Origin of the sequence: Rathayibacter sp. AY1A4, from assembly GCF_002930955.1 — a bacterium.
In the GTDB taxonomy this organism is placed as follows: domain Bacteria; phylum Actinomycetota; class Actinomycetes; order Actinomycetales; family Microbacteriaceae; genus Rathayibacter.
The window spans coordinates 57,672-112,368 of record NZ_PSTN01000002.1; the positions used below are offsets into that span (position 1 = coordinate 57,672).

Below are 54,697 nucleotides of genomic sequence, written 5' to 3' on the forward strand. Positions count from 1 at the left end.
ATCGCGGAGCGGGTCGCCGCTCTGCGCGAGCGGGGCGTCGTGCCCGGGCTCGGCACGCTGCTGGTGGGGGACGATCCCGCCTCCCGCTCGTACGTCGCGGGCAAGCACCGCGACTGCGCGGAGGTCGGGATCGAGTCGATCCGCGTGGACCTCCCCGCGACCGCGTCGGCGGACGACATCCGCGCCGCCATCCGGCAGCTCAACGACTCGGAGGCCGTGACCGGGTACATCATCCAGCTCCCGCTGCCGAAGGGCATCGACGAGAACGCGATGCTCGAGCTCATGGATCCGGACAAGGACGCCGACGGCCTGCACCCCACCAACCTCGGCCGCCTGGTTCTCGGCGTCGAGGGCGAGCTGGACAGCCCGCTGCCCTGCACGCCGAACGGGATCGTCGAGATGCTGCAGCGCCACGGCATCCCGACCTCGGGCCGGCACGTCGTCGTCGTGGGCCGCGGGCTCACCGTCGGCCGACCGCTCGGGCTCCTGCTCACGCGGAAGGGCCTCGACGCCACCGTGACCCTCACCCACTCCCGCACGGCCGATCTCGCCGCGGAGGTGCGCCGCGCCGACATCGTGGTGGCCGCCGTGGGCGTGCCCGGGCTCATCCGCGCCGACTGGGTGAAGCCCGGCGCCGCCGTGCTCGACGTGGGAATCACGCGGGTCGAGAACCCGGAGACGGGCCGCGCGAAGCTGACCGGCGACGTCGCACCGGAGGTGGCGGAGGTCGCGGGCTGGCTCTCGCCCGTGCCCGGCGGAGTCGGCCCGATGACGCGCGCGATGCTCATCCACAACGTGGTGACGGCGGCCGAGCGCGCCCTGCGCTGACCGGCCCCGCGCCACGGGACCCGCGCCGGACCGCGCTCGGGGGCGACGTCCAGTCGCCTGCCGGTAGCGTGGCCCGGCGCTCTCGCGTCCCCCACCCCGTCGGACACGTCCTCGGAGCGCGCCCCGCCCCACGAGGAGAACCCATGCTCACCGTCACCGCCTACGCCGCCCCCTCCGCGACCGAGCCGCTCGTCCCCACCACCATCGAGCGCCGCGACGTCGGACCGCACGACGTGCTCATCGAGATCGCCTACTCCGGCATCTGCCACTCCGACATCCACACCGTCCGCGGCGACTGGGGACCGGTGGCGTACCCGCTGACCGTCGGCCACGAGATCGTCGGCGTCGTCGCCGAGGTCGGCTCCGAGGTCACCAAGCACTCCGTCGGCGACCGCGTCGGCGTCGGCTGCATGGTGAACTCCTGCCGCGAGTGCGAGAACTGCCTCGCGGGCGAGGAGCAGTACTGCCTGAAGGGCAACACCGGCACCTACGCCTCCGTCGACCGCGACGGCACCATCACCCAGGGCGGCTACTCCACGCACGTCGTCGTCGTCGAGGACTTCGTGCTCCGCGTGCCGGAGTCGATCCCCTACGAGGCCGCCGCTCCGCTGCTGTGCGCGGGCATCACGACCTACTCGCCGCTCTCGCACTGGGAGGCGGGCCCCGGCAAGCGCGTGGCCGTCGTCGGCCTCGGCGGGCTCGGCCACATGGCCGTCAAGTTCGCGCACGCGATGGGCGCCGAGGTCACCGTGCTCTCGCAGACCCTCAGCAAGAAGGAGGACGGCCTCCGCCTGGGCGCCGACCACTACTACGCGACGCGCGACGAGGCGACCTTCACCGATCTCGCGAACACCTTCGACCTGATCGTCAACACGGTCAGCGCGCCCCTCGACCTCGACGCCTACCTGGGGCTCCTGCGCCGCAACGGCACGATGGTGAACGTGGGCGCTCCGGCCGAGGCGCTGCCGCTGCACGTCTTCACGCTCTTCGGCGCCCGTCGCTCCTTCGCGGGCTCGGGCATCGGCGGCATCCGCGAGACCCAGGAGATGCTCGACTTCTGCGCCGAGAAGGGCATCGCGAGCGAGGTCGAGGTCGTCTCGGCGTCGCAGATCAACGAGGCCTACGAGCGCGTCCTCGCCTCGGACGTCCGCTACCGCTTCGTGATCGACGCCTCCACGTTCGAGAAGTGAGCGCGGCCGGGGCGCTAGCCTCGGCGGCATGAGCGAACGGAGCCACCCGGCCGTCGACCGCGTCCTCGCCGACCTCGACCGGCACGGCGTGCGCCCGACCGTGCGCTGGCTCGACTCGGCCGCGTCGACGGCCGCACTGGCGGCCGAGGCGCTGGGCGTCGACGCCGGCCAGATCGCCAATTCGCTCGTGTTCCTGCTCGACGGTGCGCCGCTGCTGGTCCTGACCAGCGGCGGCCACCGCGTCGACACCGCCTGGCTGGGCGTGCAGCTGGGCGGATCGATCACCCGGGCGCCGGCCGCGGAGGTGAAGTCCGCGACGGGCCAGACGATCGGCGGGATCGCGCCGGTGGGCCATCCCGCGCCGCTGCGCACCGTGGTCGACACGGCCCTCGCCGCCTACGACGTGGTCTGGGCTGCGGCCGGGCACGCGCACACCGTCTACCCGACGAGCTTCGCCGAGCTGGTCCGGGTCACCGGGGGAGAAGCGCGCGCCGTCGTTCCGCCGGATCCGGCGCCGTAGCGGCTGGACGAGGAACGCCCCCTGCGACACGAGGTCGCAGGGGGCGTCGACGGAAGCAGAGGTCAGAGCACGCGACCCGCGCCGTCGGCGGCCGTGACCAGGAAGAGCTCCGGAGTCGTGAAGCCCTTCTCGGCGAAGGCGGCGAGGACCGCGGCGCGGACCTCCTCCTCCTTCTCCACCGGAGTGAGGGCGATCGCGGAGCCGCCGAAGCCGCCACCGGTCATCCGGGCGCCGATCGCTCCGGCGCCGCGCGCCGCCTCGACGGCGGTGTCGAGCTCGGGCACCGAGATCTCGAAGTCGTCGCGGAGGGAGACGTGGCCGGCGTCGAGCAGATCGCCGATCGCCCGGGGACCGTGCTCGCGCAGGGTGCGGACGGTCTCGAGCACGCGGGCGTCCTCGGTCACGACGTGCTTCACGCGTCGGTAGGTGACGTCGTCGAGGAGCTCCTGGGCGCGCGGCAGGTCGTCGACCCTCAGCTCGCGGAGCGACGGCACGCCGAGGGTCGCGGCGCCGAGCTCGCAGGAGGCGCGCCGCTCGGCGTAGCCGCCGGTGGCGTGCGCGTGCTCGACGCGCGTGTCGACGACGAGCAGGACGAGCCCGGCCTCCTCGAAGCCGAGGGGGACGACCTCGGTGTCGAGGCTGCGGCAGTCCAGGAACACCGCGGCGTCGCGCTTCCCGAAGAGGGAGGCGGACTCGTCCATGATCCCGGTGGGGGCGCCGACCGCGACGTTCTCGGCGCGACGACCGACGCGGGCCATCGTCGCGCGGTCGAAGCCGAGGTGCCAGAGCTCGTCGAGGGCGACGGCCATCGCGCACATCAGCGCCGCCGAGCTCGAGAGCCCCGCGCCGACCGGCACGTCGGAGTCGACGTACGCGTCGAAGCCCGAGCGGGAGCCCAGGTCGACGCCGTACTCGGTGAGCGCCCAGACCACGCCGAGCGGGTAGGCCGACCAGCCGGTCACGGCGCCGGGGCCGAGCTCGTCGAGAGCGACCTCGACCACCTCGGGGGAGAAGGCGCTGCTGATCCGGATCAGGCGGTCCTCCCTCGGAGCGACGGCCATCGCCGTGGCGCGGTCGATCGCGAAGGGGAAGACGAAGCCGTCGTTGTAGTCGGTGTGCTCGCCGATCAGGTTCACGCGGCCGGGGCCGGCCCAGACGCCCGCGGCGGGGCGGCCGAAGGTGCGCTCGAAGGCGGCGGCCGCGCTCTCGGCGACGGCGGTCAGGGAGGCGGGAGCGGCGGTCATCGGTTCTCCTCGGCGATGTCGGCGGCGGTGGTGGCGGGAGTGGCGGCGCCGCCGGGAAGCGAGTCGTCGCTGTGCGCGGCGACCGGCAGCGCCGCGTCGGGGCGCTGTGCGATCCCGGCCTCGAGCACGGCCGCGTCGGCCCGCTCGATGGCCGCGCGCAGGGCCGCGGCGCTCGTCTCCGGAGCGATGTCGCCGATCCAGGCGCCCATCGCGGCCTCGCTCCCCGCGAGGTACTTGAGCTTCGTCTCGGCGCGGCGGGGCGAGGTGATCTGGAGCATCAGGCGCACCTCGTCGCGGCGCTCGTGCACCGGGGCCTGGTGCCAGGCGGCGATGTAGGGCGTCGGGGTGTCGTACAGGGCGTCGATGCCGCGGAGCAGGCGCTGGTACATCGCAGCCAGCTCGTCGCGCTCCTCCGGGGTGGTCGCCGCCAGGTCGGGGACGTGGCGGTGCGGCAGGAGGTGCACCTCGACGGGCCAGCGCGCGGCGAACGGCACGAACGCGGTGAAGTGCTCGCCGCGGAGGAGGACGCGCTCGCCGGCCTGCTCGAAGGCGAGGACGTCGGCGAACATCGACGGCCCGTAGCTGTCGAGCGAGGCGAGCAGACGGGTCGTGCGCGGCGTGACGTAGGGGTAGGAGTAGATCTGCCCGTGGGGGTGGTGCAGCGTGACGCCGATCGCCTCGCCGCGGTTCTCGAACGGGAAGACCTGCTGCACGCCGGGAAGGGCCGAGAGGGCGCCCACGCGGTCGGCCCAGGCCTCGACCACGGTCCGGGCGCGGGAGGCGCTGAGCGTGGCGAACGAGCCCTCGTGCTCGGGGCTGAAGCAGACGACCTCGCAGCGGCCGACGCTGGTCAGCGTCCGGCCGAGCCCGAGGGTGCGCAGGTCCTCCAGGGAGGCGGGCGCGTCCGCGTCCTCGAGGAGCGGGCCGAAGGAGGGGGAGCGGTTCTCGAAGACGGCGACGTCGTAGCGGCTGGGCACCTCCGACGGGTTCGTCGGCGACGCCGGGGCGAGCGGATCGAGCTCGGCCGGCGGCAGGAACACGCGGTTCTGGCGCGACGCGGCGATGGAGACCCACTCGCCGGTCAGCACGTCCTGGCGCATCCGCGCGGTGGCCGGGCGGGGGTCGAGGTGGCGTGCGTCGGCGGCGCGCTCCGGGGGGAGCGTCGTGTCGGCGTCGTCGAAGTAGAGGAGCTCGCGGCCGTCGGCCAGCGTGTGCGGGCGCTTGACGACGCCGGCGGAGAGTGTGATCGCTTCGTTCATGGCAGGAGTCAGACTAGGGCCGCACCTTCGAAAAGGAAAGCTCGTTTTCCCTTTGACAAGTCCACCGGCCCGCGGGCACGATGGGCGGATGAGGACGGACGGCGAGCAGGAGTCCACGTCGGCGATCGAGCGCCGGCTGCGGCTGCGTCTGGCCGCCGAGAGCTCGGGCTTCGTCGGGGTCGCCCCGATGGCCGACATGCTCGGGGTCTCGGTCGTCACCGTCCGCTCCGATCTCGCCCTGCTCGCGAGCGAGGGCGTCCTCCAGCGGGTGCGCGGCGGGGCGATCCCGGCGCCGAGACCCACCGGCGAGCGCTCGCTCGAGGAGGGCCTGAGCGCCGCCTCCGACGAGAAGGCCGCGATCGGCGAGGAGGCCGCCGCCTCCGTCTCCTCCGGGCAGAGCATCGTGCTCGACGTGGGCACGACCCCGCTCGCCATCGCGCACGCGCTCGTGGCGCGGGAGGAGCTGCGCGACGTCACGGTGATCACGAACGGCCTCTCCACGGCGCTGGCGCTCGAGCCGGCCATCCCGCGCTTCACGGTCGTCGTCACCGGGGGCACTCTGCGGCCGCTGCAGCACTCGCTGGTCGAGCCGCTGGCGTCCGAGCTGCTCGAGCGGATCCGCGCCGACATCGCCTTCATCGGCTGCACCGGCGTGCACCCCGAGGCCGGCGTCACCAACGTCAACCTCCCCGAGGCGACCCTGAAGCGCCGGATGCTGCAGGCGGCGACCCGCCGGGTCGTGGTCGCGGACTCCTCGAAGCTCGGAGTGGTCGACCTCGGCCGGGTCGCCGCTCCCGACGAGTTCGACCGTCTGCTCACGGGGGCGGGGGCCGCCGACGGACTCGTCGCCGCTCTGGAGGAGGCGGGGCTCGCGGTCACCCGCTGCCGGACGCTCGGCGAGCGCGTCAGTCCGTAGGATCGAGGAATGGCCGACTTCACCCCCGCCCCCGCCACCGGGCGCCAGTTCTCGCTCGACCTCACCGCCGAGGGACGCGCCCTGCACGCCGTCGTGACGGAGGTGGCCGCAGCGCTGCGCCACCTCTCGGTCGACGGAGTGGAGATCACCGCCTCCTACCCGGAGAGCACCGTCCCGCCGTTCGGCTCGGGCATCGTCCTGATGCCCTGGCCCAACCGCGTGAAGGACGGGCGCTGGCACCACCGCGGCGAGACGCTCCAGCTCGCGATCACCGAGCCGAAGTACCACAACGCCATCCACGGCCTCCTGGTGAGCACCCCGTACCGCCTCGTCGACCAGGGTCCGTCCTTCGTCGAGCTGGCCGCGCCGGTCGTGCCGCAGGCGGGCTACCCGTTCCACCTCGAGACCTCGGTCCGCTACGAGCTGCAGGCCGACGGACTGAAGGTCGTCCACCGCGTCGTCAACGTCGGAGCCGACGAGGCACCCGTCGCCATCGGCACGCACCCCTTCCTCGCCATCGGCGACGTGCCGACCGACGAGCTCGAGATCACCGTCGACGCGGCGGTGCACATCGAGGTCGACGAGCGCCTCAACCCCACCGTGCAGAACCCGGTCGAGGGCACCGAGTGGGACCTCCGCTCCGGCCGCCGCATCGGCGACCTGGAGCTCGACGACGCCTGGGCCGACGTCCGGATGGTCGACGGCGAGAGCGTGCACGGCCTCCGCGCCGCGGACGGCCGCCGCGTGCTCCTCTGGGCCGACGCCTCGCACAACTTCATCCAGGTCTTCATCACCCGGATCTTCCCCGACGGCGACGACGTGAAGACCGCGATCGCCGTGGAGCCGATGACCGCTCCCGCCGAGGCGTTCAACAGCGGGCAGGGCCTGCGCTGGCTCGAGCCGGGCGAGGAGTGGACCGTCGCGTGGGGCATCCGCCACGAGGGGTTCCCCACCGCGTCATGACCACCCTCGCGGCGGTCGGGCGCGACGACGAGGCCAAGCGCGTCGCTCTCGTCCGGATGAAGCGGCTCGCCACGGGCCTGCTCGTGGTGATGGCCGTCGTCTTCGCCGTGTCGTTCGCCCTGCAGGAGCGCTACCCGTGGCTGCAGTGGGTCCGGGCCGCGAGCGAGGGCGGGATGGTCGGCGCGCTCGCCGACTGGTTCGCCGTGACCGCGCTGTTCCGGCGGCCGCTGGGCCTGCCGATCCCGCACACCGCGATCATCCCGACCAAGAAGGACGAGATCGGCGCGAGCCTCGCGCAGTTCGTCGAGGAGAACTTCCTCCGCGGCGCCATCGTGCGCGAGAAGCTCGACTCCTTCGGGATCGCCCGGCGGGCGGGGCTGTGGCTCGCCGAGCCGGAGAACGCGCACCGGGTCGGCGGCGAGAGCGCCGCGGCCGTCCGCTCGGCGATCGCCCTGCTGGACGACTCCGACGTGCAGCGCGTGATCGAGGCGCTGGCACGGCGCCACCTCCTCGACCCGCAGTGGGGCCCGCCGCTGGGCTCGCTGGTGGGAAGCGTGGTCGAGGCCGGCCACCACCGGCGCCTCGTGGACACGCTGGTGGAGCAGGCGGAGGCGTGGCTGACCGCGAACCCGCAGAGCTTCACCCGCATGGTCAGCGGCCGCCTGCCGAGCTGGCTGCCCTCCGCGGTCAGCCGAGCGGTGGACGAGCGGTTGTACCGCGAGGCTCTCGTCTTCGTCGCCGCGGTGCGCGAGGACCAGGTTCACCCGTTCCGGATCGCGATCGACGGCTACCTCGCCACGCTGGCGCAGGATCTGGGCACCGACCCGGACCTGATCGCCCGGGTCGAGGAGATCAAGAACCGCGCCTTCGATAGCCCGCGCGTCCGCGAGCTCGCCGGGGACGCCTGGGAGGCGACGAAGGCCTCCCTCCTCGGTGCGATGGACGACCCGTCGAGCCCCCTCCGCGGCAGCATCGAGTCGATCGTGGTCGACCTGGGCCGCCGGCTCTCGACCGACGCAGGTCTCGCGGCGACCGTCGACTCCTGGATCGGATCGGTCTCGGCCAACCTGGTCGACCGCTACCGCACCGACATCGCCAGCATCATCGGCGACACCATCCACCGCTGGGACCCGCGCGAGACGTCCGAGAAGCTCGAGCTGCAGGTCGGGAAGGACCTCCAGTTCATCCGGATCAACGGCACCGTCGTGGGCTCCCTGGCCGGGCTGGTCATCTTCACCGTCGCGCACGCGCTGCTCGGCTCGTGAAGCGGGGCGCCCGGGCCCGCTCCGCAAGCCCTCGTCGACGTCGGTGGTCGGGCGTACGGTCGCACCATGAGCGATGACAACACCACCGATCCCGATGTCAAGACCGAGGGCGACGTCCTCGGGGCCCGTGCCGACGACGGCAGCGACACCAGCGCCAGCAAGGACCCGTCCGACTGGGTCACCGGCGACGAGCCGATGACCGGCCCGCAGCGCAGCTACCTCGACACCCTCGCGCGCGAGGCGGGCGAGACCCTGCCCGCCGACCTCACCAAGGCCCAGGCCTCCGAGCACATCGACCGCCTGCAGTCCTCCACGGGCCGTGGCGACGGCAGCAACGGGCACGACTGATCCCGTCGGGGCGCCCCGGGGCTGAGCATCAGTCCCCGTCGGCGCCCCCGTCCGGGGCGCGCACACCGCGCCCCGGCGTCCCTAGGGTTCCGTCATGGCGATCTCCCGCACCACGCGCAACGCCCTCGACCTCATCGACGCGATCCGGATCCCCGGCCGCATCGATCCCCGTCTGGCCCGGCAGGTGACCCTGTCCCTCCGCCAGCTCCTCGAATCCGGAGCCTTCGGCCCGAGCGAGCGGCTCCTCCGCCGCCGCGCGAGGAGGCTCCGCTCCCGCACCCGCGAGGCGGCCGCGTTCCGGCAGACGCGCCCGGCCGGCTGCACCGTCCAGCCCTGAGCCCGCTGAACGGAGTCGCTCCGCTGTGACCGGCGACGGGACAGACACCGTCCGCGCGGTCGTCTAGAGTTCCTGGCATCCGGTCCGCCGGATGCCCGCCGCAGTCTCCCGGCCGGTCGACAACGGAGTCGTCCCGGCGCGGGTCATCCCCCGTTCGCGCGTCGAACGCCCCGCTGGTTCCAGCACCCCGCTCCCTCCTCGAGAAGGGACTCCCGCGATGACGACCCGCGTCTCGCACACCGCGACGACCGTCCGCCTCGTCCGCTGGTACCGGATCGACTCCGACTGGCTCTCGGAGGTCGTCACCGGCCGCCTGCTCGAGCACCAGGACGGCCGCTGGCGCCTGCTCGTCGGCGAGAAGGTCCGCGACTACCCGGACGAGGTGTGGTCGCTCTGCCACGAGTGACCCCGTAGCGGAGCACCGCGGCCCGGACGAGGCGTCAGAGGTAGAGGTAGTACGTCTTCGCGCAGTCCGTCGAGCAGAACGGGTCACGGCGGCGGGCCGGCCGGACGCGGCACGCCTCGCACAGCCGAGGCCGGCGCAGGAGGACGCGGAGGACGGTCAGCACCTCTGCACGGTAGTGCGGCGACCTGGCTGCGCCCTGGCACTGTCCGGAAAGCGCGACCAGGCGGTCGAGTGGTGGGCCCCGTCGGGCTCGAACCGACGACCCGCGGATTAAAAGTCCGCTGCTCTGCCAACTGAGCTAGAGGCCCGCGCGCTCCAGGGTAGCGGGCCGTCGACGCCCCCGGAGCAGGTGCGGCCCGGAGCAGGTGCGGCCCGGAGCGGACCGCGTCCTCGGCGCGGGCATACCCGCCCAGCCGCGGGCGTTACCCTCCTCGAACCCCCTAAGGAGCGCGAGCGCGAGAGCGTCCGCGCGCACGACCGCGGAAGGCGGCCCCATGACAGACGGCTTCCACAAGCCGACCAAGTTCCCCTCTCACGTCTTCGAGGCGTTCCAGGGAGGAGAGGACCCGGCGCAGATCAGCCGCGTCGCCCACGAGACCGCGATCGCGCTGCTGAGCCGTGTCCGGAACGACCCCGACCCGGTGGTCATCGACCGCCTGGTCGAGTACACCGACCACAACGGCATCGACGCGCTCGCCGAGCTCTGGGCGCGCTCCAGCGCGGCGAGCCTGCCAGGCGCCCTCTGGCGGATCTACCTGCTGCGGCTGGTCATCCGGCAGGACCCGGAGAGCACGAGCTTCCTCTACCAGCGCGGAGTCGAGCTGTCCGCCACGATCGACCCGGTGGTCGCCGGAGCCAGCACTCCCACGGGGCCGGCCGAGATCACCGAGCTGGCCGACCGGATCCTCCGCGGTGTCTTCGACGGCGACTTCGCGGTGGCACTGGACCGCGCCGCGGCGTTCTGCCGCGTGAGCGCCTCCGGAGCCGTCTCGGTCGCCGACGACGTGGAGCCGGTGAACCCCGCCCGGGCGAGCGAGCTGACCACCCGCGCCCTGCGCCTCTCGACCACCGCGGCCGAGCTCGTGAGCTGCGCGCGGCTGTGGCGGAGCGACTCCCTGGAGTGACGCGCAACCCGCGTTCACCCACTGCGAACGCCGCTCGCCGCCACCGCGGAGGCCTTTGGTAGACTGGCGGAAGCCGGATCGCAGTAACCCCGGGCTCCACTTATAGCCGCTTCGAGCGGCCTCGCGCCGAGAGGCGTTCCTGCGGTCCGGCCCCTTCTCTGCTCGCATCGCCGCCACGGTGCGCGAGGCGAGGGCCCAGGAGGAGTCGATCCTCGCCCGAGTCCCCACAGACAGGCGCCAGCGGAATGAAGAACAGCAGAGCTCTCCGGATCGGCGCGCGCGTCTGGGCGGGGGCGGGGCTGCTGGTCGTCGCCGCCCTCTACCTCCTCGCCGCGCCGAGCGTCGACGACGCGGAGGGCGCCCAGTTCGCCGCGGGAGTCTCGCTCTCGCAGGGCACGGTGATGCGCGTCCTCGCGGTCCTCGACGTGCTCGCCGGGCTCTGGGTCCTCATCCGCCCGCGCAGCTATCCGGGCATCACCGCTGCGGCGGTGGCCGTGATCTCGCTCTGGCTGGCCCCCCGGCTGGGCGACCCCGCGCTCGTGCCGATCGGCACGTTGGCGCTGGATGTCCGATTCGTGACGCATCCGATCGAGGTGTCGGTCGTCGTTGCAGGCCTGGCCGTGACAGCCTTCTGGATGACGCGGAATCTTTCAGCCCGGGCGCGGGCGAGGCGGGGCTGATGACGGACGACACCACTGCGGAGGCGGCTGTCCTCCTCGAGCGCATCGCCGGGGGAGAGCAGGCCGCGTTCGCCGCGCTCTACGACCAGATGGCCGGCCGGGTCCTTGGCCTGATCATCCGCGTCCTCGTCGACCGCTCCCAGTCCGAGGAGGTGGCCCAGGAGGTCTTCCTCGAGATCTGGCAAACCGCTGGGCGTTTCGCTCCGAATAAAGGAAGCGCGACGACCTGGATCCTCACGATGGCACACCGCAGGGCCATCGACAGGGTCCGCGCGGCTCAAGCCGGCCGTGATCGGGACATGCGCATCGGAATCCGAGACCTCGGACGCGACTACGACCAGGTCTCCGAGCAGGCGGAGGTGTCCCTCGAGCACGAGAAGGTCGCGGCCGCCATGGGCCGCCTGACGGAACTGCAGCGGCAGGCGCTGCAGCTCGCTTACTACGGCGGATACTCGCACAGCGAGATCGCGGGGATCCTGCAGTGCCCCGTGGGAACCGTCAAGACACGCCTGCGTGACGGAATGATCAGACTTCGAGAAGAGATGGGGGTGGCCCTGTGAACGATGTGCGACTCCCCGACGGGATGGACGACCCGCGCGATCTCGCGGCGGGTCACGCACTGGGCATCCTGACGCCCGAGGAGCAGGAGCGCTACGAGCGCTTCCTCTCCGAGCACCCGGAGGCGCGCGGCGAGGCCGACGCGTTCGCCGAGGTGGCGGAGGCGCTGGTCGCCGACGCACCCGCCGTGGAGCCCTCGCCGGGCTTCAAGGCCGACCTGATGGCGCTCATCGCCACCACTCCGCAGCTGCCGCTGGAGGAGCCCGACGAGGACCACGAGGCGCCCGCCGCGCCCCGTCTGGTCCCCGTCGCCTCCGAGGGCGAGCGGAGCGGTCCGACGGCTCGCCGGGACGGTGGCGGCAGCGCCGCGAACCGCGCCCGGAGCCGCTGGTTCGCCCGCCCCGCGGTCTACCTCTCGGCTGCCGCGGCCGCCGCGGTGATCGTGGTCGGCGGAGTGACCCTTCCGCCGCTGCTCTCGTCCGGCCCCGGCCAGACGCAGCAGCAGACGGCTCTGGAGCAGATCCGCAGCGCCCCCGACGCGCAGGAGACGACCGGCACGGTCGCCACCGGCGAGCAGGCGACGCTGGTCTGGTCGAGCTCGCTCGGCCGCTCCGCCCTCGTGGTGGACGACCTGGCGCCGCTGCCGGAGGACAAGACCTACGAGCTCTGGTACATCGGCTCATCCGGTCCGGTCGCCGCAGGGACGTTCGACGGGGGAGAGGGCAGCACCGTGGCCCCGCTCGAGGGGAGCCTGACCGAGGGCGGAGTCGTCGCCGTGACGGTCGAGGACGCCGGCGGCTCGCCGACTCCGACCACCGATCCGATACTGGCGATCGACATCGCCTGACGGCCCGAGCACGAGAAGAGCCGCACTCCCATGACGGAGTGCGGCTCTTCTCGTTCCCGGAGGGAACGCGGTGGAACGAGAGCGAGCCGCGACCCCGGAGGGACGCGGCTCGCTCTCGTCTGCGGCTGATCAGCCGAAGCGGCCCGAGACGTAGTCCTCGGTCGCCTGGACGGACGGGCGCGAGAACATCGTCGCGGTGTCGTCGTACTCGATGAGCTTGCCCGGCTTGCCCGTGCCCGCGATGTTGAAGAACGCGGTGCGGTCCGAGACGCGCGAGGCCTGCTGCATGTTGTGGGTCACGATGACGATCGTGTAGTCGTTCTTGAGCTCCTCGATGAGGTCCTCGATCGCGAGGGTCGAGATCGGGTCGAGGGCGGAGCAGGGCTCGTCCATCAGGAGGACGTCGGGGGAGACGGCGATCGCGCGGGCGATGCACAGACGCTGCTGCTGGCCGCCGGAGAGACCGGAGCCCGGCTTGTCGAGGCGGTCCTTCACCTCGTTCCAGAGGTTCGCGCCCTGGAGCGAGCGCTCGACGAGCGCGTCCGCGTCCGACTTCGAGATGCGGCGGTTGTTGAGCTTCACGCCGGCCAGCACGTTGTCCCGGATGGACATCGTCGGGAACGGGTTGGGGCGCTGGAAGACCATGCCCACCTGCCGGCGGACCTGCACCGGGTCGACGCCCGGGCCGTACAGGTTGTTCCCGTCGATCAGGACCTCGCCCTCGACGTGCGCGCCGGGGATGACCTCGTGCATGCGGTTGAGCGTGCGGAGGAAGGTCGACTTGCCGCAGCCGGACGGGCCGATGAAGGCGGTGACCGTGCGGGGCTCGATGGCGAGCGAGACGCCCTCCACCGCGAGGAACTGGCTGTAGTAGACGTTGAGGTCGTTGACCTCGATGCGCTTGGACATTGCTTCCTTCGGGGATTCCGGCCGGAGCCGAGTGGTGGGTGTCAGCGGCCGAGCTTGGGGGCGAAGATCTTCGCGATCAGGCGGGCGACCAGGTTCAGCGCCATGACGATCAGGATGAGGGCCAGCGCGCCGGTCCAGGCCCGGTTGAGGAACGCCTCGGCGTCGGGGCCCTGGTTCGCGTACTGCGTGTAGACGAAGACCGGGAGGGTCATCATCCGCTCGCTGAAGAGGTCGTAGTTCATCGACGCGGTGAAGCCGGCGACGATGAGCAGCGGGGCGGTCTCGCCGATGACGCGGGCGATCGCGAGGGTGATGCCCGTCGTGATGCCGGCGATGGAGGTCGGCAGCACGATCTTGACGATGGTCAGCCACTTCGGCACGCCGAGGGCGTAAGACGCCTCGCGGAGCTCGTTCGGGACCAGCTTCAGCATCTCCTCCGACGAGCGGACGACCACGGGGATCATCAGCACGGCGAGGGCGATCGAGCCGGCGAAGCCCATCCGGACGCCGGGGCCGAGGAGCAGCGCGAAGAGCGCGTAGGCGAACAGGCCCGCGACGATGGAGGGGATGCCCGTCATCACGTCGACGAAGAAGGTGATCGCCCGGGCGAGGTGGCCGCGGCCGTACTCGACGAGGTAGATCGAGGTGAGCAGGCCGATCGGCACCGAGATCAGCGCGGCCATGGCCGTGATCTCGAGCGTGCCGATGATCGCGTGGAGGGCGCCGCCGCCCGCGTCGATGACGTTTCGCATCGACGAGGAGAAGAAGAGCGGATCGAACCGCGCGACTCCGTTGGAGACGACCGTGTAGAGCAGGGAGATCAGCGGGAGCAGCGCGATGATGAACGCGGTCGCGACCAGCGAGGTCACGAGGCGGTCGACAGCCTTGCGGCCGCCCTCGACCAGGCGCGAGACCACGTAGATGGCGATGTCGAAGAGGACGGTGCCCCAGAAGATCGCTCCGACGAGGCTGAAGTCGTTCATCATGCCGGCCGCCTGGAGGATCAGGAAGACGGCGGCGAACACGACCCAGCTGCCGACGAGCAGCATCCAGGGAGTGCCCTTGGGCAGCTTGCCCGCCTGCAGCGAGAAGGGCATCGACGAGGTGGCGGCGGACATCAGTTGGCTCCCGAGAAGGCCTTGCGGCGGTTGACGATGAACCGCGCGACCGAGTTCACGACGAGGGTGATGACGAAGAGGATGAGGCCCGAGGCGACGAGGACGTTCACGCCGACTCCGCTCGCCTCCGGGAACTGCAGCGCGATGTTCGCGGCGATGGTGTTCGAGTTCTGCGAGGTGAGCAGGAGGAAGGAGACGACCGTCGCGGGCGAGAGCACCATCGCGACGGCGAGCGTCTCGCCGAGGGCCCGGCCGAGGCCGAGCATGGCGGCCGAGACGATGCCCGGGGCGCCGAAGGGCAGGACGGCCATGCGGATCATCTCCCAGCGGGTCGCGCCGAGCGCGAGCGCCGCCTCCTCGTGCAGGCGCGGGGCCTGGAGGAAGATCTCGCGGCAGACCGCGGTGATGATCGGGATGACCATGACGGCCAGCACCACCGAGGCGGTGAGGATCGTCTTGCCGGTGCCCGACGCCTGGCCGCCGAAGAGCGGGAACCAGCCGATGTTCACGTTGAGGAAGAGGTAGAAGGGCTGCACCATCGGCGCCAGCACGGTCGCGCCCCAGAGGCCGAAGACCACCGAGGGGACGGCGGCGAGGAGGTCGACCACGTAGCCGAGGGCCATCGCGATGCGGCGCGGCGCGTAGTGCGAGATGAAGAGGGCGATCGCGATCGAGAGCGGCAGGGCGATCACCAGGGCGATCACCGCCGACCAGACCGTGCCGAAGACCAGAGGGCCGACGTAGGCCCAGAAGCTCGTCGCGTCGCCGGGGAGGCTGCCGGCCGGCGCGGTGAACGCGGGGATCGACTGCGCGATGAGGAAGATCGCGACGGCGGCGAGGACGAGGAGGATGAGGGAACCGGCGGCGACGGTCGAGATCGAGAAGACCCGATCTCCGACACGCACCTTCGCCTTCGGGCGGACGACGGTCTCAGTTGCCATTCCAGGGGACTCTCTTCAGACGAGGGGGTTCGGCGGGGCGCACAGGGAGATGCTAGGGCTCGGAGGGGGCGTCCGGTGGGTCGAGCCCGGCACAGGCGGGGCCCGTCCCGCGGATCGTGCTGCGAGACGGGCCCTGCCGGTGGGACTACTTGATCGACTCGATCGCGGTGGCGACGGTCGAGGCGAGCTCGGAGCTCAGGGGAGCGGAGCCGGCCTGAGCGGCGGCGGCCTCCTGGCCCTCCTCGCTCGCGACGTAGGAGGCGAAGGACTTGACGACCTCGCCCTTGTCGGCGTCCGCGTACTCCTGGCACACGATGAGGTAGCTGACCAGGACCATCGGCCAGGCGTCCGCCTCGGTGCCGGTGCGGTCGATCTTGATCGCGAGGTCGTTGTCCTCGCGGCCCTCGGCGATGGGCGAGGCGGCGACGACCGCCGCGGCTCCGTCGGCCGAGATGGTCGAGAACGCGTCGCCGACCTTCAGCTGGGCCATGTCCATGCCCTGGGCGCCGGACTCGTCGGCGTAGCCGATCGTGTTGGTGCCGTTCTTGACCGCGTCGACGACACCCGAGGTGCCCTTGGCGCCGTCACCGCTCTGGTACGGGAAGGTCTGCGCGGCAGGAGCGTCCCAGACGTCGCTCGCGGTGGCCGCGAGGTAGTCGGTGAAGTTCTGCGTGGTGCCCGAGTCGTCCGAGCGGTGCACGGAGGTGATGTTCGCCGACGGGAGGGTCGCGTCGGGGTTCAGGGCCTTGATCTCCGGGGCGTCCCAGGAGGTGATGGTGCCCTTGAAGATGCCCGCGATGGTGGCCGCGTCGAGCTTGAGCTCGTCGACGCCCTCCACGTTGAAGATGACCGCGATCGGCGAGATGTAGACCGGGAGGTCGATCGCCTTGGTGTCGGGGGCGCAGGCGGCGAAGGTGCCCGCGAGCTCCTCGTCCTTGAGCGCGGAGTCGGAGCCGGCGTAGTCGGCGGCGCCGTCGATGAAGTTGGTGCGGCCGGCGCCGGAGCCCTGCGGGTCGTAGTTGACCGTGACCTCGGGGTTCGCGGTCTGGAACGCGGCGGCCCAGGTGGTCTGCGCGGTGCCCTGAGCGGACGAGCCGATCCCGGTGATGGTGCCGGAGAGCGTGGAGGTGGTGGCGGAGCCGGAGCTGCCGCCTGCGGCCGGTGCCTCGTTGGCAGCGCAGGAGGTCAGCGTGATCGCTGCGACGGCGGCGACGACGGCCGCCTGGCCGAGACGCGAGAATCTCACAAGTATCCCTTTCGGGTAGGAAAGCGTGGAAAACAGAACAGGGCCTGGTGCAGCCCGCGAGCGAGAGTACGGAGGGGTCGTGTCCTGGCACCGACCGCTCGGTGAACGCGCGGTGAACGGGTCCGCCTCGGGGATTGCGGAGCGACGGTGCGGCGGGGAAGGCGCGGTGCGTCGGGCGCGTCCCGGCTGCGCGACCGGCCCGGTGCGGACGGACCCGTCGAGCCGGTCGCTCAGCGCGGCCCGGGCGGGTCAGGCCAGCGGCGTGTGCGTCTCGATCGCGACGATGCCGGAACCGGGGTGGCTTGTGGAGAGGTGCACCACGGCGAAGCCCCCGGTCGGGAGCGCTGCCGCCTCGTCGAGGTAGGCGCCGAGAGGAGTCGCCGTGGCGAGGGCGATCTCGCGCAGGATCTCGGGGATCACCGGCCGGTGACTGCAGAGGACGGCGGTGCGGCGGGCGCGGACCCGCTTGCCGACGAGGGCGCGGACGTCGGCGGTGCCCTGCTCGTGCGCCTCCTGGCTGAGGTCGTCGCGCAGCTTGACCGGCTTCCTGACCAGACCGGACAGCGGGGCGATGGTCGACCGGCAGCGCTTGGCGGTGCTCGAGACGAGGCGGCGCGGGCGCCAGGCGGCCACGGCCTGAGCGGCGGCCGCGGCCTCGACCCGGCCGCGCCCGGTGAGGCGGCGGGTGGAGTCGCGGCCGTCCCAGGAGGAGGCGGGCACCGCCTTCGCGTGCCGCAGGACCACGATCGCGAAGGTCTCGAGCGCACCGCGTGCGGCGATCCGGGCGAACTCGTCGACGATCGTCACGTCGTGCGGATAGGTCAGGTAGCTCCGGGCCCGCTTGAGCGTCACCCACTCGAGCGCCTCGACCTCGTCGTTCGGGAGGAAGTCGGACGCCAGGACGGCCTTCTCGGTCACCTGCGCCGCCCAGTAGTAGACGGCCTTCGGGCGCCCGCTCGGCAGCGTGTACTCGGTGCACCCCAGCGGCACCCCGAGCGCCACCGAGAGCCCGGTCTCCTCGCGGATCTCGCGGACCGCGGTCTCCGGGAGGGACTCGCCCGCGTCGACCTTGCCCTTGGGCAGGCTGACGTCCCGGCGGTGCGGCCGGTGGATCACGAGGATGTGCGGGCGGCCCTCGATGATCCGCCAGCACACCGCTCCTGCTGCGTAGACGGTGCCCGTCACGGGCGTCAGCGGCTGGAGGCCCGGTTGGCGGACCGTGTCGCCGCGCGCTTGCGATGGGTGATGTGCTGCATCAGCTGGTTCTGCAGGTCGGCGAGCGGAGCGCCCTCCTCATCGAGGTGGTGCCGCGTCCAGTCGCCGTCCGGGCCGAGCCACCAGGAGGCGGTCCGCTCGTCCATCGCCCGCTCGAACATGTCGTCGATCTCGCTGAGGTGCGCCGGCTCGACGATCCGCACCAGAGCCTCGACGCGGCGGTCGAGGTTGCGGTGCATCATGTCGGCGCTGCCGATGAAGACGTCCGGCTCGCCGCCGTTGACGAAGCTGAAGATGCGGGAGTGCTCGAGGTAGCGGCCGAGGATCGAGCGCACGCGGATGGTCTCGGAGAGCCCCTCCTGGCCGGGCTTCAGCCCGCAGATGCCGCGCACCCACACGTCGACCGGCACGCCGGCCTGGCTGGCGCGGTAGAGCGCGTCGATCACGGACTCGTCGACGATCGAGTTGACCTTGATCCGGATGCCCGAGGGGCGCCCCGCGCGGGCGTTCTCGGTCTCGGCGGCGATCCGCTTGAGCAGGCCTTTCCGCAGGTGGCGCGGCGCGACGAGCAGGCGCTTGAACTTCTTCTCGATCGCGTAGCCCGAGAGCTCGTTGAACAGGCGCGTGAGGTCCTTGCCGACCTCGGGGTCGGCCGTCAGGAGTCCGAGGTCCTCGTAGATGCGCGAGGTCTTCGGGTTGTAGTTGCCGGTGCCGATGTGGGAGTAGTGGCGGAGCACTCCGCCCTTCTCCTGACGGATGACGAGCGCGAGCTTGCAGTGGGTCTTCAGCCCGACGAGCCCGTAGACCACGTGCACGCCCGCCTTCTCGAGCTTGCGCGCCCACGAGATGTTCGCCTGCTCGTCGAAGCGCGCCTTGATCTCGACCAGGGCGAGCACCTGCTTCCCCGACTCGGCCGCGTCGATGAGCGCCTCGACGATGGGGGAGTCGCCGGAGGTGCGGTAGAGCGTCTGCTTGATCGCGAGCACGTCCGGATCGGCCGCCGCCTGCTCGAGGAACGACTGCACGCTCGTCGCGAAGGACTCGTAGGGGTGGTGCAGGAGCACGTCGCCACGGGAGACCGCCTTGAAGACGTCCTGCCGTTGGTTGGGCTCGCTGGGCGAGAGCTGCACCGCCGTCGTCGGGACGTGGTTGGGGTACTTCAGGTCCGGGCGGTCGATCTTCTGCAGGCTGAAGAGCCCGCTGAGGTCGAGCGGGGCCGGGAGCTTGTAGACCTCCTGCGTCGTGATGTCGAGCTCGCGGACCAGCAGGCCCAGCGTCTCGTCGTCCATGTCGTCGGTGACCTCGAGGCGGATGGGCGGGCCGAACCGGCGGCGCAGCAGCTCCTTCTCGAGGGCCTTGATCAGGTTCTCGGTCTCGTCCTCGTCGACTTCGACGTCCTCGTTGCGCGTCACCCGGAACACGTGGTGGTCGAGGATCTCCATGCCGGGGAACAGGTCGTCCAGCTGGTTGGCGATCAGGTCCTCGAGCGAGATGAACCGCATCGGCTCGCCCGGCGCCGCGACGCCGGCGATCCGCACGAAGCGGGGGAGCATCTGCGGCACCTTGAGGCGCGCGAACTCGACCTTCTGCGTCTTCGGGTTCCGCACCCGCACCGAGAGGTTGAGCGAGAGGCCGGAGATGTAGGGGAACGGGTGCGCCGGGTCGACCGCGAGCGGCATCAGCACCGGGAACACCTGGGCCGAGAAGTAGTCGTCCAGCACGGTGCGCTCGGCGTCGCTCAGCTCGTCCCAGCGGACGAGGTCGATGCCGCCGTCGCGCAGGGCGGGCTCGACGAGCTCCTTGAACGCTCGGGAGTGGCGCTGCTGCAGCAGGTGCGCCTTCTCCGAGATGTCGGTCAGCACGTCGACCGGCACGCGGCCGATGTTCGTCGGCAGGGCGAGCCCCGTGAGGATGCGGCGCTTGAGGCCGGCGACCCGGACCATGAAGAACTCGTCGAGATTGGACGAGAAGATCGCGAGGAAGTTCGCCCGCTCGAGCGCCGGAACCAGCGGATCCTCCGCGAGCTCGAGCACGCGCTGGTTGAACGCGAGCCAGCTCAGCTCCCGGTCGAGGTAGCGGTTGTCGGGGAGGAGCGGGTCCGAGTGCTCCTCCTCGTCGTCGAAGTCGTCGTCGAGGTCATCGCTGAGACCGTCTTCGAGAAGCAGGTTGTCGCCGTCCATGCGACCATCCTGGCACCGCGTCCGTCCGCTCCGCGCCGCCGCTCGTGAATGCCGGATGAACGGGGCCGGCGGAGGCCCTGTGGAGGAGTGTCGGCTCAGCGCAGCGGCGCGGCGCGCTGCAGGTACTGCACGTCGACGGAGGCGTCCGTGAACCCGAGCGAGCGGTAGAGCGCCACCGCCGACCGGTTCTCGGCCTCGACGTAGAGGTCGGCCGCGGTGCAGCCGCGCTCGAGCATCCGCGCGAGCCCGGCGTTCAGCAGGGTGCGGCCGAGTCCCCGTCCGGCCGCCTCGGGGGCGACCCCGAGGACGTAGATCTCGCCGGTCGTCGATCCGGGCTCGATCTTGAGCCAGTCGTAGCCGAGGAGCGTGCCGTCGGCGTCGCGGAGCAGGAGGAAGTCGCCCTCGTCGAACCACGGCTCGGCGCGGCGGGCCGCCAGGTCCTCCTCCGTCATCCGCCCCTGCTCGGGGTGCGCGGCGAAGATCCGCGCATTCAGGGCGATCCACTCGGCCGGAGCGAGGTCGCGGGCGTCCGAGAGGACGACGCCCTCGGGGACGCGGACCTCGGGGGCGGCGAGCGGCTCGAGCTCGAGGTGCAGGAGGGTGCGCACCGGGGCGAAGCCGTGGGAGGCCGCGAGGGCCCGGGCGGCGGGGTGGTCGCCGTGCGCCCAGGCGAGCAGGCCCGTCCGGCCGCTCGCGAGGACCTGCTCGAGGGTCGCGGTGCCGAAGCCGACCCCGCGCCACTCCGGATCGACGACGAACTCCAGCTCGCCCTGCCCGAGGATCGCCGCCGCCACGACCACGTCCGCGCGCAGCCCCACGAGGAGGGTGCGCGAGCCGGCCCGGGCGTCGACGAGCGTCTGGTCGCTGAAGGGGGGCTGGTGGTCGAACCAGGCGGCGCGCCCGATCAGGTGCTCGAGGCCGGCCGCCACCGCGGGATCGGCCAGGTCCTCAACGGACAGGTTGAGCGACTCGCTCATTGTCCTCTTCGTACACGTTGAAGCGGTATCCGACGTTGCGGACCGTGCCGATCAGCGACTCCAGGTCGCCGAGCTTCGCGCGGAGGCGCCGCACGTGCACGTCGACCGTGCGGGTGCCGCCGAAGTAGTCGTAGCCCCACACCTCGCTCAGCAGCTGCTCGCGGGTGAAGACGCGCGAGGGGTGCGTGGCGAAGAAGCGGAGGAGCTCGAACTCCTTGAAGGTGAGGTCGAGCGGGCGCCCGTGCACCTTGGCGGAGTAGCTGGCCTCGTCGATCACGACGCCCGACGCCTGGATGCGCGAGGTCGACTGCTCCTGCGCGAGCCGGCCGATCACCAGTCGGATGCGGGCGTCGACCTCGGCGGGGCCGGCCGAGTCGAGGATGACGTCGTTGACGCCCCAGTCGGCCGAGACGGCCGTGAGCCCGCCCTCCGTGAGGATCAGGATGAGGGGGACGTTGATGCCCGTGGTCGTGAGGATCTTGCAGAGCGACTTGGCGCTCGCGAGGTCCTGCCGCGCGTCGACCAGGATCAGATCGCAGCTCGGGGCGTTCACGAGCTGGGCGGGCTCCGCGGGGATCTGCCGGGTCCGGTGGCTGAGGAGCCCCAGTGCGGGGAGCACCTCGGCGCCTCCCGCCGAGGTCAGTATCAACAACTGCGCCACGGATCCTCCAGAACTGGTCTGCCCGCAATACTAGCGGCGGGCCGGGAGGGGCGTCCGCCTGGGGCACAATTGTCGGATGGGCAGGGATCGGGTGGGCATCGGAGTCGTCTGGGCGCTCGCACTCGCGGGCTCCGTGCTGACTCTGGCGATCGCCGCTCCGGAGTCCCGGCAGCTCTGGCTCGCGCTGACGTTCGGCGGCTGCGTGCTCGCGACCTTCGCGGTGCAGCTCGCCGTGGCCCGCGCCGAGGGGTACCTCCTCCGCGCGATGACGAGCATCGTCGGAGCGATGGCCGTGGTCGCGGTCGCGAGCGGGATCGCCCTCCTCCTCCCCGCCTGAGCGGTCGCGCCGTCCTGTCCCGAGCACCCGGATCCGCATCGCCTGAGCGGCCGCGTCCGCCCCGCCCCGGCGTCGGAGGCGGCGGGTAGGATGAGCGCATGCTTCTCGCCCTGGAACTCTTCTACCTCGGTCTGCTCGGGCTCGCCTCCCTCGCCATCGCGTGGGTCTCCGGCGTGGTCGTCTACAAGCTCTACCGCGGCCAGCGCTAGCCGCCGCCGGAGCCCGAGTGATCTCGCTTCCGTCGGGCCTGCCGCCCGAGCTCGTCCCCCTGTCCTGGCTGCTCGGCGTCTGGGAGGGCTCGGGCGTCATCGACTACACGATCGGCGACGACTCCGTCCAGGCCGAGTTCGGCCATCGCATCAGCTTCAGCTACGACGGCCTCCCGTACCTCAACTACAACTCCTACACGTGGCTGATCGAGGAGGGCGCCGAGGAGGCGCCCCGGCCCCTGGTCACCGAGACGGGCTACTGGCGCCTCAGCCGCGCGCTGACCGACTCCGACGCCGGCCCGGGAATGCTGCCCGGCCGCGGCGCACCCGCCTTCCCCGACGCCGAGTCCGTCGAGACGCTGCGCAACGCCGCCGGCGGGTTCGACATCGAGGTCTCGCTCGTGCACCCGGACGGGGTCAGCGAGCTCTACCTCGGTCAGGTCAAGGGGCCTCGGATCGACCTCGCGACCGACGCGGTGATGCGCACCGCCGCGGCGAAGGACTACGCCGCCGCCACGCGCCTCTACGGCCTGGTCGACGACCACCTGCTCTGGGCGTGGGACATCGCCGCGCTCGGCCAGGGCCTGCGGACCCACTCCTCCGGACGGCTCGCCCGTGTCGACTGACGCGCCCTCCCCGCTCCTGGCCGCCCCGGGCGCCGTCGCGACGACGAGCGCCGCCGAGCCCGGCGTCGCCGCCCACTACGGCGAGCCCTTCCGCGAGCAGCGCGCTCTCGCCGCGGGCACCGCGCTCGTCGACCTCTCCGGCCGCGGCGTCGTGACCGTCACGGGGCCGGACCGCCTCACCTGGATCGACTCGCTCACCAGCCAGGCCGTCTCGCGCCTCGCTCCCGGCGCGTCCGCCGAGACGCTCCTGCTCGACCCGACCGGCCGGATCGAGCACGTCATCCGCCTCGTCGACGACGGCGAGACCGCCTGGCTCCTGCTCGACCGCGACGAGACGGCCGGCCTGGCCGCCTGGCTCGACCGGATGCGCTTCATGCTCCGCGTCGAGGTCGCCGACCGCACCGACGACTTCGCGACCCTCGCCGCCCTCGGCGACGGGCCGGCCCTGACGCTCGCCCTGTCCCTGGCCGAGGAGCCCGTCGTCTGGAGCGACCCGTGGTCGCAGGTCCAGCCGGGCGGCTGGCAGTACGCGCTGACCACAGAGCACCCCGGGGGCTCCTGGGAGCTCCGCGAGGTCCTGGTCCCGCGAGCGGCACTCGAGGCCCTCGCGGAGACGGCCGTCGGGAGGGGAGTGGCCCTCGCCGGGGTCGACGCCCTCGAGGCGCTCCGCATCGCCGCCTGGCGCCCGCGCCACGCGACCGAGGTCGACGAGCGGTCCATCCCGCACGAGCTCGACCTCCTCCGCTCGAGCGTGCACCTCGCCAAGGGCTGCTACCGGGGCCAGGAGACGGTGGCGAAGGTGCACAATCTCGGCCACCCGCCGCGGCGCCTGGTCCTGCTGCAGCTCGACGGCTCCGACTCGGTCCTCCCCGCCCACGGCGACGTCGTCACGGCGCTCAAGGGCGGTGAGCCGGTCGAGGTCGGCACGGTCACCTCGAGCGCCTGGCACTACGAGGACGGACCGGTCGCTCTCGCGGTCGTCAAGCGGAGCGTCCCGGTGGACCTCGAGCTGACCGTGCTGGCCGGCGACTCGCGCGTGGCCGCGGCCCAGGAGGTCGTGGTCCCGCCCGGAGCCGGAGCGGAGGCGGGAGTGCCCCGCCTGCCCCGCCTCGGGGCGACGACCAGGTAGGCCACGCCGTGGTGGCCGCACGTCCCGCCGAGCGGGGCCGGGCGGCCGAGCGGCTGCGCGGTCTCGTCCGGACCCCCGAGCTGAGTCCCGCGCGCGCCCTCGCCCGCGCGGGGGCGTCGCTCCCCGCAGTGCTGCAGATCGTGCTCGCGGCGACCCTCGCCTACTCCGTCGCGCACTTCCTCCTCGGGCACCCCGCGCCGGTGCTGGCGCTGACGGCCACGATCTCGAGCCTCGGCATCGCGCGCGACACCCGCCCCAAGCAGGTGGCCGAGACAGCGACGGGGATGCTCATCGGCATCACGGCCAGCGAGGTCCTGCTCCTGCTGTGGGGGAGCAGCGTCTGGCAGCTCGCCGTCGTCCTCGCGATCGTCTTCACGCTCGGCCGGGCCCTCTCGCCCTCGCCGGGGTTCGCCGTGGCCGCCGGGACCCAGGCGATGCTGGTGATGGTCCTCCCTGCGCCGGACGGAGGCGTCTTCACCCGGAGCGTCGACGGCCTGATCGGCGGGCTCGCGGCGCTGCTCTGCACGGCGATCGTGCCCCGCCCGCCGCTGCGCACAGCGCGGGCCGAGGCGCACCGGCTCCTCACCGCGCTCAGCCGGACCGTGGAGGAGCTGGCCGAGGCGCTCCGCCGGGGCGACTCCTCGGCGTCCACCGCAGCCCTCGAGCGGATCCGCGGGACGCAGCCGGTCATCGACGGCTGGACCGCGGCGCTCGACTCCGCGACCGGCGTCGCCCGGATCTCGCCGTTCGTCCGTCGGCACCGCGGCGAGCTCTCCCGCCAGGCCGTGATGCTGTCCGCGCTGGACCTCGCGACCCGGAATCTGCGCATCGTCGCGCGCCGCACCGACTTCCTCGTCGGGGACGGCGCCCCGCGGCCGGCGCTCGCCGGAGCGGTCGCCGCCCTCGGCCCGGGCATCGCGCTGCTCGGCCGCGCGGTCGCCGATCCGTCGGTGCTCGCCCTGGCGCGTCAGGACCTCGTGCTGCTCGCGACCACGCTCGACCCCCAGCGGCTGATCCCGGAGGCGCGCCTCGCCGAGAAGACGGTGCTCGTCCTGCTCCGCCCGCTCGTCGTCGACCTGCTCACGGCGACCGGCGCCGCTCCCGCCGAGGCTCGGGCCGCCCTGCCCCCGCTCGCCTAGGGCTCAGGAGGTCCGGTGCTCAGGCCCGGCGCTCAGGCCCGGCGCTCAGGAGGAGGGGGCGACCGCCTCCCACGCGACCGTCACCTCGCCCAGGCGCCAGCGCCGCGGCCCGCCGAGGACCGGCCACTCCGGCCGGAGGTCCCGGACCGCCGCGATCCAGCGCTGACCCGGACTGTAGACGGCGAGAGGGGCGTTCAGCGTCCACGCCCGCTCGAGGGCGGCGAGGAAGGCGTGCACGCCCTCGCCGGGCACGTTGCGGTGGATGAGGGCCTTCGGCAGGCGCTCGGCCGCCGTCATCGGCGAGGGGATCGCCGCGAGCCGGAGCGAGAGGGTCAGCGAGCGCGGGCCCTCCCGGCCGACCTCGATCCAGGTGCAGATGCGGCCGATCTCGTCGCAGGTGCCCTCGACCAGGACGCCGTCGGGCTGCAGGCGGTCCGTCATCGTCGCCCAGGCTCCCTGCACCGCGTCCTCGTCGTACTGGCGGAGCACGTTGAAGGCGCGGATGACGCCCGCCCGCCGCCCCGCGGGCAGGGGAACCTCGAAGCCGCCGCGCTCGAAGCGCACGCGCGCGTCCGCGGGGAACGGCGTGCCGCCCTCCCTCACCCGGGCGAGCTGGCGCCGAGCGGTGTCGACCCGTGCGGGCTCGATCTCGAGGCCGAGCACCTCGACGTCGGGCGCGGCCCGGACGAGCCGGCGGTGCAGCTCGAGCGTGGTGACCGCGCTCGCCCCGAAGCCGAGATCGACGACGAGCGGGGAGTCGGTGCTGCACAGGACGGGCAGCTCGGCGAGCCGGCGGTCGACCCGGCGGAGGCGGTTCGTGCCCGTCGTTCCGCGGGTGACGGCTCCGATGGGCATGCTCTCCAGCGTATCCGCGGGCGAGGGGGCCGCCTCTAAGCTGGACGCATGTCCGAGACCTACACCCTCATCCTCGTGCGCCACGGCAACAGCGAGTGGAACCAGAAGAACCTGTTCACCGGCTGGGTCGACGTGCGCCTGACCGAGCAGGGAGTCGCGGAGGCCACTCGGGCCGGCGAGCTGCTGACCGAGGCGGGCCTGCACCCCGACATCGTCTACACGTCGCGCCAGACCCGGGCGATCCAGACCGCCAACATCGCCCTCGAGGTCGCCGACCGCCTGTGGATCGACGTCAAGCGCTCCTGGCGCCTCAACGAGCGCCACTACGGCGCCCTGCAGGGCAAGGACAAGGCGCAGACCCTCGCCGAGTACGGCCCCGAGCAGTTCCAGACCTGGCGCCGCTCCTTCGACGTGCCGCCGCCCCCGCTCGACGACGACGACCAGTACTCGCAGGCGCACGACGAGCGCTACGCCGACCTCGGCGACGCCCTGCCCCGCACCGAGTCGCTGAAGCTCGTGATCGAGCGGATGCTCCCGTACTGGGAGTCCGACATCAAGCCGGACCTCGCCTCGGGCAAGACCGTCATGATCACCGCGCACGGCAACTCCCTCCGCGCGCTGGTGAAGACGCTCGACGGCATCTCGGACTCGGACATCGCGGAGCTCAACATCCCGACCGGGATCCCGCTCGTCTACGAGCTGAACGAGGACTTCGAGCCCATCGGGGAGGCGCGCTACCTCGACCCGGAGGCCGCGGCCGCCGGTGCCGCCGCCGTCGCCGCCCAGGGCGCCAAGAAGTAGCACCGCCCCGCACACGCGAACGGCCCGCCCGAGTCCTCGACTCCGGCGGGCCGTTCCCGTCCGCAGCTCCGACGGGGACGGCACGGACACGTCCGGCCCGCAGGAGACGATCGTTCCTGCGGGCCGGACGGTGAGACGGGCCGGAGCCCGAGGTGTCGACTAGGAGTAGTCGCCCGAGATCAGGTACTGGACCTTCTTGGCGATCGACACGGCGTGGTCGGCGAAGCGCTCGTGGTAGCGGCTGGCGAGGGTCGCGTCGACGGTGTCGGCGGCCTGGCCCTTCCACGCCTCGCTGAGCACCTTGTCGAAGACGCTGACGTGCAGCTCGTCGATCTTGTCGTCCTCGTCGCGGATCTCCTCGGCGATGCGCGGGTCCTGCGAGCGGAGCAGGTCGGTAAGCTTGTGCGCGACGACCACGTCGAGGCGGCCCATCTCGACGAACGTCGGACGCAGGCTCTTGGGGACCACCTTGTCGGGGAAGCGGTAGCGCGAGAGCTGAGCGATGTGCTCGGCGATGTCGCCCATCCGCTCGAGCGACGCGCTGATGCGCAGCGCCGAGACGACGATCCGCAGGTCGCGGGCGACCGGGTTCTGGCGGGCGAGGATGTCGATCGCGAGCTCGTCGAGGCTGATGGCCAGCTCGTCGATGCGCGCGTCGCTCGCGATGACCTCCTCCGCGAGGGTGACGTCGGAGTGGTTGAACGCCTGGGTCGCCTTCTCGATGGCGATCTCGACGAGTCCGGAGATCTCGACGAGTCGTTCCTGGACCTCGGCCAGCTCCTGCTGGAAAACTTCGCGCATCTGTGTTCGACCCTCTCTACGGCGCGCGCGGACGACGGCGCCGGATCTGCGGCGAGCACCTCGCACGCCGCTGCGACTGCACTCCGTGGGCGCAGGCGCAGTCATGATGACCACGGCAGGTTAACGGACGGTGCCGGGCGTTTGAACAGTACTCGACCCCCGGAGGATCGACGGGCGTCCGGTAGGGGGACGCCCGGTGGATGGTTAGCCTGGGTCCGTGGATTCGGGCTTGATCGTGGTTCTGTCGCTCGTTCTCGGTGTCGCGATCGGGATCCTTCTGACGACCGTGCTCACGCTCGCCGCCCGCCAGGGCCGCATCGCGCAGGACGTGATCTCGGTCGGGCTCCCCGAGGGGATCGAGGCGATCATCGACGCCGTCGGCTCGCCCGCCTTCGTGACCGACCCGTCGCACAACGTGCTGAAGGCGTCCACCCGCGCCGTCGCGCTCGGCCTGGTCTCGCAGGACACGCTGCTCCACCCCGACCTCGCCGCCATCGTCGACCGCGTCCGCCGCTTCGGCGACGACATCGTCCAGGACCTCGAGCTCGCGACCAGCCCGCTCTCCGACGCCGCCGTGACGCTCGTCGTCCACGCGACCCGCCTCGGCTCCCGCTACGTCCTCGTCATCGCCGAGGACCACACCGAGGCGCGCCGGCTCGAGGCCGTCCGCCGGGACTTCGTCGCCAACATCTCCCACGAGCTGAAGACCCCGATCGGCGCCGTCGGCCTGCTCGCCGAGGCCCTCGACTCCGCCGCCGACGACCCCCAGCAGGTGCGCCGCTTCGCGCACCGGCTGACCCAGGAGTCGCACCGCCTCGCGAAGATCACCCGCGAAATCATCGAGCTCTCCCGGCTCCAGGCCGCCGACGTCGCCGGCTCCGCCGAGATCATCCGCGTCGACGACGTCGTCACGGCGGCGCTCGAGACCACCCACGTCATGGCGGAGTCGCACGACGTCACCCTGGTCAAGGGCGGGATGAAGAAGGCCTACGTCGTGGGGCAGGAGAAGATGCTCGTCTCGGCGCTGCACAACCTCCTCGCCAACGCCATCCAGTACTCGCCCGCAGGCTCCCGCGTGGGCATCGGCGTCCGCTCCACCGGCGGAGTCGTCGAGATCGCCGTCACCGACCAGGGCATCGGCATCCCGGAGGAGGACCTCGACCGGGTGTTCGAGCGCTTCTACCGCGTCGACCAGGCCCGCTCCCGCCACACCGGCGGCACCGGCCTCGGCCTCAGCATCGTCAAGCACGCCGTGCAGAACCACGGCGGCGACGTCCGCGTCTGGTCCAAGCCCGGCCGCGGCTCCACCTTCACCATCCGGCTCCCCGAAGCCGACCCCGCCCGGACGCCCTTCGCGGCGACCGCCCCGATAGGAGAACACGCGTGACCAGCATCCTGCTCGTCGAGGACGAGAGCGCCCTCAGCGAGCCCCTCAGCTACCTGCTCGAACGCGAGGGCTACGACGTCACCGTCGCCGAGGACGGCAACCGCGCCGTCGCCGCCTTCGACGAGGGCGACTACGACCTGATCCTCCTCGACCTCATGCTGCCCGGCATGCCCGGCACCGAGGTCTGCCGCGAGATCCGCACCCGCTCCTCCGTCCCGATCATCATGGTCACCGCCAAGGACTCCGAAGTGGACATCGTCGTCGGCCTGGAGCTCGGCGCCGACGACTACGTCACCAAGCCCTACTCCACCCGCGAACTTCTCGCCCGCATCCGCGCCGTCCTCCGACGACGCACCGAGGAGCCCGGCGAGGAGCGGATCGTCGTCGCCGGCCCCGTCCGCATGGACATCGAACGCCACACGGTCGAGGTCGACGGCGTCGAGACCCCGATGCCCCTCAAGGAGTTCGAGCTCCTCGAGATGCTCCTCCGCAACGCGGGCCGCGTCCTCACCCGCGGCCAGCTCATCGACCGCGTCTGGGGCAGCGACTACTTCGGCGACACGAAGACCCTCGACGTCCACGTCAAGCGCATCCGCTCCAAGATCGAGAAGACGCCGAAGGAGCCGGTGCTCCTGGTTACTGTCCGCGGCCTCGGCTACCGCTTCGACGCTTGATCGCGGGCCCTGGCGGGGCGATCTGCGGCGTTGTCGTCGGTTGCGATACCGCTGGTATCGCGCCCTCCTCCGCCTTGCAGCTCACCCCGCCAGGTCCCGCGATCAACCCTGTGCTGGAGGGGTGAGGTGCGGGGCCGTCGCTGCGCGACGAGCCGTCGAGGGTGGGGCCGTCGCTGCGCGACGAGCCGTTGAGGGTGGGGGCGTCGCTGCGCGACGAGCCGGGCGGGGGCGTCGCTCAGGGCGTGGTGCTCGAGTGGTCGGCGGAGTCGGTGTATCGAGACGCGCGCCGCCGGACGTCGCGCGAATGGTGGTCGAGTGGCCGGCGGAGCGGGTGCGTCGAGAACTGCGGGGACGACGAAGGGCCGCCCACCGGGGTGGACGGCCCTCGAGGGCGGAGGGGGCTACTCCGCGGTGGGAGCGTCGACGCCGGGCTCGGCGGTCGGAGTGGGGAGCGCGGTCCGGGCGGGGTCGGCCGTCGGGGTGACGGTCGGCGTCGCGGAGGGCGCGGGGGTCAGCGTCGAGTAGGCCTCGAGGGCGTTCGTCAGGACGGGGACGAGGAGCTCCTTGCCCTGCTCGGAGCCGTACTGGAAGTAGACGGGGAGCAGGCCGCCGGGAATGGTGTCGATGTCGTCCATCTGGACGGCCTCGGTGCTGTCGGGGCGGACCTCGGTGCGGCCGGGGACGGCGTCGACGGTGTCGCTGGTGCGGCCCGCGGAGCCCTCGTACTGCACCTCGACGCTCAGCGCCTCATCGGTGGAGTTCACGAGCGTCACGATCAGGGTGCCGGCCTCGCCGTCGTCCGAGACGATCATCGCGTTGCGGATGGCGAGATCGCCGATCGTCGCGCCGACTCCGTCGCTCGGGTCGTAGATCTTGCGCGTCGCCTGCGGGGCGACGAGGTTGCAGCCGGCGGTAGCGAGGGCGACGCCGACCGCGAGAACGACGGATGCAGCGATACGCGCCTTCACAGGAACCTCCAGATCGTCGGCCCCGCTCGCCCCGGACAGGGCGACTTCACTGTGCACGAGCCGACACCAGGCTAGCGTAGCGAGCACCGCGGCTCCGCCCGTCCGGACTCCCGTCCCGCTCGGCGCGCATGGTAATCTGTCCGCCGCTGAAAGGACGTCGCATGCAGTTCGAGGTCGGAGAGACGGTCGTCTACCCCCATCACGGAGCCGCCACGATCGCCGAGGTGAAGACCCGGACGATCAAGGGCCAGGAGAAGACGTACCTGAAGCTCCGCGTCGCGCAGGGCGACCTCGTCATCGAGGTGCCGGCCGACAACGTCGACCTGGTCGGCGTCCGCGACGTCATCGGCCGCGAGGGCGTCGAGCGCGTGTTCGAGGTTCTGCGCGCCGAGGTCGTCGAGGAGCCGACCAACTGGTCGCGCCGCTACAAGGCCAACCTCGAGAAGCTCGGGTCCGGCGACGTCGTCAAGGTCTCCGAGGTCGTCCGCGACCTCACCCGCCGCGACCGCGACCGCGGCCTCTCAGCGGGGGAGAAGAGCATGCTCGCCAAGGCCCGCCAGATCCTCGTCTCCGAGCTCGCCCTGGCCGAGAAGACCGACGAGGACGCCGCCTCCGTGCTCCTCGACGAGGTCCTCGCATCCTGAACGGTCCGGCCGGCGTGCCGACCGCGGCCGTCGTCGTCGTCGCCGCCGGCAGCGGCACGAGGCTCGGCCGCGAGCGCCCCAAGGCCTACGTCGACTGCGCGGGGCGGACGATCCTCGAGCGCAGCCTGCGCACGGTGCTGCTGCTCGCGGAGCCGGTCCAGATCGTCGTCGTGGCTCCCGCCGCCCTCCTCGAGGAGACGGCCGCTCTCGCGCACGCCGCCGGCGCCCCGGACGGCTCCGTCAGCGTCGTCGCCGGAGGCGCCAGCCGCCAGGAGTCGGTCGCTCGGGGGCTCCGGGCGCTCGGCCCGGCTGTGGAGACGGTGCTCGTGCACGACGCCGCCCGCGCCCTCACGCCCGTCGACCAGTTCGAGCGGGTGATCGCGGCGGTCCGGGAGACGCGCGGTGGAGTGATCCCGGGTCTGCCGGTCACCGACACGATCAAGCGCATCCGCGCCGACGGCGGGATCCTCGGCACGGTGGACCGCTCCGAGCTCGCCGCGGTGCAGACGCCGCAGGGCTTCCCGCGCGCGCTCCTCGACGAGGCCTACGCCTCGGCGGAGGAGGACTTCACCGACGACGCGGCGCTGCTCGCCTCGCGCGGCGGCCCCTCGATCGTCGTCGCCGGCGATCCGCTCGCCTTCAAGATCACCACCCCCTGGGACCTGGCCCGCGCCGAGCAGGTGCTCGCACCGCCGCCCGTCGTCGTCGTGCCGCGCGTCGGCATCGGCACGGACGTGCACGCCTTCGACGACGCGTCGCCGCTCTGGCTCGCCGGGCTGCACTGGCCGGGGGAGCGGGGCCTGTCCGGGCACAGCGACGGCGATCCGGTCGCCCACGCGATCTGCGACGCGCTCCTGGCGGCGGCGGGTCTCGGCGACATCGGCTCCCGCTTCGGCACGGCCGACCCGCGCTTCGCGGACGCCCACGGCGAGGTCTTCCTCCGCGCGACCCGCGAGCTGGTGGAGGCCGCCGGCTTCGCCATCGGCAACGTCTCGGTGCAGCTCATCGGCAACCGCCCGAAGTTCTCGCCGCGGCGCGAGGAGGCGCAGAGGCTGCTCTCGGACCTGCTCGGCGCACCGGTCAGCGTCGCCGCCACCACCTCGGACGCGCTGGGCTTCACCGGCCGGGGCGAAGGGGTCGCCGCGACCGCGACGGCACTCGTCCTCCCCACCCCCGCTGTCGCCCGGTAGTCCCCGGGCGGAGCCGCCGACCCGGCCGGGAGCGGTCCGCCCGGTAAACTCGCCCGCGTGACTCTGCGACTGCATGACTCGAAGGCCCAGGCCCTCGTCGATTTCGTCCCCCTCCGCGAGAACGAGGTCGGGATGTACGTCTGCGGACCCACCGTTCAGTCCTCCCCCCACATCGGGCACCTGCGCTCCGCCCTCGCCTACGACCAGCTGCGCCGCTGGCTGGCGTACCGCGGCTTCCAGGTCACCCTGGTGCGCAACGTCACCGACATCGACGACAAGATCCTCGCCATCGCCGAGGACGCGCGGCGTCGGGTGCCCGAGGGCGCGCCGGTCGAGCAGTGGTGGGCGCTCGCCTACCGCGTCGAGCTCGAGTTCACCGCCGCGTACACGGCCCTCGGCATCCTCCCGCCGACCTACGAGCCGCGCGCGACCGCGAGCATCGCCGAGATGATCACCCTCATCCGGACCCTGATCGAGCGCGGTCACGCCTACCCGGCGCCCGACGACTCCGGCGACGTCTACTTCGACACGCGGTCCTGGCCGGACTACGGCTCGCTCACCCACCAGCGCCTCGAGAGCATGGAGGCGGCGACCGACGCCGACCCGCGCGGCAAGCGCGACCCGCACGACTTCGCTCTCTGGAAGGGCGCCAAGCCGGAGGAGCCGGAGTCGGCCGCCTGGGCCTCGCCGTGGGGCGCCGGGCGCCCCGGCTGGCACATCGAGTGCTCCGCGATGTCGACGAAGTACCTCGGCACCCAGTTCGACATCCACGGCGGCGGGCTCGACCTGCGCTTCCCCCACCACGAGAACGAGCTCGCCCAGTCCAGCGCCGCCGGCCACGCCTTCGCCAGCTACTGGCTGCACAACGGCCTCGTGTCCGTCATCGGCCAGAAGATGAGCAAGTCGCTCGGCAACTCGGTGTTCGCCTCCGAGCTGCTCGAGGCGGCCCGCCCGCTCGTCGTCCGCTACTACCTCGGCTCGGCCCACTACCGCTCCACCCTCGAGTTCCACGACGGGGCCCTCGAGGAGGCCGAAGCGGCGCTGGAGCGGATCGAGGGCTTCCTCGAGCGCTCCCGCCGCCGCCTCGACGGCACGCGGTTCGCCGCGCTCGGCGAGCCGGTGGTCCCGGAGGAGTTCGCCGAGGCGATGGACGACGACCTGTCCGTCCCGCAGGCCATCGGCGTCCTGCACGAGACCGTGCGCGCCGGCAACGCCGCCCTCGACGCCGAGGACCTCGGCTCCGTCTCGGCCCTGCGCACCCAGGTGCTCGCGATGGCGGCCGTGCTCGGCATCGACCCGGAGGCGCCCGAGTGGGCGCGCTCCGACGACGAACCCTCGTACCGCGCGCTCAGCGTGCTGGTCGACCGCCTGGTCGCCGAACGCCAGACCGCGCGCGAGCAGCGCGACTGGGCGAGCGCCGACCGCATCCGAACCGATCTCGCCGCGGCGGGAATCACGATCGAAGACACCCAGACGGGTGCGCATTGGAGTCTCGATGGCGAATAAGCCCGGCCGCCCCGGAGCGGTCCGAAAGAAGAGCAAGGGCAAGGCCGTCGGTTCCGGCGGTCAGGGCCGTCAGGCCCTCGAGGGCAAGAAGCCCACGCCCAAGGCCGAGGACCGGCCCTACCACCCCGCAGGCAAGGCGAAGCTCGCGCGCGAGCGCTTCGTCGCCGCAGGCGGCAAGGGCCGTCCCGGCGGAGCCCTCTCCGCGGCCGCCCGCGGACAGGGGCGCCCCGCTCCGTCGCGCAAGCCCAAGAGCGGCGACGACTTCGAGATGGTGACGGGCCGGAACTCGGTCCTCGAGGCGCTGCGCGCCAGCATCCCGGCCACCACCCTCTACCTCGCGACCCGCATCGAGATGGACGACCGGGTCAAGGAGGCGCTCAAGATCGCCACCGCCCGCGGCCTTCCCGTGCTCGAGGTCATGCGCCCGGAGCTCGACCGCCTCGCCGGCCCCGACTCCGTGCACCAGGGCCTCGTGCTGAAGGTGCCGCCCTACGAGTACGCCCACCCGAGCGACCTGCTCGAGCGCAGCGTCTCCCGCGGAGCGGTCCCCCTCCTCGTCGCCCTCGACGGCATCACCGACCCGCGCAACCTCGGAGCGATCATCCGCTCCGTCGCCGCGTTCGGCGGCCAGGGCGTCATCGTCCCGCAGCGCCGCTCCGTGGGCCTCAACTCCGCCGCCTGGAAGACCTCCGCCGGAGCCGCCGCACGCATCCCCGTCGCGATGGCGTCCAACCTCACCGCCATGATCAAGGACTTCAAGCGCGCCGGCGTCTTCGTCATCGGACTCGACGGCGACGGCGACGTGATGCTGCCCGGCCTCGAACTCGCCGACCGGCCGCTCCTCGTCGTCGTCGGCAGCGAGGGCAAGGGCCTCTCCCGCCTCGTCACCGAGCAGTGCGACGCCGTCGTCTCCATCCCGATCAGCTCCGCCACCGAATCCCTCAACGCCGGGATCGCGGCGTCGGTCGCGCTCTACGAGATCTCCAAACTCCGCTCCGCCTCCGAGTAGCGCGGGCGCCGGCACGGCGATCTGCGGCGTTGTCGTCGGGCGCGATACCGCCGGTATCGCTTCCTCCTCCGCCTTGCAGCTCACCGCGCCGGCACCCGCGCTCCAGGTCTGGATGTCAGGGGCGCCGCCTTCGGCGAGCGGACAGGGGCGCCGCCTGCGGCGAGCGGACCGAGTGCGCCGCCTGCGGCGAGCGAGCCGGGGGGGTGCGAAGAGGGCCCGTGCTGACAGCACGGGCCCTCTTGCGGTGGTGGGGTCAGACGTTCTTCGTCCAGTCGACGTCGGCGTCCTCGTCGGTGAGCTCGGCGTCGCCGGACTCGTCGAGGACGAGGTTCGGGAGGGTCAGCGCCTCGGTGGGAGGAGCGATGACCGTCGCCTCGTCGCGGCGGTGACGCAGGATGTCGTTCACGTAGGCGGTGACCGCCTCCGCCAGGGGGACGTCGCGCGCCTGCTGCTGCGACATGAACCAGCGGTGCTCGAGCAGCTGGTGGAACATCTCGGCCGGCTCCAGGCGGCCCTTGAGATCACGGGGGATCGAGCGGATGACCGGCTCGAACACCTGCGCCAGCCACTCGTGCGCCACCATCTCCTCGTCCAGGCCCTGCTTGTCGTAGGTCGCCGTGTACGAGTCGAGGTCGTTGAGCAGGCGCCGCGCCTGGTTCTCCTGCGCGTCGAGCCCGGTGAGACGGAGCAGCCGCCGCTGGTGGTGGCCGGCGTCGACCACCTTCGGCTGGATCCGCACCGTGGACCCGGCCTCGTCGGTCTTGATCGCGAGCTCCTCGATGTCGAAGCCCAGCTCGTTCAGCCGGTTCACGCGGTCGTTGATCCGCCAGCGCTCCGAGGTCGCGAACGACTCGGCACCGGTCAGCTCCTTCCAGAGGCTGCGGTACGCCGCGACGATGCCGTCGGAGACCGTGATCGGATCGAGGTCGTCGTCGACGCGACCGCCGGCCTCGAGGTCGAGCAGCTCGCCGGCGATGTTGACGCGGGCGATCTCCAGATCGTTCTCGCGCTGGCCGTTCGAGAGGCCGCCCGAGTAGAGCTGCCCGGTCTCCGCATCGACCAGGTAGGCGGCGAAGGCGCCGGCATCGCGCCGGAAGAGAGTGTTCGAGAGCGAGACGTCGCCCCAGAAGAAGCCGATCACGTGCAGGCGGACCAGGAGGAGCGCCAGCGCGTCGACCAGGCGGGTCGCCGTGTCCGGCCGCAGCGTCTGCGAGAAGAGCGCCCGGTAGGGGAGCGAGAACTTGAGGTGACGGGTGACCAGCACGGCGGGCAGGGCCTCGCCCTCGTCGTCGGTGCGGTTCGTGATCACCGCGCCCGGAACCACGCACGGCACGTCGAGGCGCTGCAGCGTCTTCAGCATCTCGTACTCGCGCCGCGACATCTCGGCGGTCGTCTCCTTGACGGCGACGACGTGTCCGGAGAGGTGGGCGAAGCGGACCGTGTGCCGCGAGATGCCCTTCGGCAGGGCGGCGATGTACTCGTCGGGCCAGTCGTCGAGCCGCAGGTTCCACGGCAGGTCGAGCAGGGCCGGGTCGACGGTGGCCGAGGTGATGTTCAGGGAGCCGGACATGGTGCGCCGTTCGTGTCGCGTGTCGGACGGTGGGGGAGCCGCAGACGACGCTGCCGCCGCCCTGGAGGGGACGGCGGCAGCGTGCGGTGCAGGAGGAGGCTCAGGAGAGGCGCTCGCCCGACTCCGCGTCGAAGATGTGCACGCGGTGGTTCGCGGTCACGTACACGCGGTCGCCCGCGGTCGGGTGCACGCGGCCGTCGACGCGCGCGACGATGTCGGTGCGGCGGCCCTCGACCTCGGTGTGGCCGTAGAGGTAGCCGTCCGAGCCGAGCTCCTCGATGAGGTCGACCTCGATCGGCAGTCCGCCGGGCTGGGTCGAGACGGTGACGTCCTCGGGGCGCACGCCGAGCGTGACGACCTTCTGGCTCGTCTTCGCGAGCGCCTCGCGGGCGATCGGGAGGACGGTGTCGCCGAACTTGACGCCGCCGTCGGTGACGTCCGCGTGGAACAGGTTCATCGCGGGCGAGCCGATGAAGCCGGCCACGAAGACGTTGTTCGGGTTCTCGTACAGGTCGCGGGGCGAGCCGACCTGCTGGAGGAGGCCGTCCTTGAGGACCGCGATGCGGTCGCCCATGGTGAGCGCCTCGGTCTGGTCGTGGGTGACGTAGACCGTGGTGATGCCCAGGCGGCGCTGCAGCGTGCCGATCTGGGTGCGGGTGGACACGCGGAGCTTGGCGTCGAGGTTCGACAGCGGCTCGTCCATGAGGAAGACCTGGGGCTTGCGGACGATGGCGCGGCCCATCGCGACGCGCTGGCGCTGGCCACCGGAGAGCGCCTTCGGCTTGCGGTTCAGGTAGGGCTCGAGGTCGAGCATCTTCGCGGCCTCGAGGACCCGCGCGGCGCGCTCGTCCTTGTTGACGCCGGCGATCTTGAGCGCGAAGCCCATGTTCTCGGCGACCGACATGTGCGGGTACAGCGCGTAGTTCTGGAAGACCATCGCGATGTCGCGGTCCTTCGGCGGAACGTCCGTGACGTTGCGGTCGCCGATGAGGATGCGGCCCTCGTTGACCTCTTCGAGGCCGGCGAGCATGCGCAGGGAGGTGGACTTGCCGCAGCCGGAGGGGCCGACGAGGACGAGGAACTCGCCGTCGCCCACCTCGAGGTTGAGCTTGTCGACGGAGGCGCGAGTGGCCCCGGGGTAGACGCGGGACGCGTGGTCGAAAGTTACGGACGCCATTGTTCTTGCTCCTTCACCGGCAGGTACGTGCCGGACGATCCGAGTGAATGGAAGTGATGGTCATCATCGCGTGGGCGACTCCGACCAACCGTCACAGTATGCCACGGGGCCGACAGTCGTCGGTCGGGCACCGCGTATCCGCCGTTTGGAGGTTTCCCAGGGCTCGCGCGTAGGATTCCGGCGAGTCGCGCCCGGCGACCCCTTCTTCCCCCTCTCTCATTCGGAGCGTTCTTGTCATGACCACCGGCGGAGCCAACGACCGTCTCTCGAAGAACCAGCGACGAGAGGCCGCCCGAGAGAAGGCGCGCCGCCTGCGCGAGCAGCAGAAGCGCCGCGACCGCGTGAGCCGCTTCGCCCTGCAGGGCGGGCTCGCCGCCGTCGTGATCGCGGTCGTCGTGATCGTGGTCTTCGCCGTCACCTCGAGCATCCGCCCCGCGGGCCCGGGCCCGGCGAACATGGCGAGCGACGGTGTCGTCATCGGCGAGAACATGGTCGCGCAGACGAGCGGCGCCGTCGCCGCCGACGGGACGCCCACCCCCAGCGCGCTCGACACCTCGGCCGGCACGGTCGACATCCGGGTCTACCTCGACTACCTCTGCCCCTACTGCGGCCAGTTCGAGAAGACCAACGGCGACCAGATCAAGGAGTGGGTGACCAGCGGTGCCGCGACGGTCGAGATCCACCCGATCGCCATCCTCACGACCCGCTCCAACGGAACCAAGTACTCGGAGCGCTCGGCCAACGCCGCCGCGTGCGTCGCGGACCGCTCGCCCGACTCGTTCTTCGACTTCAACTCCCTGCTGTTCGCCAACCAGCCGGCGGAGGGGACCGACGGACTCTCGGACGACCAGTTGAAGGACTACGCCTCGCAGGCCGGCGTCGAGGACACGGCGGCCGTGAACACCTGCATCGACGACCAGAGCTTCGTGAGCTGGGTCCGCGCCGCGACCGAGCGCGCCACCTCGGGTCCGCTGCCCGGCACGGACGTGCCCGCTGTCACGGGCACCCCGACCGTCCTGGTCAACGGCGAGGCGTACTCGGGCTCGCTGACCGACCCGGACGCCTTCAGCTCCTTCGTGCTCTCGGCCGCCGCCGACTCCTACTCGTCGGCGACTCCCGCGCCCACCTCCTCCGAGACCCCGGCGCCGAGTGACACGCCCGCCTCGACCGAGACGCCCGCGTCGACCGAGACCCCCGCTCCCGGCGACTCCCCGGTCTCCACCGAGGCTCCGGCCTCCTCCGAGCCGACTCCGGCCGCCGCGGGCTGAGCCGCGGACGCGCAGGAGCCCCGCTCATGCAGAAGGCCCCGACCGCACGCAGCGGTCGGGGCCTTCTTCTCTCCTGAGCCGACGACGGGACTTGAACCCGTAACCGCCCGATTACAAGTCGGGTGCGCTACCAATTGCGCCACGTCGGCAGGTGCGCTCGCGCGCCCGGCCACCCTATCGCGGGCCCGGATCCGGCCGGATCCGGGCCCGCCGCGTCTCACGGCTCGAGGATGCTGAGGTGCCGCTCGGCGGGAGCGGGCCGCTTGGGGCCGCCGATCTTCCCGTCGGGACGGCCGACGTAGAGCCAGCCGAGCAGCTCCTCGCCCTTCTCGAGGCGATGCGCCTTCCGCACGGCCTTGTCGCGCGTGTAGGAGCCGGTGCGCCAGAAGACGCCCCAGCCCGCCTCGTCGAGCAGCAGGCTCAGGAGGTGGGCGACGCCCGAGGCGACGGCCTCCTGCTCCCAGGCCGGCACCTTCGACTTCTTGACGCTGACCACGACGGCCAGCAGCAGGGAGGCGCGGTGCGTCTTCTCGATGTACTTCCGCGGGTCCTTCTTCGCCCCCGAGGCGACCGCGAAGCTGCGGCCGACCCGGTCGCGGGCGGCGCCGCGGATCTCGATGACCCGCCACGGGCGCAGCGAGCTGTGATCGGCGAGACGCGACGCCGCCGAGACGAACGCCGCGATCTCGTCGTGCCCCGGAGCCTCCGGCGTCACCTTCGAGCGCGATCGGCGCGCGAGGACGGCCTCGAGCACGGGGGAGGAGGACACGGTCACTCGCCCTCGGCCTGGAAGTTCAGGGCGATCGAGTTCATGCAGTAGCGGTCGCCGGTGGGCGTGCCGAAGCCGTCGGGGAAGACGTGTCCCAGGTGGGATCCGCAGTTCGCGCAGCGGACCTCGGTGCGGACCACGCCGAGGGTGCTGTCCTCGATCAGCTGGACCGCGTCCGGGTTCACGGACTCGTAGAAGCTCGGCCAGCCGCAGCCGGAGTCGAACTTGGTGCCGCTCTTGAAGAGCTCAGCGTTGCAGGCGGCACAGGTGTAGAGGCCGGAGCGGTGCTCGTCGAGCAGCTCGCCGGTCCACGGGCGCTCGGTGGCCGCTTCGCGCAGGACCGCGTACTGGTCGCGGTCGAGCTCCTCGCGCCACTCGGCGTCGGACTTGTTCACGGAATACGACGACATGGGTCTCCCTCGGAATCCTCGTCAGTGTACGGGGGCGGTCGCGCCCCTCCACCTGGTCCAACCCCCGGGACGACGGCTCCATTCCGCCTCCGCGGGCTCTGGAGGAGACTCCCCGCCGGCACGCCGCGACGCGGTCACGAGCCGTTCGGAGCGCCTCCCCTGCGGTGGCGTCGCGCCTGCCTACCCTGGGGGGATGAGCAGGACGACGGACCCGAGACCGGGCACCGGTCTGTCCGAGCGCGAGCTGCGGGTGCTCGCCTTCGAGCGCGAGTGGACGGCCCGCTCCGGGGACAAGGACGACGCGATCCGCTCCCAGTTCGGACTGTCGGCCGCCCGCTACTATCAGGTGCTCAGCGCGGTGCTCGCCTCTCCGGCCGCCCTCGCGCACGACCCGATGCTCGTCACGCGGCTGCAGCGCATCCGCGACCAGCGCGCCGGCGCCCGCGCCTCGCGACGCCTCGGGCGCCTCGAGTAGACGAGCTGCTCGAGTCCACCAACGGAAGGCCGGCCGTACCCCCGATGTCGAACACGCACCCGAGAGACCGCTTCGACGAGGTCCCGGCGACGGAGGCGCGCGTCGGCGCCCACCGCCGGCCGCCGGCCCCTCACGCCCGCGCGGTCGCCCTCGCCTGGGCCGCGCTCGCCACCGGAGTCATCGTCCTGCTCGGCTTCATCGGGCTGCTGGTCATCGACGACCGGGTGCAGTTCACGGACGTGTTCACTCCGCCCACCGCGACCGCGGAGGCGACCCCGATCGCCGCCGCGACGCTCGATCCCGATCTCGCCGTCGCCGTCCTCAACGGCACCGCCACCGTCGGACTCGCCGCCAGCGCCGGCGACGCCCTGACGACGGCCGGATGGAGCGTCCCGACCGTCGCGAACGCGAACACCGAGGACATCGCCGCCACGACCGTCTACTACACCGACCCGGCGCTCGAGGGAGCAGCCCTCGGTCTCGTCGACTCGATCGGAACGGGGACCGTCCTGCTCTCGCAGGACTTCGTCGAGACGGGCTCCGTCGTCGTGGTCCTGGGGGCCGATTACGCCTCCGAGCAGGGCTGATCGGGGCCCTCTGTTACGGGCACGTTTCCTCCGTGTTGAATCCCGGGCAACTCTTCCCCGCGACGCCCTTTCCAGCCCCTCCCGGGGCCGATAGCCGGATTAGTATTCCTGACCAGGCACCAGCATATCGCTCGTGCCGCGGGCATCACAGCACTGGGGAGTACAGAGATGGCGAACGGAACCGTCAAGTGGTTCAACGCTGAGAAGGGCTACGGCTTCATCACGGTCGACGGCGGCGGACAGGACGTCTTCGTCCACTACTCCGCGATCGACATGTCGGGGTACAAGGTCCTCGAGGAGGGGCAGCAGGTCGCGTTCGAGGTCGGCACGGGGTCGAAGGGCCCCCAGGCCGAATCGGTCCGCCCGGCCTGACCGCCGAGCCTCCCGGGAGCCGTCGTCCGCCTCGTGCGGGCGGCGGCTCCTTCGTGTCGGAGCGCGTGCCGATCGCTTGCACTCGTCCACCGCGAGTGCCAGAATCGACCTTGGCACTCGCTCCGGTCGAGTGCCAGCACAGACATTTCACGACGTCCGGGAGGGACGAGAAACACACATGGCCAAGATCATTGCTTTTGACGAAGAAGCCCGCCGCGGCCTCGAGCGTGGACTCAACACTCTGGCCGACGCGGTCAAGGTGACCCTCGGCCCGCGCGGCCGCAACGTCGTCCTCGAGAAGAAGTGGGGCGCTCCCACCATCACGAACGACGGCGTCTCCATCGCCAAGGAGATCGAGCTCGACGAGCCGTACGAGAAGATCGGCGCCGAGCTCGTCAAGGAGGTCGCCAAGAAGACCGACGACGTCGCCGGCGACGGAACCACCACAGCGACCGTCCTCGCTCAGGCGCTCGTCCGCGAGGGCCTGCGCAACGTCGCGGCCGGCGCCGACCCGATCAGCCTCAAGAAGGGCATCGAGAAGGCCGTCAAGGCCGTCACCGCCGAGCTCATCGCCGGCGCGAAGGCGATCGAGACCAAGGAGGAGATCGCGGCGACCGCCTCCATCTCCGCCGCGGACCCCGAGATCGGCGCGATCATCGCCGAGGCGATCGACAAGGTCGGCAAGGAGGGCGTCGTCACCGTCGAGGAGTCGAACACCTTCGGCACCGAGCTCGAGCTCACCGAGGGCATGCGCTTCGACAAGGGCTACCTGTCGCAGTACTTCGTGACCGACCCCGACCGCCAGGAGGCGGTGTTCGAGGACCCCTACATCCTCATCGTCAACTCCAAGGTCTCGAACATCAAGGACCTGCTCCCGGTCGTCGACAAGGTGATCCAGGCGGGCAAGCAGCTGCTGATCATCGCCGAGGACGTCGACGGCGAGGCGCTGGCGACCCTGGTCGTCAACAAGATCCGCGGCATCTTCAAGTCGGTCGCCGTCAAGGCCCCCGGCTTCGGCGACCGTCGCAAGGCGCAGCTCCAGGACATCGCGATCCTCACCGGCGGCCAGGTCATCTCCGAGGAGGTCGGCCTCAAGCTCGAGAACGTCACCCTCGACCTGCTCGGCTCGGCCCGCAAGGTCGTCATCACCAAGGACGAGACCACGATCGTCGAGGGTGCCGGCGACGCCGAGGCCATCGCCGGTCGCGTCGCGCAGATCCGCGGCGAGATCGAGAACACCGACAGCGACTACGACCGCGAGAAGCTCCAGGAGCGCCTCGCGAAGCTCGCCGGCGGCGTCGCGGTCATCAAGGCCGGAGCGGCGACCGAGGTCGAGCTCAAGGAGCGCAAGCATCGCATCGAGGACGCCGTCCGCAACGCGAAGGCCGCCGTCGAGGAGGGCATCGTCGCCGGTGGTGGCGTCGCCCTCATCCAGGCCGGCAAGCTCGCCTTCGAGAAGCTCGAGCTCGTCGGAGACGAGGCGACCGGCGCGAACATCGTCAAGGTCGCCATCGACGCCCCGCTCAAGCAGATCGCCCTCAACGCGGGCATGGAGCCCGGCGTCGTCGCTGCGAAGGTCCGCGAGCTGCCCACCGGACACGGCCTCAACGCCGCGACCGGCGAGTACGTCGACCTCATCGCCGCGGGCATCATCGACCCGGTCAAGGTCACGCGCTCCGCTCTGCAGAACGCGGCGTCGATCGCCGGTCTCTTCCTCACCACGGAGGCCGTCGTCGCCGACAAGCCCGAGAAGAACCCGGTCGCCGCGGGCGGCGACCCCACCGGAGGCATGGACTTCTAGTCCGTCCCCCCACCACGCAGAAGGCGGTTCCCCTCCGGGGGGAGCCGCCTTCGGCGTTTCCGGAGGCATCTGAGCGAGCAGCAGGCGACCGAACCGGCAGGTGGTTCTGAATCCGCTCCGCGACCACAACGGCGGTCCTCCTGCGGTGGCACCGCCCTCCGCGCCGCCTCGGTCTCCTCAGCGGACACCGGCACCGGAAGCGCGTGGAAGGCGCCGGTGCGGGTCGCGACGTCCGGGTCAGGGCGGAGATGTCTTCGGCCGAACGGATGCGGACGGCGATCCCGCAGGATCCGGTGACGCGGCATCCGTCGAGCGTCGGGTCTCATCTCCAGCGGTCCGGGCGGGGTCGCCGCCCGGTGGTCCCCAAGAGGAGAGAGTGAGCCGCGCGCGGCCGTGAGCGCCGGGTGCGCCAGGTCACGGTCGCCCCGGGCGGATCGATCCGTGCCGCTCGCGGACGTCGACGGGAGAGCCCGGACCGAAGGGGCCCCCGAGGAGGGACGGACCGCGGTGCGGATCAGACCGAGGCGGGGGAGGTCTCGCCGTTCTGGCCGACCGTGAGCAGCGGCAGCGCGACGCGGAAGGTCGCGCCTCCGCCCGGCGTCTCGACGACGTCCACGCGGCCCTTGTGCGCGGCGACGATCGAGGACACGATCGCCAGTCCGAGGCCGCTGCCGCCGGTCTCGCGGGTCCGCGACGTGTCCGCGCGCCAGAAGCGCTGGAAGATCTTCTCGCGGATCTGCGGCGGGATGCCCTCGCCGTGGTCGATGACCTCCAGCAGGGCGAGGCGGCGGGAGCGGTCGACGGCGACGCCGATCTCGATCGGAGTGTCCTCGGGCGTGTAGCGGACGGCGTTGCCGATCAGGTTCGTCAGGACCTGGCGGATCTTGTTCTCCTCCGCCATCACCATCGCGGGCACGCCCGGCTCCTCGGGGGCGGTGGCGGTGCCGGCGGCGATCTCCTCGGCGTTGACCCGGCGCGGACGCCGGCGGAATCGGGCGAGCCTCGCTCCTGCCGCGGCGATCGGGCCGGTGAGCCCGGGGTTCGTCAGCTCCATGGTCTGAGTGGCGGAGGCGCCGGCCTCGTCGGGCTCGAGCGCGGGCGTCTCCACGGGGGTGTCGTCGCGGGTCTCGACGCCGAAGTCGCGGTCGGGCCAGGAGGCCATCGCGTCCATCGCGGCGTCGCGGGCGAGCGGCATCAGATCGACGGGCGCGAGTGCGAGAGGCTTCGTCTCGTCGAGGCGGGCGAGCTCGAGGAGGTCCTCGACCAGGCCGCCCATCCGGATCGCCTCCTTCTCGATGCGCTCCATCGCCTGGCCGACGGCCTCGGGCGTCTGCAGAGCGCCCATCCGGTACAGCTCGGCGTAGCCGCGGACCGAGACCAGCGGCGTGCGCAGCTCGTGGCTGGCGTCGCCGACGAAGCGGCGCATCTGGTCGATCGTGCGGGCGCGGTCGCGGAAGGCGGAGTCGATCCGCCCGAGCATCGCGTTCAGGGAGCGGTTGAGGCGTCCGACCTCGGTATTGGGCGTCGTACCGTCCAGGCGCTGGCTGAAGTCGCCGTCGGCGATGGCGGCGGCGGTCTGCTCGACCTCGCGCAGCGGGGCGAAGGTGGTGGTGACCAGCAGGCGGGTGAGGAGTGCGCCGATCACGACGATCGCGACTCCGAAGCCGAGGAAGATCGTGAGGTACGTCGTCATGATGACGTCGACGCTGCGGGTCGACACCGCGAGCAGGAGCGTCTGGTACTCGGTGCCCCTCGTGAACACCGTCGACATGACGTGGTACTCGACCTTGCCGTTGGAGCTCCAGATCTCCATCGGCTTGTCGCCGCCCTGCAGCGCCTGCTCGAGGGTGAAGGTCTGCGGGAAGGCGGGGTCGGCGGCGCCGGACGCGTTGGTGTTGTCGAGCGTGCCGTACTGGTCGTAGACGGCGCCGAAGTCGGCCTTGGACTCGTCGATCGCGGCGAGGTCGTTGACGGAGAGGTCGCTCGCCGTCCGCTGGACCTGGTCGGCCAGCTGCGCGTCGAGCTGGGCGACGAGCTGCGGCTTCAGCATCGTCATCGTCCCGATCCCGGAGACGAGGAGTCCCAGCGTGAGCAGGAGGACCGTGACCGCGGTGATCTTGGTGCGCAACGAGATGGAGTTCCACCGCTCGGCCAGACCCTGGTGCATGGCGGTGGAACTCCCTCGGGATCGGCGGGCGCCGCGCCTCCGGCGGGAGGTGGCGCCGAGGTGGCGGAGGCTAGGCCTTCGCGACCTTCAGCATGTATCCGAATCCTCGCTTGGTCTGGATGAGCGATTCCTCCGAATGCGTGTCGAGCTTACGTCGCAGGTACGAGATGTAGGACTCGACGATGCCCGCATCGCCGTTGAAGTCGTACTCCCAGACGTGGTCGAGGATCTGCGCCTTGCTGAGCACCCGGTTCGGGTTGAGCATCAGGTAGCGGAGCAGCTTGAACTCGGTGGGGCTGAGCTCCACCGGCTCGTCGCCGACGAGGACCTCGTGCGTGTCCTGGTCCATGGTCAGCTCGCCGGCCCGGATGACCGCGTCCTCCTCGGCGTGCATGGTGCGGCGGAGGATCGCCTTGATGCGCGCGACGATCTCGTCGAGGCTGAACGGCTTCGTGACGTAGTCGTCACCGCCGACGGTGAGGCCCGTGATCTTGTCCTCGGTGTCGTCCTTCGCCGTGAGGAAGAGGATGGGGGAGGTGTATCCGGCCGAGCGGAGGCGCTTGGTCACGCCGAATCCGTTCATGTCCGGGAGCATCACGTCGAGGATGATCAGGTCCGGCTCCTCCTCGAGGACCGCCGAGATCGCCTGGGCCCCGTTGCCGACCGCACGCACGGCGAAGCCGGCGAAGCGGAGGCTCGTGGTGAGCAGGTCTCTGATGTTGGGCTCGTCGTCGACGATGAGAATGCGGGGTCCGTCCATGCAGGACAGTATCTGGCCGTCGGCTGTACGGAGTCTGGGAGTCGGTTGTCCGGGCGCTCGGTGCAGGCTCGGCGGCGGGGAACGCCGGATCGGAGGCGGTGCGGCAGGAGGAGAGCGCGTCCGATCAGGGCTGCGCGCGGCGGCGCCGGACACCCACGATGAGCATCGCGATCATCATGAGGAACGCGATGGGCAGGCCCACCAGCGGCACAGCGAAGACGAACTGCCAGAACGGGCCGGCGTACTCGCGGATCCCGAGCGCGGGGGCGACCAGGATCGCGAGGAACGCGAGGACCGTCACGACGATGATCGCGATGAACATGTAGGCGAGCGTGCGCTCCGCGCGTCCGACGCCCGCCGGCTCCTGTGGCTTCACCCGTCAAGGATAGGGCGGCCCCGGTCGACTAAACTGATGGCTGCTTCATTTCCAGGAGGGGTCTGCATGCCTACCGGCAAGGTCAAGTTCTACGACGAGGAGAAGGGCTTCGGCTTCATCAGCACTGATGACGGCCAGGAGGTCTTCCTGCACGCTTCCGCGCTGCCCTCCGGGACCGCGGTCAAGGCCGGCACCCGCCTCGAGTTCGGCATCGCCGACGGCAAGCGCGGGGCGCAGGCGCTCTCGGCGCGCGTCCTCGACGCTCCGCCGAGCCTGGTGAAGCTCAACCGGAAGTCCGCGGACGACATGTCCGTGATCGTGGAGGACACGGTCAAGCTGCTCGACGGGATCGGCGCCGGGCTCAAGCGCGGCCGCTACCCCGACAAGGCGCACGGGCGCACGATCGCGGCGCTCCTGCGCCGGGTTGCGGACGAGCTGGATGCCTGACGCCGACGGCACGACCGACGAGCAGGGCCCGGTCGAGGAGACCGTCGCCGCTCCGACCCCGGAGGACGCTCGCGTGGAGCAGTCCTCGGGAGAGGGCGACTCCGGCGAGCCGGACACGGCTCCTGCCGAGGAGGACTCCTCCGCCGAGGACGCGAGCGGAGCCGACGAGGAGATCGCCGCTGACGAGGCGGCTCCTGTCGACGAGGCTCCCTCCGGCGAGGGTGAGAGCGACGCCGCCCTCCCGGTGACCGAGGCTCCTGGCGAGGACTCCGCCTCTGCGGAGGAGACTCCTCCGGCCGACGATGTCGCCGCTGAGGCGGGGGCTCCCGGCGCGGACACGGCTTCTGCTGCAGTGCCGGCTCCTGCTGAGGACGCGGCCCTTGCTGACGATGCGGTTCCTGCTGACGACGCGGGAACACCTGAGGACTCGGCTCCTGCTCAGGACATGGCTCCTGCTGACGACTCGGCTCCTGCTGAGGATGCGACTTCTGCTGAGGATGCGACTTCTGCAGAGGATTCCGGTCCCGGCATCGACGAACCTTCCGAGGCCGACGACGACTTTTCCCCGGGGGAGGCGGACGAGGCCGCCGCGGACGAGGCTCCCGAGCCCGTCTACGAGGCGGACGCCGTGCTTGCCGGGTCTCTCGATGTCGCGCGCGCCGCGCTCGCCGAGATCGCCCCCGAGGGGACGATCGGCGAGCTGGTCACGACTCTGGCGCAGGGCGAGCACGTCGTGTCGCTGCAGTTCGCGAACCTCATGCGCGGGTACCCGGGTTGGCTGTGGACGGCGACGCTGTCCCGGATCGACGAGACCGAGGACGTGAACGTCCTGGAGGTCGAGCTGCTGCCGGGTGAGGGCGCGGTCCTCGCTCCGGACTGGGTGCCGTGGTCCGTGCGTCTCGCCGACTACCAGACCGCGCAGGACGCGCTCGGCGAGGAGGTCGAGGACGCGGACGACGACGAGCTCGAGGACGCCGAGGAAGACGACCTCGACGACGAGTCGGACGACGACTCCGACGAGGACGAGGACGCGGGCGACGACTCGGATGACGACGAAGACTCGGACGACGAGGACTCGGACGAGGACGACTCCGACGACGACGACGACCCGGACGACGACTCCGACGACGAGGACTCCGACGACGTCGAGCCCGAGCCCGCCCCCGCCCCGACGACCCGTCGCCGTCGACGTCGCCGCTGATCCGGTCCGGCGCCGCCCGATGAGCATCGACTCCGACACCCGCGTCGCTTATCCCGACGGCGCCATGCGCTCCTCCGGGCGCGTGCAGCACGTGGGCCGGCTGGAGGACGGCCGCTGGGCGGTCGTCCTCGATGCGACCTCCGCTCACCCCGTCGACCCGACCTGGCCCGACCAGGGGCCCGACCGCGGCGCGCTGGTCGTGGCGGGGGAGCGGCATCCCCTCATCGACTGCCGCATCGGGGCGTGGCAGGGCGGCGAGCTGCACGTCGGCGAGCGGCTCCCGGCGCGGCTCGGCACTCCGGAGTGGAGCTTCGTCGTCGTCCACATCGTCGACGACGCCTCCTCACTCCACGTGGACGACGAGGTCGACGTCGAGGTCGACGCGGAGCACCGGCACGAGCTCTCCCGTGGGCACACCGCCTGCCACCTCGCCTCCCTCGCCCTGAACGCCGCTCTGGCCTCGTTCTGGTCGAAGCCGGCGCGCACCGACGCTCTCGGGAACCCGGACTTCGACCAGGCGGCGATCCAGACCTCGCGGATCCGCGAGTCCGGCTCCACCGACGTCTACCGCCTCGGCAAGTCCCTCCGACGCAGCGGGATGGACACCGCCCGCCTGCTGGCGGAGATCCTCGAGGTGCAGGAGCGGGTGAACGCCCTCCTCGCCGAGTGGATCGCCTCGGACGCGGAGGTGCGCATCGAGCGCGACGACGACCTCCTCAGCACGCGGCGGACCTGGCGCTGCACCCTCCCCGCGGGGGACGCCGCGATCGCGTGCGGCGGCACCCACGTCGAGCGCCTCGGCGAGTTCACCGGCCTGCGCGTCCGTCTCGAGCCCGAGGCCGACGGCACCGGACTCCGGATGGAGACCGACGCGGTCTAGCGGCGGTTGCGGCTGTAGAACAGCCCGATCGTGCCGAGGACCAGTCCGATCACGACGGTCGACAGGACGACCGGCTCGATGACGGCTCCGACGGCCGTCGCCACGAGCACGGCCACGAGCGCGACCGCCCAGACGACGCACCCGACCAGCAGAGCCGTCGCGTCGTCGCTCGCGTAGGGCGGCGGCGCGGGCCGCCGCTCCTCCTCGCGCAGCCACAGCCGCATGGCGTGCCTCAGACCGCCAGGCGCTCGAGGACGTGGTCGATGCAGCCGAGCAGCGAGCGGACGTCGTCCGGCTCGATCGCGACGAACGTCGCCACGCGCAGCTGGTTGCGGCCGAGCTTGCGGTACGGCTCCGTGTCGACGATCCCGTTCGCGCGGAGGATCTTCGCGACGAGAGCGGCATCGACGGAGGCGTCGAAGTCGACGGTCGCGACGACCTGGGAGCGGTGCTCGGGCACCTCGACGAACGGGGTGGCGAGGCTCGAGGCCTCGGCCCAGTCGTAGATCGCGGAGGAGGACTCGGCCGTGCGCGCCGACGCCCAGGCCAGGCCGCCCGAGGCGTTCATCCACTCGAGCTGCGACTCCATCAGCAGGAGGGTCGAGAGCGCCGGAGTGTTCAGCGTCTGGTTCAGGCGCGAGTTGTCGACGGCGTTCTTGAGGCTGAGGAACTCGGGGATGTAGCGGCCGCTCGCCGCGATGCGCTCGATCCGCTCGATCGCGGCGGGGGAGAAGAGGCCGAACCAGAGTCCGCCGTCGGAGGCGAAGTTCTTCTGCGGGGCGAAGTAGTAGACGTCGGCCTCGGCGATGTCGACGTCGATGCCGCCCGCCGCGCTGGTGGCGTCGATGACGGTGAGCGCGCCCTCGTCGCCGCGGACCCGGCGGACCGGGGCCATCACTCCGGTGCTCGTCTCGTTGTGGGGCCACGCGTACACGTCGATCCCCTCGACGATCTCGACCTCGCTCCGGGACCCCGCGGGGGCGGAGACGACGTGGGCCGGCTCGAGGAACGGCGCGGAGGCGGCGGCCGCGAACTTCTGGCCGAACTCGCCGAACGTGAGGTTCTCGGCGCGGCGCTCGATGAGGGAGAAGGCGGCGGCGTCCCAGAAGGCGGTCGAGCCGCCGTTGCCCAGCAGGACCTCGTAGCCGTCGGGGATGCGGAACAGCGTGGCGAGGTGCTCGCGCACGCGCCCGACGAGGTCCTTGACGGGCGCCTGGCGGTGCGAGGTCCCGAGGAGGTGCGCGCCCTGCGTCGCGAGGTGGGCGAGCTGGTCGTGCCGCACCTTGGACGGGCCGCAGCCGAACCGTCCGTCGTGGGGGAGCAGCTCGCGAGGAATGGTGAGGTCCGGCATGCGTTAATACTAGGGTTCCCGGCCCGCACCCCTCCTCCGAGCGACGGAGGCCTGCGTCGCGCCGCAGCGCCGATGCTGCGTCGTGGCGACCACTAGGGTGGAGCGCGCCGAGACGGGAAGGCTGAGATGACGGATCTGATCGACACCACCGAGATGTACCTGCGCACCATCCTCGAGCTCGAGGAGGAGAACATCATCCCGCTGCGCGCGCGCATCTCGGAGCGGCTCAGCCACTCCGGGCCGACCGTGTCGCAGACCGTCGGTCGCATGGAGCGCGACGGCCTCGTCGTGGTCTCGGGCGACCGCCACCTCGAGCTCACCTCCGACGGCCGCCGCAAGGCGATCCACGTCATGCGCAAGCACCGCCTCGCCGAGCGGCTCCTCCACGACGTCATCAAGCTCGACTGGGAGTTCGTGCACGAGGAGGCCTGCCGCTGGGAGCACGTGATGAGCGAGCAGGTCGAGCGCCGCCTCCTCGAGATGCTCGACCACCCGACCGAGTCGCCCTACGGCAACCCGATCCCGGGCCTGGACGAGCTCGGCGACACCCCCGCCTCCCGCTTCGCCGACGGCGTCATCAGCCTGCCGCGCTTCGTCGCAGGGTCGAGCGAGCCCCGCCGCGGCGTCGTCCGGCGCCTCGGCGAGCCGGCGCAGGTCGATCCGGAGCTCCTCCTCCAGCTCAAGCAGGCCGGGGTCGTCCCCGGTGCCGAGGGCGAGTTCTCGGCCCTCAACGGCTACGTGCTCGCTCGCATAGACGGCGCCGAGGCGGGCATCGAGCTGCCGAACGAGGTCGCGGCGCACATCTTCCTCGTCGTCTGACCCGCGTCTCCCTGGGAGCGGCCCGTACGGGCCCCTACCGCATCCGGTGACCGGAGGCGATCGGGAGAGCGGTCTCTTCCCGCCGAGAAGGTGACAAATCGGTAACGGTCGCTTACGCTCTGTGGAGCCCTGCGGCCGAGCCTCGGTCCCAGGGCGCGGGATCCGACGCCCCCACACCCGTCTCGGATCCTGTGCACACCGATGCTTCGTGCATGAGACGGGACAGCTGCCTGGGCTGAGGGGACGTCGGAGGATCTCCCCCTTGCCCCAGAACCCCCTCACCCCGAACGAGGACGCCGGCTCACCCGACCGGTTCCGCTCCAACCACCCCGACCGCTCCGGCGACGCGACCTTCGAGAACCGGCCCCCGGTCATCCGCGCCCGGATCCACGGGGACGCACCCGTCTCCCGTCGCGCCGTTCCCGCAGCTCCTGCCCGCCGCGCGGACATCACCGACTTCGTGCCGTCGCCGGCCGGGACCCCGCGCAAGCGCCGGGGCCGTGTCGTCGGCAAGGTCGCGATGGTCGGCTTCGCCGGCGCGCTGGTCGCGACGATGGCGCTCCCCGCCTACGCCTTCACTCCGGGCAGCCAGGACGACGGCCTGTTCGCGGCGTCGCGAGCCGACCTCCTCCGCCAGGGCTCCGCGCAGACCGTCGCCGTCGACGGCGGAGTGGTGCAGGCCGCGATCGCCCGCGACGGCTTCTCGGCCGAGGCGGCGCCCCCGCCGCCCGCACCGGAGCCCGAGCCCGTCGTGGTGGCCGAGCCCGTCGTCGACACGAGCGACGTCGCCGAGGCGCGCGCCGAGACCGCCGAGGAGTTCAACTCCTACTCCGGCGCCTCGGCCAGCGAGATCGCGGCCGCCGCCCCGACCACCAGCTACAGCCTCTCGGCGGTGTTCGACACGGCGATGCAGTACCAGGGCGTGCCCTACGTCTTCGGCGGAGCCGACCCGAGCGGCTTCGACTGCTCCGGCTTCGTGATGTACGTCTTCGCCCAGTACGGCATCTCGATGCCCCACTCGGCCGCGGGCCAGGGCGCCATGGGCACCCCCGTCTCGCTCGCCGACGCGCAGCCCGGCGACCTCGTCATCATGGACGGCCACGACGGCTTCTACGCGGGCAACGGCAACATCCTGCACGCGCCGTACGAGGGCGCGAGCGTCCGCGTGCAGCCGCTGTGGACCTCCGACTACCGGATCGTGCGCATCAACGGCTGACCCGGTCGATCCGCTCGAGAGCCCGTCCCCTCCTGGAGGGGGCGGGCTCTCGTCGTCCCGCCGTGTGAACGCCGCGTGACGAATCCGGACCGACCCCTGGTGTTCCGGGCGTGAAGGGTTAACCTGAACCCCAGTCCGCTCGCGTGGCGAGCGGATCGATTCGTCGAGGGACGGAGTGCCGGGATGGCCGAGCGGAGCGGGCGCCACAGCGTGGGGCTGCGCTCGCGCGTGCGGCCGGCCGATTCGATACGCGCGCGGGTCCTCACCGCGGCGGTGCACTCCTCCGACACGCGGATACGACTCCACGTCATCGCGCGGCACCCCGCCGCGGCCTCGCAGGGCGCCGTCATCACGACGGCGCCCTTGCTCGTGGTCACGGCGCCTCCGCGCGACGGCGTGCGACAGCACGGAGGTCACTGATGCGCACTCTGGTTCTCAACGCCGGCTACGAGCCGCTCGCGGTGGTGTCGTTCAAGCGGGCCCTGGTCCTGCTGATGACGGAGAAGGCGACCGTGATCGCCGCGGACGAGGGCAATCCGGTGCACAGCGCGCACGGCGACCACGTGCGGCCCTCGGTGATCGTGCTGACCCGCTACGTGCGCATCCCGAGCGGCCGGAGCGTGCCGGTGTCGCGCCGGGGCGTGCTCCGCCGGGACAACCACCGCTGCGGCTACTGCGGTCAGCACGCGGCGACGATCGACCACATCCAGCCCAAGTCGCGCGGGGGCCGGGACACGTGGGAGAACCTCGTCGCCTGCTGCCAGCGCTGCAACAACGTCAAGAGCGACCGCACCCCGCACGAGATGGGATGGCGTCTGCGCACCGTCCCCCGGATGCCGCGCGCCGGCTCCTGGCTCGTGCGCGGCGCGGAGCGGACGCAGCCCGACTGGGACGACTACCTGGCTCCCGCCGCCTGACGGGCCGCGGTCGCGCCGCTGGCGGCGTTGTCGTCGGGCGCGATACCGCCGGTATCGCTTCCTCCTCCGCCTTGCCAGCGACACGACCGCGACCCGTCAGTGGAGGGCGTGGTGCGCGACCCGGCGCTATTCGTTGTCGTTGCCGGTGCTCTGGCTGGCGTTGCCGGAGCGCTCGCCGGCCCAGGTCCAGTTCGCGACCTCGGGGATGTCCTCGCCGTGCTCGCGGGTGTAGGCGCGGGCGCGGATGCGGGCGTCCTGCATCTCCTGGCGGAGACCGGCGGCGCGGGCGCCGAGGCCGGGGGTCCGGTCGATGACGTCGATCACCAGCGAGTAGCGGTCGAGGTCGTTGAGCATCACCATGTCGAACGGAGTGGTGGTGGTGCCGTTCTCCTTGTACCCGCGCACGTGCAGGTTGCCGTGGCCGGTCCGCTTGTAGGTCAGGCGGTGGATGAGCCACGGATAGCCGTGGTAGGCGAACACGATCGGGCGGTCGGGGGTGAAGACCGCATCGAACTCGCGGTCGGAGAGGCCGTGCGGGTGCTCCGACTCCGACATCAGGCGCATCAGATCGACCACGTTGACCGTGCGGATCGCGAGGTCCGGCAGCGTCTCGCGGAGGATGCTCACCGCCGCGAGGGTCTCGAGGGTCGGCACGTCGCCCGCGCAGGCGAGCACGACGTCCGGGGACTCGCCCTGCCGCTCGCTGCTCGCCCACTCCAGGATGCCGAGTCCGCGCGTGCAGTGGGCGACCGCCTCCGCCATCGTGAGCCACTGGGGCGAGGGCTGCTTTCCGGCGACGACCACGTTGACGTAGTCGACGCTGCGGAGGCAGTGGTCGTAGGTCGAGAGGAGCGTGTTCGCGTCGAAGGGCAGGTAGACGCGCACGACCTCGGGCTTCTTGTTGACGACGTGGTCGATGAAGCCCGGGTCCTGGTGGCTGAAGCCGTTGTGGTCCTGGCGCCAGACGTGGCTCGAGAGCAGGTAGTTGAGGCTCGCGATCGGGCGGCGCCACTCGATGTCGCGGGTGCCGTCCAGCCACTTCGCGTGCTGGTTGAACATCGAGTCGATGATGTGGATGAACGCCTCGTAGCAGGTGAAGAGCCCGTGGCGGCCGGTGAGCAGGTAGC

General features: G+C 71.7%; 59 protein-coding genes and 2 tRNA genes (2 of these 61 only partly in view). 35 read left to right on the plus strand and 26 right to left on the minus strand.

The window, feature by feature from the left end:
• The 3 genes from C5B92_RS01800 to C5B92_RS01810 form a co-directional block, all read left to right on the plus strand.
• A protein-coding gene (locus tag C5B92_RS01800; protein WP_104227279.1) for a bifunctional methylenetetrahydrofolate dehydrogenase/methenyltetrahydrofolate cyclohydrolase crosses the window boundary here: on the plus strand, positions 1-828 show its 3' portion. Its footprint begins 54 nt before the window's first position; only the last 828 of its 882 coding nucleotides appear in the window; its start codon lies beyond the left edge, outside the window; its stop codon occupies positions 826-828.
• 143 nt (positions 829-971) lie between these two features.
• On the plus strand, positions 972-2,018 hold the full coding sequence (locus tag C5B92_RS01805; protein ID WP_104233905.1) for an NAD(P)-dependent alcohol dehydrogenase: 1,047 nt from the start codon (positions 972-974) through the stop codon (positions 2,016-2,018).
• A gap of 28 nt (positions 2,019-2,046) precedes the next feature.
• Positions 2,047-2,538, plus strand: coding sequence for a YbaK/EbsC family protein (locus C5B92_RS01810; protein ID WP_104256410.1), 492 nt, complete (start codon positions 2,047-2,049; stop codon positions 2,536-2,538).
• 62 nt (positions 2,539-2,600) lie between these two features.
• Here C5B92_RS01810 and galK read toward each other — a convergent pair whose 3' ends face one another.
• Positions 2,601-3,782: a galactokinase gene (gene galK / locus C5B92_RS01815; protein WP_104350027.1), complete on the minus strand. Its 1,182-nt coding sequence runs from the start codon at positions 3,780-3,782 to the stop codon at positions 2,601-2,603.
• Positions 3,779-5,041: a galactose-1-phosphate uridylyltransferase gene (gene galT / locus C5B92_RS01820; RefSeq protein ID WP_104256412.1), complete on the minus strand. Its 1,263-nt coding sequence runs from the start codon at positions 5,039-5,041 to the stop codon at positions 3,779-3,781. Before galT ends, galK begins: the two co-directional genes overlap by 4 nt.
• An 88-nt stretch (positions 5,042-5,129) precedes the next feature.
• Between galT and C5B92_RS01825 the strand changes: the two genes are divergently transcribed.
• The 6 genes from C5B92_RS01825 (at position 5,130) to C5B92_RS01850 (ending at position 9,276) form a co-directional block, all read left to right on the plus strand.
• Complete coding sequence (locus C5B92_RS01825) at positions 5,130-5,957, plus strand: DeoR/GlpR family DNA-binding transcription regulator (protein ID WP_104256413.1); 828 nt, start codon at positions 5,130-5,132, stop codon at positions 5,955-5,957.
• Positions 5,958-5,966: 9 nt separating this feature from the next.
• Positions 5,967-6,920, plus strand: coding sequence for an aldose 1-epimerase family protein (locus C5B92_RS01830; RefSeq protein WP_104256414.1), 954 nt, complete (start codon positions 5,967-5,969; stop codon positions 6,918-6,920).
• Positions 6,917-8,185 (plus strand): DUF445 domain-containing protein, encoded by a 1,269-nt coding sequence (locus tag C5B92_RS01835; protein ID WP_104256415.1) that lies wholly within the window; start codon positions 6,917-6,919, stop codon positions 8,183-8,185. The genes C5B92_RS01830 and C5B92_RS01835 overlap by 4 nt, the downstream gene beginning before the upstream one ends.
• A gap of 66 nt (positions 8,186-8,251) precedes the next feature.
• Complete coding sequence (locus tag C5B92_RS01840; RefSeq protein WP_104224714.1) at positions 8,252-8,533, plus strand: DUF3072 domain-containing protein; 282 nt, start codon at positions 8,252-8,254, stop codon at positions 8,531-8,533.
• Between the two features lie 94 nt (positions 8,534-8,627).
• The gene (locus C5B92_RS01845) at positions 8,628-8,870 is read left to right on the plus strand and encodes a hypothetical protein (RefSeq protein ID WP_104256416.1); all 243 of its coding nucleotides are present in this window, start codon (positions 8,628-8,630) and stop codon (positions 8,868-8,870) included.
• A gap of 217 nt (positions 8,871-9,087) precedes the next feature.
• Positions 9,088-9,276, plus strand: a complete 189-nt coding sequence (locus C5B92_RS01850; RefSeq protein ID WP_104224712.1) for a hypothetical protein — start codon at positions 9,088-9,090, stop codon at positions 9,274-9,276.
• Between the two features lie 34 nt (positions 9,277-9,310).
• On the opposite strand, the gene C5B92_RS17590 is transcribed toward C5B92_RS01850, so the two are convergent.
• Both C5B92_RS17590 and C5B92_RS01855 read right to left on the minus strand, forming a co-directional pair.
• Positions 9,311-9,439 carry a hypothetical protein gene (locus C5B92_RS17590; RefSeq protein ID WP_258059535.1) on the minus strand — a complete coding sequence of 43 codons (129 nt, stop codon included), beginning with the start codon at positions 9,437-9,439 and terminating at the stop codon, positions 9,311-9,313.
• Positions 9,440-9,508: 69 nt separating this feature from the next.
• Positions 9,509-9,584: transfer RNA gene (locus tag C5B92_RS01855), tRNA-Lys, on the minus strand.
• Positions 9,585-9,770: 186 nt separating this feature from the next.
• On the opposite strand from C5B92_RS01855, the gene C5B92_RS01860 reads away from it, so the two are divergent.
• The 4 genes from C5B92_RS01860 (at position 9,771) to C5B92_RS01870 (ending at position 12,485) form a co-directional block, all read left to right on the plus strand.
• Positions 9,771-10,400, plus strand: coding sequence for a DNA-directed RNA polymerase subunit beta (locus C5B92_RS01860; RefSeq protein ID WP_104227273.1), 630 nt, complete (start codon positions 9,771-9,773; stop codon positions 10,398-10,400).
• Positions 10,401-10,645: 245 nt separating this feature from the next.
• Positions 10,646-11,080: a hypothetical protein gene (locus tag C5B92_RS16845; protein ID WP_104224710.1), complete on the plus strand. Its 435-nt coding sequence runs from the start codon at positions 10,646-10,648 to the stop codon at positions 11,078-11,080.
• Entirely contained in the window at positions 11,080-11,640 is a 561-nt protein-coding gene (sigK, locus tag C5B92_RS01865) for an ECF RNA polymerase sigma factor SigK (protein ID WP_104224709.1), read from the plus strand. The genes C5B92_RS16845 and sigK overlap by 1 nt, the downstream gene beginning before the upstream one ends.
• Positions 11,637-12,485 carry an anti-sigma factor domain-containing protein gene (locus C5B92_RS01870; RefSeq protein ID WP_146076502.1) on the plus strand — a complete coding sequence of 283 codons (849 nt, stop codon included), beginning with the start codon at positions 11,637-11,639 and terminating at the stop codon, positions 12,483-12,485. The genes sigK and C5B92_RS01870 overlap by 4 nt, the downstream gene beginning before the upstream one ends.
• Positions 12,486-12,614: 129 nt before the next feature.
• Here C5B92_RS01870 and pstB read toward each other — a convergent pair whose 3' ends face one another.
• From pstB to C5B92_RS01910, 8 genes are all read right to left on the minus strand, one after another.
• Positions 12,615-13,394, minus strand: coding sequence for a phosphate ABC transporter ATP-binding protein PstB (gene pstB, locus C5B92_RS01875; RefSeq protein ID WP_104224707.1), 780 nt, complete (start codon positions 13,392-13,394; stop codon positions 12,615-12,617).
• Positions 13,395-13,435: 41 nt separating this feature from the next.
• A complete protein-coding gene (gene pstA / locus C5B92_RS01880; RefSeq protein ID WP_104256417.1) occupies positions 13,436-14,512 on the minus strand; it encodes a phosphate ABC transporter permease PstA in 1,077 nt (358 codons plus the stop codon).
• Entirely contained in the window at positions 14,512-15,453 is a 942-nt protein-coding gene (pstC, locus tag C5B92_RS01885) for a phosphate ABC transporter permease subunit PstC (RefSeq protein WP_104227270.1), read from the minus strand. Before pstC ends, pstA begins: the two co-directional genes overlap by 1 nt.
• 145 nt (positions 15,454-15,598) lie before the next feature.
• Positions 15,599-16,699 (minus strand): phosphate ABC transporter substrate-binding protein PstS, encoded by a 1,101-nt coding sequence (gene pstS / locus C5B92_RS01890; protein WP_104233897.1) that lies wholly within the window; start codon positions 16,697-16,699, stop codon positions 15,599-15,601.
• 249 nt (positions 16,700-16,948) lie between these two features.
• Complete coding sequence (locus C5B92_RS01895) at positions 16,949-17,884, minus strand: NUDIX domain-containing protein (protein WP_104256418.1); 936 nt, start codon at positions 17,882-17,884, stop codon at positions 16,949-16,951.
• Positions 17,885-17,889: 5 nt separating this feature from the next.
• On the minus strand, positions 17,890-20,094 hold the full coding sequence (locus C5B92_RS01900; RefSeq protein WP_104224702.1) for an RNA degradosome polyphosphate kinase: 2,205 nt from the start codon (positions 20,092-20,094) through the stop codon (positions 17,890-17,892).
• Positions 20,095-20,189: 95 nt separating this feature from the next.
• A complete protein-coding gene (gene mshD, locus C5B92_RS01905) occupies positions 20,190-21,071 on the minus strand; it encodes a mycothiol synthase (protein ID WP_104256419.1) in 882 nt (293 codons plus the stop codon).
• Positions 21,043-21,732, minus strand: a complete 690-nt coding sequence (locus tag C5B92_RS01910) for a winged helix-turn-helix domain-containing protein (RefSeq protein ID WP_104224700.1) — start codon at positions 21,730-21,732, stop codon at positions 21,043-21,045. Before C5B92_RS01910 ends, mshD begins: the two co-directional genes overlap by 29 nt.
• A 76-nt stretch (positions 21,733-21,808) precedes the next feature.
• Here C5B92_RS01910 and C5B92_RS01915 point away from each other — a divergent pair, with 76 nt between their 5' ends.
• The 4 genes from C5B92_RS01915 to C5B92_RS01930 all read left to right on the plus strand — a co-directional run bounded on the left by C5B92_RS01915 (position 21,809) and on the right by C5B92_RS01930 (position 25,172).
• Positions 21,809-22,069 (plus strand): hypothetical protein, encoded by a 261-nt coding sequence (locus C5B92_RS01915; RefSeq protein WP_146076503.1) that lies wholly within the window; start codon positions 21,809-21,811, stop codon positions 22,067-22,069.
• Between the two features lie 226 nt (positions 22,070-22,295).
• Positions 22,296-22,904 carry an FABP family protein gene (locus tag C5B92_RS01920; RefSeq protein ID WP_104224698.1) on the plus strand — a complete coding sequence of 203 codons (609 nt, stop codon included), beginning with the start codon at positions 22,296-22,298 and terminating at the stop codon, positions 22,902-22,904.
• Positions 22,894-24,033 carry a folate-binding protein YgfZ gene (locus C5B92_RS01925; protein WP_104256420.1) on the plus strand — a complete coding sequence of 380 codons (1,140 nt, stop codon included), beginning with the start codon at positions 22,894-22,896 and terminating at the stop codon, positions 24,031-24,033. Before C5B92_RS01920 ends, C5B92_RS01925 begins: the two co-directional genes overlap by 11 nt.
• A gap of 8 nt (positions 24,034-24,041) precedes the next feature.
• Positions 24,042-25,172 carry an aromatic acid exporter family protein gene (locus tag C5B92_RS01930; protein ID WP_104256421.1) on the plus strand — a complete coding sequence of 377 codons (1,131 nt, stop codon included), beginning with the start codon at positions 24,042-24,044 and terminating at the stop codon, positions 25,170-25,172.
• A 45-nt stretch (positions 25,173-25,217) separates the two neighbouring features.
• On the opposite strand, the gene C5B92_RS01935 is transcribed toward C5B92_RS01930, so the two are convergent.
• The gene (locus C5B92_RS01935; protein WP_104256422.1) at positions 25,218-26,027 is read right to left on the minus strand and encodes a class I SAM-dependent methyltransferase; all 810 of its coding nucleotides are present in this window, start codon (positions 26,025-26,027) and stop codon (positions 25,218-25,220) included.
• 48 nt (positions 26,028-26,075) lie between these two features.
• Here C5B92_RS01935 and C5B92_RS01940 point away from each other — a divergent pair, with 48 nt between their 5' ends.
• Entirely contained in the window at positions 26,076-26,828 is a 753-nt protein-coding gene (locus C5B92_RS01940) for a phosphoglyceromutase (protein WP_104224694.1), read from the plus strand.
• Between the two features lie 159 nt (positions 26,829-26,987).
• Here C5B92_RS01940 and phoU read toward each other — a convergent pair whose 3' ends face one another.
• Positions 26,988-27,629: a phosphate signaling complex protein PhoU gene (gene phoU, locus C5B92_RS01945; RefSeq protein WP_104224693.1), complete on the minus strand. Its 642-nt coding sequence runs from the start codon at positions 27,627-27,629 to the stop codon at positions 26,988-26,990.
• Positions 27,630-27,846: 217 nt separating this feature from the next.
• Between phoU and C5B92_RS01950 the strand changes: the two genes are divergently transcribed.
• Together C5B92_RS01950 and C5B92_RS01955 are read left to right on the plus strand one after the other, a co-directional pair.
• Entirely contained in the window at positions 27,847-29,016 is a 1,170-nt protein-coding gene (locus tag C5B92_RS01950) for a cell wall metabolism sensor histidine kinase WalK (RefSeq protein ID WP_104224692.1), read from the plus strand.
• Positions 29,013-29,690, plus strand: a complete 678-nt coding sequence (locus C5B92_RS01955) for a response regulator transcription factor (RefSeq protein ID WP_104227263.1) — start codon at positions 29,013-29,015, stop codon at positions 29,688-29,690. The genes C5B92_RS01950 and C5B92_RS01955 overlap by 4 nt, the downstream gene beginning before the upstream one ends.
• A 401-nt stretch (positions 29,691-30,091) precedes the next feature.
• On the opposite strand, the gene C5B92_RS01960 is transcribed toward C5B92_RS01955, so the two are convergent.
• A complete protein-coding gene (locus tag C5B92_RS01960) occupies positions 30,092-30,658 on the minus strand; it encodes a hypothetical protein (RefSeq protein WP_104224588.1) in 567 nt (188 codons plus the stop codon).
• Positions 30,659-30,819: 161 nt separating this feature from the next.
• On the opposite strand from C5B92_RS01960, the gene C5B92_RS01965 reads away from it, so the two are divergent.
• Genes C5B92_RS01965 through rlmB form a run of 4 tightly spaced genes read left to right on the plus strand, consistent with a single transcriptional unit; the run spans position 30,820 to position 35,007 of the window.
• On the plus strand, positions 30,820-31,302 hold the full coding sequence (locus C5B92_RS01965) for a CarD family transcriptional regulator (protein ID WP_104224589.1): 483 nt from the start codon (positions 30,820-30,822) through the stop codon (positions 31,300-31,302).
• A gap of 14 nt (positions 31,303-31,316) precedes the next feature.
• Positions 31,317-32,492 carry a 2-C-methyl-D-erythritol 4-phosphate cytidylyltransferase gene (ispD, locus tag C5B92_RS01970; protein ID WP_258061218.1) on the plus strand — a complete coding sequence of 392 codons (1,176 nt, stop codon included), beginning with the start codon at positions 31,317-31,319 and terminating at the stop codon, positions 32,490-32,492.
• A gap of 57 nt (positions 32,493-32,549) precedes the next feature.
• Positions 32,550-33,998 (plus strand): cysteine--tRNA ligase, encoded by a 1,449-nt coding sequence (cysS, locus tag C5B92_RS01975; RefSeq protein ID WP_104255439.1) that lies wholly within the window; start codon positions 32,550-32,552, stop codon positions 33,996-33,998.
• Positions 33,988-35,007: a 23S rRNA (guanosine(2251)-2'-O)-methyltransferase RlmB gene (rlmB, locus tag C5B92_RS01980; RefSeq protein WP_104224591.1), complete on the plus strand. Its 1,020-nt coding sequence runs from the start codon at positions 33,988-33,990 to the stop codon at positions 35,005-35,007. Before cysS ends, rlmB begins: the two co-directional genes overlap by 11 nt.
• Before the next feature lie 253 nt (positions 35,008-35,260).
• On the opposite strand, the gene C5B92_RS01985 is transcribed toward rlmB, so the two are convergent.
• Positions 35,261-36,577, minus strand: coding sequence for a DUF4032 domain-containing protein (locus C5B92_RS01985; protein WP_104226481.1), 1,317 nt, complete (start codon positions 36,575-36,577; stop codon positions 35,261-35,263).
• Positions 36,578-36,677: 100 nt separating this feature from the next.
• On the minus strand, positions 36,678-37,754 hold the full coding sequence (locus C5B92_RS01990) for an ABC transporter ATP-binding protein (RefSeq protein WP_104224593.1): 1,077 nt from the start codon (positions 37,752-37,754) through the stop codon (positions 36,678-36,680).
• Positions 37,755-37,990: 236 nt separating this feature from the next.
• On the opposite strand from C5B92_RS01990, the gene C5B92_RS01995 reads away from it, so the two are divergent.
• Positions 37,991-39,022 (plus strand): thioredoxin domain-containing protein, encoded by a 1,032-nt coding sequence (locus tag C5B92_RS01995; RefSeq protein ID WP_104255438.1) that lies wholly within the window; start codon positions 37,991-37,993, stop codon positions 39,020-39,022.
• 76 nt (positions 39,023-39,098) lie between these two features.
• Here the strand turns inward: C5B92_RS01995 and C5B92_RS02000 are convergent.
• The 3 genes from C5B92_RS02000 to msrB all read right to left on the minus strand — a co-directional run bounded on the left by C5B92_RS02000 (position 39,099) and on the right by msrB (position 40,201).
• Positions 39,099-39,171, minus strand: a tRNA-Thr gene (locus tag C5B92_RS02000).
• Between the two features lie 68 nt (positions 39,172-39,239).
• Complete coding sequence (locus tag C5B92_RS02005; RefSeq protein ID WP_104226480.1) at positions 39,240-39,797, minus strand: nitroreductase family protein; 558 nt, start codon at positions 39,795-39,797, stop codon at positions 39,240-39,242.
• Positions 39,794-40,201 (minus strand): peptide-methionine (R)-S-oxide reductase MsrB, encoded by a 408-nt coding sequence (gene msrB, locus C5B92_RS02010; RefSeq protein WP_104274290.1) that lies wholly within the window; start codon positions 40,199-40,201, stop codon positions 39,794-39,796. Before msrB ends, C5B92_RS02005 begins: the two co-directional genes overlap by 4 nt.
• A 193-nt stretch (positions 40,202-40,394) precedes the next feature.
• Here msrB and C5B92_RS02015 point away from each other — a divergent pair, with 193 nt between their 5' ends.
• The 4 genes from C5B92_RS02015 to groL all read left to right on the plus strand — a co-directional run bounded on the left by C5B92_RS02015 (position 40,395) and on the right by groL (position 43,436).
• Entirely contained in the window at positions 40,395-40,676 is a 282-nt protein-coding gene (locus tag C5B92_RS02015) for a DUF3263 domain-containing protein (protein ID WP_104224597.1), read from the plus strand.
• 44 nt (positions 40,677-40,720) lie between these two features.
• The gene (locus tag C5B92_RS02020; protein ID WP_104274291.1) at positions 40,721-41,263 is read left to right on the plus strand and encodes a LytR C-terminal domain-containing protein; all 543 of its coding nucleotides are present in this window, start codon (positions 40,721-40,723) and stop codon (positions 41,261-41,263) included.
• Between the two features lie 168 nt (positions 41,264-41,431).
• Entirely contained in the window at positions 41,432-41,635 is a 204-nt protein-coding gene (locus C5B92_RS02025; protein WP_104224599.1) for a cold-shock protein, read from the plus strand.
• Between the two features lie 178 nt (positions 41,636-41,813).
• Positions 41,814-43,436, plus strand: a complete 1,623-nt coding sequence (groL, locus tag C5B92_RS02030; RefSeq protein ID WP_104224600.1) for a chaperonin GroEL — start codon at positions 41,814-41,816, stop codon at positions 43,434-43,436.
• A 514-nt stretch (positions 43,437-43,950) separates the two neighbouring features.
• On the opposite strand, the gene C5B92_RS02035 is transcribed toward groL, so the two are convergent.
• From C5B92_RS02035 to C5B92_RS02045, 3 genes are all read right to left on the minus strand, one after another.
• Positions 43,951-45,603, minus strand: coding sequence for a HAMP domain-containing sensor histidine kinase (locus C5B92_RS02035; RefSeq protein WP_104224601.1), 1,653 nt, complete (start codon positions 45,601-45,603; stop codon positions 43,951-43,953).
• Positions 45,604-45,673: 70 nt separating this feature from the next.
• Positions 45,674-46,363, minus strand: coding sequence for a response regulator transcription factor (locus C5B92_RS02040; RefSeq protein WP_055787731.1), 690 nt, complete (start codon positions 46,361-46,363; stop codon positions 45,674-45,676).
• Between the two features lie 124 nt (positions 46,364-46,487).
• The gene (locus C5B92_RS02045; protein ID WP_258061220.1) at positions 46,488-46,739 is read right to left on the minus strand and encodes a hypothetical protein; all 252 of its coding nucleotides are present in this window, start codon (positions 46,737-46,739) and stop codon (positions 46,488-46,490) included.
• Positions 46,740-46,805: 66 nt separating this feature from the next.
• Between C5B92_RS02045 and C5B92_RS02050 the strand changes: the two genes are divergently transcribed.
• From C5B92_RS02050 to C5B92_RS02060, 3 genes are read left to right on the plus strand one after another with little or no spacing between them, the layout of a single operon-like run.
• The gene (locus C5B92_RS02050; RefSeq protein ID WP_104224602.1) at positions 46,806-47,186 is read left to right on the plus strand and encodes a cold-shock protein; all 381 of its coding nucleotides are present in this window, start codon (positions 46,806-46,808) and stop codon (positions 47,184-47,186) included.
• Positions 47,179-48,387: a DUF3027 domain-containing protein gene (locus C5B92_RS17595; protein ID WP_258061221.1), complete on the plus strand. Its 1,209-nt coding sequence runs from the start codon at positions 47,179-47,181 to the stop codon at positions 48,385-48,387. The genes C5B92_RS02050 and C5B92_RS17595 overlap by 8 nt, the downstream gene beginning before the upstream one ends.
• A gap of 19 nt (positions 48,388-48,406) precedes the next feature.
• Positions 48,407-49,267: a metal-dependent hydrolase gene (locus tag C5B92_RS02060; RefSeq protein WP_104274206.1), complete on the plus strand. Its 861-nt coding sequence runs from the start codon at positions 48,407-48,409 to the stop codon at positions 49,265-49,267.
• Here C5B92_RS02060 and C5B92_RS02065 read toward each other — a convergent pair.
• Positions 49,264-49,491 (minus strand): DUF2530 domain-containing protein, encoded by a 228-nt coding sequence (locus tag C5B92_RS02065; protein WP_104224604.1) that lies wholly within the window; start codon positions 49,489-49,491, stop codon positions 49,264-49,266. The genes C5B92_RS02060 and C5B92_RS02065 overlap by 4 nt on opposite strands.
• Positions 49,492-49,499: 8 nt before the next feature.
• Positions 49,500-50,618: a phosphoserine transaminase gene (serC, locus tag C5B92_RS02070; RefSeq protein ID WP_104224605.1), complete on the minus strand. Its 1,119-nt coding sequence runs from the start codon at positions 50,616-50,618 to the stop codon at positions 49,500-49,502.
• Positions 50,619-50,744: 126 nt separating this feature from the next.
• Here serC and C5B92_RS02075 point away from each other — a divergent pair, with 126 nt between their 5' ends.
• From C5B92_RS02075 to C5B92_RS02090, 3 genes are all read left to right on the plus strand, one after another.
• Positions 50,745-51,437: a metal-dependent transcriptional regulator gene (locus C5B92_RS02075; protein WP_104224606.1), complete on the plus strand. Its 693-nt coding sequence runs from the start codon at positions 50,745-50,747 to the stop codon at positions 51,435-51,437.
• Between the two features lie 262 nt (positions 51,438-51,699).
• Complete coding sequence (locus tag C5B92_RS02080) at positions 51,700-52,653, plus strand: C40 family peptidase (RefSeq protein ID WP_258060437.1); 954 nt, start codon at positions 51,700-51,702, stop codon at positions 52,651-52,653.
• A gap of 419 nt (positions 52,654-53,072) precedes the next feature.
• The gene (locus C5B92_RS02090) at positions 53,073-53,570 is read left to right on the plus strand and encodes an HNH endonuclease (RefSeq protein ID WP_104224608.1); all 498 of its coding nucleotides are present in this window, start codon (positions 53,073-53,075) and stop codon (positions 53,568-53,570) included.
• Positions 53,571-53,696: 126 nt separating this feature from the next.
• Here the strand turns inward: C5B92_RS02090 and C5B92_RS02095 are convergent, their stop codons facing one another.
• On the minus strand, positions 53,697-54,697 hold the 3' portion of the coding sequence (locus tag C5B92_RS02095; RefSeq protein WP_104255433.1) for a phosphoketolase. The gene runs 1,474 nt beyond the window's last position; the window shows 1,001 of its 2,475 coding nt (coding positions 1,475-2,475); its start codon lies beyond the right edge, outside the window; it ends in the stop codon at positions 53,697-53,699.

Coding starts and splice junctions, on each gene's coding strand:
- C5B92_RS02015 (WP_104224597.1), top strand. CDS start 40,395: ATGAGCAGGACGACGGACCCGAGACCGGGCACCGGTCTGTCCGAGCGC.
- C5B92_RS01860 (WP_104227273.1), top strand. CDS start 9,771: ATGACAGACGGCTTCCACAAGCCGACCAAGTTCCCCTCTCACGTCTTC.
- C5B92_RS02020 (WP_104274291.1), top strand. CDS start 40,721: ATGTCGAACACGCACCCGAGAGACCGCTTCGACGAGGTCCCGGCGACG.
- C5B92_RS01990 (WP_104224593.1), bottom strand. CDS start 37,754: ATGGCGTCCGTAACTTTCGACCACGCGTCCCGCGTCTACCCCGGGGCC.
- galK (WP_104350027.1), bottom strand. CDS start 3,782: ATGACCGCCGCTCCCGCCTCCCTGACCGCCGTCGCCGAGAGCGCGGCC.
- C5B92_RS02040 (WP_055787731.1), bottom strand. CDS start 46,363: ATGGACGGACCCCGCATTCTCATCGTCGACGACGAGCCCAACATCAGA.
- C5B92_RS02065 (WP_104224604.1), bottom strand. CDS start 49,491: ATGCGGCTGTGGCTGCGCGAGGAGGAGCGGCGGCCCGCGCCGCCGCCC.
- msrB (WP_104274290.1), bottom strand. CDS start 40,201: ATGTCGTCGTATTCCGTGAACAAGTCCGACGCCGAGTGGCGCGAGGAG.
- C5B92_RS02075 (WP_104224606.1), top strand. CDS start 50,745: ATGACGGATCTGATCGACACCACCGAGATGTACCTGCGCACCATCCTC.
- C5B92_RS01900 (WP_104224702.1), bottom strand. CDS start 20,094: ATGGACGGCGACAACCTGCTTCTCGAAGACGGTCTCAGCGATGACCTC.
- mshD (WP_104256419.1), bottom strand. CDS start 21,071: ATGAGCGAGTCGCTCAACCTGTCCGTTGAGGACCTGGCCGATCCCGCG.
- C5B92_RS02050 (WP_104224602.1), top strand. CDS start 46,806: ATGCCTACCGGCAAGGTCAAGTTCTACGACGAGGAGAAGGGCTTCGGC.
- C5B92_RS01940 (WP_104224694.1), top strand. CDS start 26,076: ATGTCCGAGACCTACACCCTCATCCTCGTGCGCCACGGCAACAGCGAG.
- sigK (WP_104224709.1), top strand. CDS start 11,080: ATGACGGACGACACCACTGCGGAGGCGGCTGTCCTCCTCGAGCGCATC.
- C5B92_RS01840 (WP_104224714.1), top strand. CDS start 8,252: ATGAGCGATGACAACACCACCGATCCCGATGTCAAGACCGAGGGCGAC.
- C5B92_RS01995 (WP_104255438.1), top strand. CDS start 37,991: ATGACCACCGGCGGAGCCAACGACCGTCTCTCGAAGAACCAGCGACGA.
- C5B92_RS02025 (WP_104224599.1), top strand. CDS start 41,432: ATGGCGAACGGAACCGTCAAGTGGTTCAACGCTGAGAAGGGCTACGGC.
- C5B92_RS01835 (WP_104256415.1), top strand. CDS start 6,917: ATGACCACCCTCGCGGCGGTCGGGCGCGACGACGAGGCCAAGCGCGTC.
- C5B92_RS01845 (WP_104256416.1), top strand. CDS start 8,628: ATGGCGATCTCCCGCACCACGCGCAACGCCCTCGACCTCATCGACGCG.
- pstB (WP_104224707.1), bottom strand. CDS start 13,394: ATGTCCAAGCGCATCGAGGTCAACGACCTCAACGTCTACTACAGCCAG.
- C5B92_RS01935 (WP_104256422.1), bottom strand. CDS start 26,027: ATGCCCATCGGAGCCGTCACCCGCGGAACGACGGGCACGAACCGCCTC.
- C5B92_RS02060 (WP_104274206.1), top strand. CDS start 48,407: ATGAGCATCGACTCCGACACCCGCGTCGCTTATCCCGACGGCGCCATG.
- phoU (WP_104224693.1), bottom strand. CDS start 27,629: ATGCGCGAAGTTTTCCAGCAGGAGCTGGCCGAGGTCCAGGAACGACTC.
- rlmB (WP_104224591.1), top strand. CDS start 33,988: ATGGCGAATAAGCCCGGCCGCCCCGGAGCGGTCCGAAAGAAGAGCAAG.
- C5B92_RS02090 (WP_104224608.1), top strand. CDS start 53,073: ATGCGCACTCTGGTTCTCAACGCCGGCTACGAGCCGCTCGCGGTGGTG.
- C5B92_RS01830 (WP_104256414.1), top strand. CDS start 5,967: ATGGCCGACTTCACCCCCGCCCCCGCCACCGGGCGCCAGTTCTCGCTC.
- C5B92_RS01805 (WP_104233905.1), top strand. CDS start 972: ATGCTCACCGTCACCGCCTACGCCGCCCCCTCCGCGACCGAGCCGCTC.
- galT (WP_104256412.1), bottom strand. CDS start 5,041: ATGAACGAAGCGATCACACTCTCCGCCGGCGTCGTCAAGCGCCCGCAC.
- C5B92_RS01810 (WP_104256410.1), top strand. CDS start 2,047: ATGAGCGAACGGAGCCACCCGGCCGTCGACCGCGTCCTCGCCGACCTC.
- C5B92_RS17595 (WP_258061221.1), top strand. CDS start 47,179: ATGCCTGACGCCGACGGCACGACCGACGAGCAGGGCCCGGTCGAGGAG.
- pstC (WP_104227270.1), bottom strand. CDS start 15,453: ATGGCAACTGAGACCGTCGTCCGCCCGAAGGCGAAGGTGCGTGTCGGA.
- C5B92_RS01850 (WP_104224712.1), top strand. CDS start 9,088: ATGACGACCCGCGTCTCGCACACCGCGACGACCGTCCGCCTCGTCCGC.
- serC (WP_104224605.1), bottom strand. CDS start 50,618: ATGCCGGACCTCACCATTCCTCGCGAGCTGCTCCCCCACGACGGACGG.
- C5B92_RS02035 (WP_104224601.1), bottom strand. CDS start 45,603: ATGCACCAGGGTCTGGCCGAGCGGTGGAACTCCATCTCGTTGCGCACC.
- C5B92_RS01985 (WP_104226481.1), bottom strand. CDS start 36,577: ATGTCCGGCTCCCTGAACATCACCTCGGCCACCGTCGACCCGGCCCTG.
- groL (WP_104224600.1), top strand. CDS start 41,814: ATGGCCAAGATCATTGCTTTTGACGAAGAAGCCCGCCGCGGCCTCGAG.
- C5B92_RS01915 (WP_146076503.1), top strand. CDS start 21,809: ATGGGCAGGGATCGGGTGGGCATCGGAGTCGTCTGGGCGCTCGCACTC.
- pstA (WP_104256417.1), bottom strand. CDS start 14,512: ATGTCCGCCGCCACCTCGTCGATGCCCTTCTCGCTGCAGGCGGGCAAG.
- C5B92_RS16845 (WP_104224710.1), top strand. CDS start 10,646: ATGAAGAACAGCAGAGCTCTCCGGATCGGCGCGCGCGTCTGGGCGGGG.
- C5B92_RS01965 (WP_104224589.1), top strand. CDS start 30,820: ATGCAGTTCGAGGTCGGAGAGACGGTCGTCTACCCCCATCACGGAGCC.
- C5B92_RS01825 (WP_104256413.1), top strand. CDS start 5,130: ATGAGGACGGACGGCGAGCAGGAGTCCACGTCGGCGATCGAGCGCCGG.